Raw genomic sequence first — 56,522 nt, 5'->3', positions numbered from 1 at the left:
GCCTGTTCAAGGAGCGGTCCGACGGCGCAGGGCACTCGTTCGGCGTGAACGCGGTACGCGGGTTCGGCGGAATGACCGAGGAGCGGCCGGAGTTCGCCCGCGACGGTGACTCGGACGCGCTGCGGCTGCTCACGCTCGGGCAGCTCGACGACGCGTTCGGCATCACCGACGCGGCCTACCGCGAGACCGGGTACGACGCGCTCAGCGACGCCGAGATCGACGCGTTCCGGATCACGCCGGGGTACCGGGCGTTCCTGCGGACCACACACGAGGAGCGTTCACGCCGGCCTGCCGCGCTGCGGGACGTCCTCGCGTTGCCGGCGGACGTGACGGGGATGCGGACGGCCGAGGAGTTCGCGCGGGAGTTGGGGCGGTTCTCGACGACGGGGAACGCGAGTGTGACGGTTCGGGGGGTGGTGGTCGCGTCGGCGAGCGGTAGCACTTCAGCAAGTCCCTTTGATGCGAGGACTGTTGGGGTACGCGCTGCCGACACCGTCCGTCTCCGCCTCGCCTCCCCCACCCCCGACCCCACCGCCCATCACGCCGCCCTCGCCGCCGGTCTCGCGCTGGCCCACCCGGGCGAGGTCGAGACGCTGGAGGCCGGGCCCGACGGTGTCACCGTCGTCGTCACCGGTACGGCCGCGCGGCTCGTCGCGCTCCTGAGCCCGGCCCCCGACAGCGTCCCCCTCGACGAGGTGCAGCCGGCGCACGAGATCACGCGTTCCCTGGCGTCCGGCGCGATGAGCCACGGCGCGCTGGTGGCGACGGCGCACGAGGCGGTGGCGCACGGTACGAACATGGTCGGCGGGATGTCCAACTCCGGTGAGGGCGGGGAACATTACTCGCGCTACGGCACGATCAGGGGTTCGCGGATCAAGCAGTTCGCGTCGGGCCGGTTCGGGATCTGGGCGGGGTATCTCGCGGACCCGATGCTCCAGGAGCTGGAGATCAAGATCGGGCAGGGCGCGAAGCCGGGCGAGGGCGGGCAGTTGCCCGCGCCGAAGGTCACCGTGGACATCGCGGCGGCGCGCGGCGGGACGCCCGGCATCGAGCTGATCTCGCCGCCGCCGCACCACGACACCTATTCCATCGAGGACTTGGCGCAGTTGATCCACGACTGCAAGGCCGCGCGGGTGCGGGTCGTCGTGAAGCTGGTGTCCTCGGAGGGCATCGGCACGATCGCGGTCGGCGTCGCGAAGGCGGGCGCGGACGTCATCAACGTGGCCGGAAACACCGGCGGTACGGGTGCGGCGGCGGTCACCAGCCTCAAGTACGCGGGCCGTTCGGCGGAGATCGGTGTCGCCGAGGTGCATCAGGCGCTCGTCGCCAACGGCCTGCGGCAGAAGGTCGTCCTGCGCTGTTCCGGCGCGCACCAGACCGGTGGGGACGTCGTCACCTCCGCTCTACTGGGCGCCGACAGCTTCGAGTTCGGGACGACCGCGCTGATGATGCTGGGCTGTGTCATGGCGAAGAACTGCAACGTGAAGTGCCCAGCGGGCCTCACGACGAACCCCGAGGTCTTCGAGGGCGACCCGCGTGCGCTGGCCCAGTACCTGCTGAACATCGCGCACGACGTCCGGCAGATCCTCGCCCGGCTCGGGCTGCGTTCGCTGCGGGAGGCCCGGGGCCGCGCCGATCTGCTGCAACTCCTGGACCACCCGGCGAGCGTGGGCCGTCTCGACGTGCGCAGGCTGCTGGCGTGGGTGCCGGAGAAGACCGTGTCCGAACCGGAGTACCTGGAGAAGGACTTCACGACCGACGACGCCCTCATCGAGCACGTCCGGGCCGCGCTGCTGGAACGCCGTGAGCCGTCCGTGCTCGTCGAGGGCGTCCAACTCGGCAACAGTGACAAGTCCGTTGGCGGGCAGCTCGGCATCGATGTCGAACGGCTCCTGAATCACAGGGACTTGGCGGGCTTGAGGGACGTCCCGGCCGTCCTCACCGACGACCGGGGCAGGCGGCGGCTCGTCGACGGCGCCGTACGTATTCGTACGAGTGGGTCGGCCGGGCAGTCGTACGGGGTGTTCTGCAACGACGGGATCACCCTCGAACACACGGGGACGGCGAACGACGGGGTCGGGAAGAGTCAGAGCGGTGGGCGGATCGTCGTGCGGGCGCCGGGTGGTGGGGATGCCGGGCGGGGCGGGAACGTGCTGGTCGGGAACTTCGCGCTGTTCGGGGCGACCGGTGGGCGGACGTTCGTGCAGGGCGAGGCCGGTGACCGGTTCGCGGTGCGCAACTCCGGTGCCACGGCGGTCGTCGAGGGGCTCGGGGACTTCGGCTGCGAGTACATGACCGGCGGGACGGTGCTCAACCTCGGCGGGTTCGGCAAGGGTCTCGGCAACGGGATGAGCGGCGGATTCCTCTACCAGTACGACCCCGAAGGGGAGTTGGCCGGACGGGTGAGCGGCGACTCGCTGCTCGTGTTCCCGGTGACGGAGACCGAACACGGCGCCTTCCACGAGGAAGCCGTACGCCTGCTGCTGAGTTGGCACGTCGAGGCGACCAACTCGCCGCTCGCCGCACGCCTCTTGGAGAACTGGGAGGCCGAACGGCGTTATGTCTACTGCGGGATGCCCCGCTCGCTGCTCCTGTACCAGGACGCGACGGAGATTCTCGCGGCGGCGACCCGGCCCCAACTCCTGGACGAACTCGCGACGTCGATCGCCTCCGACAAACTGCGGGCGTTCAAGGTCGACTACCGGGACCGCCGCACGGTCCTCGACGGGCGGGCGCCCGCCTTCGGTGACCGGGGCAGCGACGACATGTTCTCGCTGCTGTCGTCGTACACCGTGCTCGGTGTCGCGCAGGACCTCGCGCTGAAGCGGGTGCCGGGGGCGAGCGGGCCGGACGATCCCCGGGTCGCCGCGGCCGTCCGCAACCTCGTCCTCACCGAGGACTTCTTCGTCAAGCAGCGTGTCGTGAAGTACCTGCGGGCGGCCCTGGAGCGGTTCGACGACGGGGAGTTGGCGACGCTCATCGCGATCAAGCGGCTCGACGACTACAAGTCGGCCCTGCGGCAGCGCAACAACCTGAGCGTGGACGCGCCCGGTACGTACGGCTGGATTCTCCACCAGAACACCAAGAACGCAGGCCGTGTACGGGCCGCCCGGTTCGACGAGTTGCTGGCGAACGCCGCGCTCGCCGACATCGCCGGACGGCTCGCCCCGCAGGCCCCGACCGAGGCGGTGACCGCATGACCGTCATGCCCCCGACCGGCACGCTGATCCCGGCCGACGCCCCGTTCTCCGCCGCACAGGAGGCGTGGCTCGCCGGGTTCGTGGCGGGAATCGCCGCCGCCGGACGGCGAGTCGAGGGCGAGGCGCCCGCCGCACCCGCCGTGACGGTCGACGTCCTGTACGGGACACAGACCGGCAACGCCGAGTTCCTCGCCGGTGAACTCGTCGCCGGTGCACGGCGGTTGGGGTTCGGTGCCGCGTCCGTCGCGCTCGACGACGTGACGCCCGAGCGTCTCGCCGCCATGTCGTACGCCCTCGTCGTGACTTCCACCTACGGCGAGGGTGAGATGCCGGACAACGCGGGGTTGTTCTGGGCGGCGCTCCAGACGGACGCGGCACCTCGGCTGGAGGGGCTGAAGTACGCCGTGCTCGGGCTCGGGGACCGGGGGTACGACGAGTTCTGTCAGGCGGCGAAGCTGGTCGACACCCGGTTCGAGCAGCTCGGCGCGGTGCGGCTGCACGAACGGGCCGACTGTGACGTGGAGTTCGAGGAGGACGCCGCCGCGTGGACGGCGGGGGTGCTGGAGCGGCTCGTCGCCGAGACCGGGATCTCCACGGCGTCCTCGGCCTCGGCCGCGCAGCAGCCGGCGCCCCGCCCGGCCCGCTCCCCCTGGAACCGGCGCACCCCGTACCCCTCGCGGCTCGCCGTGAACCGCCTGCTGTCCAAGGCGGGCAGCGCGAAGGAGATCCGGCACTACGAGTTCGACCTCGGAGACAGCGGGATCACGTACGAGGCGGGGGACGCGCTGGCCGTCGTCCCCGTCAACGACGACGCGCTCGTCGAGGCGCTCGCGGAGTTCCTGGGCCACGGCGGCGACGCACAACTTCTGCATACGGAACGGGAGATACGCGTCCCGTCGAAGGAGCTGATCGCCGACCTCGTCGAGCGGGCGCCGCAGAGCGAGCTGGCCTCGGTCGTGGCGCACGGCGACCGGGCCGATCTGGAGTCGTGGCTGTGGGGCCGGGACGTCCTCGATCTGCTGCGGGACGCCGGGGCGGGCATGCTGACGTACGACGAACTCCTGCCTCTGCTGCGGCCGTTGCAGGCACGGCAGTACTCGATCTCCTCAAGTCCCCTCGCCCATGCGGGCCGTGTGCATCTCACGGTCGCGTCCGTGCGGTACGGGCGGCACGGCGGTGTCGCCTCGACGTACCTCGCGGACCGGGTCGGTGCGGGCGGCGACGTGGGGGTGTACGTCCAGCCGAACGCCTCCTTCAGCGTTCCCGCCGACGACGTCCCGATCGTCATGATCGGGCCCGGCACCGGGATCGCTCCCTTCCGCGGGTTCCTCCACGAGCGGGCAGCGCGAGGTGCCGCCGGGCGCAACTGGCTGTTCTTCGGCGACCAGCACCGCGCCCACGACCACGTCTACGAGGACGAGTTGACCGAACTGAGCCGTCGGGGCGTACTCACCGAGCTCGACCTCGCGTTCTCCCGGGACCAGGCCGAGAAGGTGTACGTGCAGACCCGGATGCGGGAGCGGGCACGGGAGTTGTACGCGTGGCTGGAGGACGGGGCGTACGTCTACCTCTGCGGTGACGCCTCCCGGATGGCGAAGGACGTCGAGGCGGCCCTGCTCGGTGTCGTCGGCTCGCAGCGGGGGCGTGGGGACGATGACGCCGCCGAGTATCTGGCGGGTCTGCGGCGGGCCAAGCGCTATGTACGGGACGTGTACTGAGCATGGACGGGTGTTCGTTCGAAGGGTGCTGCGGCGGTGGGAGGGCGCGTCTCCTCGATGCCCGTATGCCCGCGCTGGCCCGGTGCCTGACGCTCTTTCAGTATGTCCAGGCCGTCACCGAGGGGCCGGTGGCGCGGATCGACCAGGCCGGTTGCTACTCGGTGCCGACTCTGCGGGGTGAGGCGTTCTCCGTGCGTCCGGGCGGAGTCGCTCTTCGGCTCGACGGGGAGGCCGTCGACTCCGCGGTGCTCGTCCAGGACGAATCAGGCGGCGGGGCGGTCGAGTTGCGGCTCCTCGACCAGGGTGGGCGGACGGTGCATCGGGGGCGGCTGCTCTCCGAGGGAGACCGGCTGCTGGCGGGGCTCGTCGAGGGGGTCGGCTCGGCGGCTGGGGTGTCGAACGGGCTTCCTGAAGTGCCGGGTTGGGAGGACGGGGACCAACTCGCTCAGTTCGACGCGGTCTTGCGGGACGGTGGGGTCGAACGGCGAGTCGGGTTCCCTCGGTACCGGGGCGAGTGTCGGGAGGTCGACGCCGGCGTCGTACCCGCCGTCTTCGATCACCTGTGCTCCGTCGAACTGCCCATCGGGATCGGCGTGTTCGCGCCGGGTGTCATGCAGGCGTGCGCCGGTCCCGTGCACGTCACCGATGTGACCTCCGGGGGGCGTCTCTTCGCCGCCGTCGGCCAGGGTTCGGTGGAGTTCGACCTCACCGGCGTCCACACCTGCCGCCTCGTCCGCTCCTCCGCCGCGCACGGGCCGACCTCGGCGCTCGAACTCGACGACAGGGAAGGGCGTTGCGTCGCGGTGATCACTCAGTTCGGGATCGTGGGGGAGGCGGTGCACGAGGCTTGGGAGCATCTTGCGGCTTCGCTGCCGGGGAGTTGAGCCGACGCGGCGTCCTGAGGCGGCCGGCGGCCTGAGTCGGCGCGCCGGCGTCGCTCTCAGGGTTCGACCGCGATGACCGTCCCCGGTTCGGCCGCTCCGTAGAACCACTTGGCGTCGGTCGAGCCCAACGTCAGCCAGCCGTCGGCTGTTTCGTGGGTGGCGATGCCGTCGGTGCCGTAGGAGTCGGTCGCGCCGAGGTAGACGGGGCGGCGGTCGGCGTCGAGGAGTTCGACGGCGGCGGAGAGGACGGCGTTGTAGCGAGTGCCGTCGCTGCCGTTCGAGACGGTCAGGGTCTTGGCGCCGGGTTTCTGGGCGATGGTCAACGGGCCGTTGAGCTTGAGGGGTTGATCGAAGCCGGTGACCACTTTCATGACGCGGTCGCCGACGGTCAGGGTGTTCGCCTTGAGGTCGATCGTTCCGGCCGAGGGGAGGGCGGTGACGACCGAGGGCGAAAGGGTGGGAGTCGGCACTGCACTGGCGGCGGGCGGTGCGGCCGGGGAGTGGTCGCGGGGTGCCGGGGTTTCGGTGGCCCGGATCAGGCCGAAGGCGAGGAGGGCCACGGCAGCGGCCGTCGCGCTGAGGGCAACTGTCGTACGGCGACGGGCTCGTCGGGTCGCGCGGGCGCGGATCTCGGGGCCGGTGACGGTGGGCGGCGTCTCGCGAGCGGACGCCAACTCGTGCAGCGCGCGGGTGAGTTCATCCGACACGGCCGTTCTCCTTCCTGGCCGTACCGCTCCGCGCCTCGTCCTGCGCCTCGTCCACCACGAGGTGTTTCGCCAACGCCGCGCGGCCCCGGGAGAGTCTGGCCTTGACCGTGCCCACGGGCGCGCCCGTCTCGGAGGCTACCTGCTCGACGCTCAGGTCGCACAGGTGGTGCAGGACGATCGCCATCCGCTGGGGCGGCGGGAGTTGGCGCAGCGCGGCGACCAGCGCGGTCCGGTCGGGGTCGGGACCGGGTGCGGACTCGGGCGGCGGGGTCCGGCGCACCAGCTCCAGCCAGCGTCGCGCCCGGCGCCAGCGGCTGACCGCGAGCCGGATCGCGACCGTGCGTATCCACGCCTCCGGCGCCTCGTCGGCGAGGAAGTCCTTACGGCGGTTCCAGGCGCGTACGAACGCCTCCTGGACGACGTCCTGCGCCTCGCCGTGGTCCCCGGTGAACGCCGTGAGCTGGCCGATCAGCCGGGGGAACGCGGTCGCGTAGAACGCGTCGAACTCGTCCTCGGTCATGCCTCCGCCGGAAGTCTGGAATTGCCGTGCAACCTGACCGTCCTCGCCGTGCGTACAGGTCCCGTAGGTCGCGTACATCGAAACACAACCCAAGAGGAAGACGTCGCACACCAGTTCCGGGCTCCCTTCGCCCCCGCATCCAAGGACCGCCCAAGTGCCTTACTCACACGACGACTTCGCCGCGTACGTCCGATCGCACCGGAACCGGCTGGTCACGACCGCGTTCCTGCTGTGCCAGGAGCGCGGCGAGGCCGTGGAGTTGGTGCGCGACACACTGGCGAGAACCCACGTCCGCTGGCGGCGCATCCCCCGGGACGACATGGACTTCTATGTACGGCGGTTCCTCGTGAATCGGTATCTGCGGCGCCGACACAGCCTGCGGCGCGGCGAGTTGGCGCGGCTGTCCGCACGGCAGCGGGTGGTGCTCGTACTGCTGCACCGGGAGGGGCTCGGCGAGGTCGAGACGGCCCAGTTGCTCGGGTGTTCGGTCGGCGCGGTCAGGAGCCGTGCTCAGCGGGGGCTCGCGGTCTGCGGTGGGCGGGAACGGCTGCTTGAGGTCTTCGCGGAGGTGGCACGCCGGGACGGCGAGGACGTGCCACTGAGCGAGGCGGACGTCGTGCGGCGTGCGAGAGAGTTGCGGCGTCGGCGGATCGGGGTGGGGGTGGCGGGGTGTGCGCTGTTGCTCACTCCGCCGATGGTGTTCGTGGCCGGGCAGGTCGGGTTCGGGGGGTTCGGCGGGGTGAGTGCATCCGACCGGGCGGGGGCCCGGGTCGGTGGTGTCTCGCCGGGGCCGATACGGCTGGTCGCGCCCGGTGAACGCGTCGAGCCGGTACCGGGGTTGAAGGTGTGGCTGACCTCCGACGGCGAGCACTGGTCGACGCCTCAGGCTGCCGTCCCCGCGGGAAGTCCGCAGAACCAGCGGGCAGTTTGGGCGCGGGTTCAACTGCTGTACGACGGACGGTACTTCGTGGCCGGGCGGTACGAGGGGCTGTCCGCCGATCCGCGTCGGGTCGAGGTGTCCGTCGGCGGGGAGGTCCTCGTCGGGACGGTGCTGACGCTCGCGGGCGGGCCGGGGTGGGGGGTCTGGTACCTCCAGAAGCCTTTTGCGGCAGGTGAGTTGAAGGAGGCCATCGGTGGGGACGGGCTGGCGGTGACGGTGTACGACGCCGGTGGGCGAGCTGTCGCCCGGTCCGGTGGGGGTGGGTGAGGTGACGGGTGTGGCCGAGGAGGGGGTCGTACGGAGCGGGGAGGACTCCGTACAAGGGGGTGAGGAGGCCGTCCGAGGTGAAGAGGGGGCCGTGCGGAGTGGGGAGGGTCGGCGTCGGCACTCTCGGCGGCTCCGTATCCCGTTGCGTCGTCGGCTCCGCCGTACCCGGGGGCGCTGGCTGCGTCGACTCCTCGTGGCTGTCGGGGTGTTGATCGGCGTGTTGTGCGCGGCGGCCGTCGTCGCCTACCGGTTGACGGAGATTCCCGAGCCGCATCCCGACACCGTCACGCAGAGCACCGTCTTCACCGACGGCCGGGGTGCCTACCTGGGGCGGCGGGGGCCCGTCGACCGGCAGGAGGTGCCGTTGTCGCAGGTGCCGCGCTATGTGCAGGACGCGGTGATCGCCGCCGAGAACCGCTCCTTCCGTACGGACAAAGGGGTTTCACCGAAGGCGATCGCCCGGGCCGTGCTGGCGTCGGTGACCGGGGGCGAGCGGCAGGGCGGGTCGACCATCACGCAGCAGTACGTGAAGAACGCGCTGCTGACCCCGGAGCAGTCGATGTCGCGGAAGCTGCGCGAGGCGTTGATCGCGGTCAAGCTCGACCGCACCCGGTCCAAGGACGAGATCCTCGCCGGGTATCTCAACACCGTTTATTTCGGGCGGGGTTCAGCGGGCATCGAGGCCGCCGCGCGCAACTACTTCGGTGTCGGCACCCGTGATCTCACCGTCTCGCAGGGCGCCGCGCTGGCCGCGATCGTCAACATCCCCTCGTACTACGAGAAAGCGGGCTCCGACCCCCGGGTCACCGCGACGCTCCAGGACCGGTGGGAGTGGGTGCTCGACGCGATGGAGGCGGGCGGGTCGATCTCGGCCGCGCAGCGACAGGCGGCCGTCTTCCCGGCGTTCCGGTTCTATCCGCCGGGGACGACCGAGGGCCAGCGGCAGTACATGATCGACGTGGCGGCGAAGGAGGCCGCACGCCAACTCGGCATCTCGGCGGACGAATTGGCGCGGGGCGGCTACACCGTGCGGACCACCTTCGACCTCGCGCTCCAGGACTCCGCGACCGAGTCCGTGAAAGCCCTCAAGGGCCGCGACGGGACGCTGCTGCACACCGCCGTCGTGGCGATCCGGCCCGGGGACGGCGCGGTGCGGCTGCTTTACGGCGGCGCCGACTACGCCCGGCAGCCGTTCAACGACGCGGTCGACGGGGCCGTCGAGGCGGGTACGGCGCTGGAACCGTTCGCGGACGTTCAACTGGACGGCCCACTGCGGACGTTGAACCGCTCCGCCGCGCCGACCCCGCTGAAGCTGGCCTCCGCGTACGCGGCCGTCGCCGCCGGCGGTGTGTACGCCGCGCCCTACACGGTCGCCGAGATCACCCGGGGCGGGCAGAGGCTGTACACCGCGCGGCCCGAGACGCGGCGGGTGCTCGGGGAGAAGGAGGCGTTCGTGGTGAACGCCACGATGTACGGCCGGCCGCAGCTCGGGGAGGGCGCCGGGGAGGCGTACTTCACCGGTGGGGCGGGCGGCGGCATCACCCGGCGAACCGTCTGGTCCACCCGGATGTCCTCCGAACTCTCCCTGACCACCGTCCTGTTCGCGGACCGTCCCGGCAAGAAGAAGAACACGACCGTCCCCGCCCAACTGCCCAACTCCCCGGCACCGACCGAGGTCGCGCAGGGGGTGGTGGCGGAACTCTGGGGGTCGGCCGGGAGGGGTGTCCGCGACGCCCCCGAGTAGGGCGCGGCGGCTCACCGTGGGGGTGAGCCGCCGCGCCCGGCCGTGTCGACGGCTTCGCCTCGGGCCGGTCACGGGCTTCTGCCGTGACTCGCGCGGCCGTGAGTCAGCCGTCGTGGTTCACCAATGCAGCCGAAGGGTGGAGAGGCGGTCGAGGAGGAGGGTGGAGAGGGTGCGGTGGTCCTGGGCGGAGGGGTGCCAGTCGCAGGCGAGGAAGTCGAGGGGGGCGTCCCCGTAGTACCAGTGGTGGATGCGCGGGTCGCCTTGAGTACTACGGGTCCGGGTGATGCGTTCGACGGTCTCGCGGTAGGGGGCGGGGGTGGAGACCTGGGTGGAGCTGAGGAGGAGGTGCGGGTGGGGGCCGTAGCGGGCGCGGAGTTTGTCCAGAAAGCCGTGGTAAGCGGTTTCGTAGGCCGCGACCAGTTCCGCCTCCGTCGCCCAGGGCTCGCCGGGCTGGAGCGGGGTGGAGAAGTCGTTGATGCCGAGGCCGATGACGACGAGCTGGGGCCGCCAGGTGGGCGGACGCTGCCAGACGTCGCCGTCGACGTTGAGTAACGCCCGGTCGTAGTAGGTGCGGTAGTCCGTGCCGGGGCTGGTGCCGGCGTAGTTGCGGACCATGCCCCGGCCGGAGAAGGCGTTCAGCTGGTGGTCCGCGCCGAGCGCCCGCGCCGTCAGCGCGCCGAAGGAGAGATCGGCGTTCGAGTTCCGGTCGACGCCGCCCACCCCCGAGCAGTCCCGGGTGCCCGAGACATTGCCGTACCCGGCGGTGAAGGAGTCCCCGATGTACTCGATCTGCCGCCGCCGGGCACGCGGCGCGGACAGGATCGCACCCCCGCGCACAGGCAGGAAGCCGCCGAACTTGCCCACGCTCCAAGGACTTTCGGTCCGCTTGACCAGCCGCACGGTGTGTACGGCATCGGCGAGGCCGTCGACCCATGTGGTGGCCCGCCCCGGCGTCACCAGCGTTCTCACGGTCACGCCGTCGATCTGCACGTCGTAGTCGTTGACGGAGTCGTCGAGCACGACACCCACTCCGGTCCCGGCGAAGCGGGCCTCGAAGTGGACGCCGGGCCAGGTGAATTGGACGAACCCGTCGGCGGCCGGCGCCGTCCTGCCCACCGTGCGGTACCGGGCCGGTGCGGTGGTCGCGCGGGAGGCGGTGGCGCGGGACGGGGTGGCGACGGCGACCGTCAGGCCGGCCGCGACGGCACCGGTCACCAACGTGCGCCGGGATATGAGGTGTTGGGCTTCAGAAGGCATGAGGTCGTCCTCGGATGGCGAGTCGAGTGCGGGAGCGCTCCCACGTGGGCGCTGTTCAAGGTGGTCGCGCCACACCGGCCCGTCAACGCCTTCCGCGCATCATCCGCCAAGGTCGTCAACTGCCTTGACTGCAAGCCCTGTTGCTGTTCAGTCCCCCAGCCTCCACGACCGCACGTGCTCCCAACTCAGCGTCGTCCACCAACGGCCCGACCAGTCCTCGCTGCGGGTCCGGTAGAGGGCGACGGTGTCGCCGGGAAAGGCCGGCGGGAACGGGACGGGCAGGCCGAGGACGTACTGCTCGACCTCCTCGTACAACTCCGGCCGTACGTACATGTCGTGGGAGAGGAGGGAGAGGTGGGCGCGGAAGCGGGCCTCGTCGAAGGGGTGCGGGGCGGGGTTCGGGGCGGGTGTCTCCAGGGGGAGTACGGCGGCGTCGACGCGGGCCGCGAGGGCGGTGAAGGCGGTGTTGGGGGTGGTGCCGTCGGCGAGGTGGTGGACGTCGTACACGAGGCCCACGCCCATGCGGCGGACGCCCGCGTTGTGGACGGTGAACGCGGGGACGTCCGCCACTGCGGCGCTCACCGCGTCCACGATCAACTCCTCGGCGACGGGCAGGTGTCGGCTACCCACGAGGGTCGCGTGCGGCGGGAACGCGCCGGCCGAGACGAGCCCGTACTGCGCACGCAGTTGGGCGGTCACGGTGGTCACCGCGGCGCAGGTCGCGGGGTCGGGGCGGAGGTAGACGCCGTAGCGGTAGGGGTCGCCGGGGGCCTGGGCGAATCGGTCCGTGTCGGTCACTGTCCGGCCTGCTTCCGGTAGTCCTGGATCTTCTGACTGGCTTGTTCCTCGGCCGACTTGAGCGCGCTGTCCAGCGGGACCTGTCCGCTGAACGCCCGCTGCATCTGCTGTACGACGACGTCGCGCACGCCCGACATGGCTCCCGTGAGGCAGCCCGAAGTCGCGGTGTTCGCCGGGGTGTCGGCGAACTGCCGGGCGAGGGCGGCGTATTGCCTGTGTCCGGCGAGGAACCGCTTCCACGTCGGGGAGTTGTCGACGTCGGTGTTGATCGGCGCGTACCCGGAGGCCGTCGCGAACCGCTCCTGCGCGGGTGCGGAGGCCAGATAGCTGATGAGCTTCCAACTCGCCACCTGCTCGGCCGTGTTGTGGCCGGCCCGGTCCACCCACATCGCGGCGCCGCCGATGAGCGCGCCGGAGGTCGACGCCGGTCCCGACACCGGGTAGGGCAGTGCGGTGTAGTCCTTCATGCCGGCTGCGGCGAGGGCGCCGATGGCTCCGCTGGAGTTGAGCATCATGGCCGTCTTGCCCGCGGCGAAGGCGGTGACCGCCGCGTTCCCGTCGGTGCCGGTGTCGAGGGCGACGCCGTCGGTGTAGAGCTTCGCCATGGTGCCGATCGCGGCCCGCTGCGCCCCGCTCGTCAGGCTCGACGCCGTGGCCCCGGAGGCGCCCCGGCCGTTGTCCGGCGCGCAGTACGCCACCCCGGCTCCGGCGGTGAGCTGCTCGAACCACCAGCCGTCGAAGGGCTGGTCGATGCCCTTCACGCCGGGGAGCCGGTCGTGCACCTGGCGGGCCGCGGCGGCAACTCCGTGCAGTGTGCCGAGAGTTGTGCGGTCGACGCCCGCACGGTCGAGCAGCTTGTCGTCGACGTACAGCATCGGCATCGAGGTGTTGAGCGGGACGGCGAGCAGTTGGCCGTCCGCCGTGTAGTAACTCCGCGCTGCTGGACGGAGTTTGGTGAGGTCGAGGTCGCCGGGGTTGGCGGCGGCCATGGCCTGGGCGGAGACCGTCCGGCCGGCGTCGCGCAGATAGCCGGTGGTGATGTCGTTGGAGATCATCACGCTCGGTGTCCCGCCGCCTCGTACGGCCGAGGTGTACTTCGCGAGGGCGTCGGCGTAACTCCCCTGGAAGGACGCCTTGACGGTGATCCTCCCGGTGTTGGCGCGGTTGAAGGCGTCGATCTCGGCCTGGAGCGCCTTGCCCGCGGGGCCGCCGAGGCCGTGCCAGAGGGTCACGGTGACCGGTGCCGTCGCCTTCGCCAGCGCCGAGGGGCCGGGCGCCGCCGCGTCGGCCGCCTTGCCGGTGCCGGTTCCGCCGCAGGCGGTGAGGGTGAGGCCGGCCGCGATCAGGCAGGCGGCCGGTGTGTACGGGCGTCTGGGCATGGGAGTTCCTTCTGCTGTAGGGGAGTTGGGAGTCGCGCTCACGTGGTGGGCCCGCTCTGCGGTGGCCTGCTCACGCCGCGGGCCTGCTCACGTCACGGCCCCGTTCGTTCATGTGAGCCCTGCTCATGTGGTGACCCGCGAGGCGAGACCCCGGACCAGGAACCGCTGTCCGAACAGGACGAGCAGCAGAGTCGGCAGGAGCACGACGAGCGTCCCGGCGTAGATCACGGCCGGAGAAGCCGCCTGGTCGACGACGAGCTGCGCCAACCCGACCTGCACTGTGCGCCGTTGAGGCGAGTCGGTGATCAACAGAGGCCAGAAGTAACCGTTCCAGGCGGACAGCGCGCACCACATCGCCGCCGTCACCAACTGGGGCCGCACCATGGGCAGTACGACGTGCAGTAGAGCCCGCAGTTCGCCGCAGCCGTCGAGCCGGGCGGCCTCCCACACCTCCCTCGGCAGTGCGAGGAACGCCTGGCGCAGCAGGAACACGGCGTAACCGGCGGTGAGATAGGGGAGGGTGACGCCGAGGAGCGTGTCCCGCAGCCCCAGCCCGTCCACCGTCTCGTAGTTGGGGATGACCAGGCTCTCCCCGGGGAACGCGAGCGTCGCCAGCACCAGCGCGAAGACCAGGCTCCGGCCTCTCCAGCGCGGGAACACCAGCGCGTACGCCGCCAGCGCCGCGGTGCCGAGCTGGGCCGCCGACTGAAGTGCCGTGACGCTCACGCTGACCAGGTACTGGCGGGTCAACGGCGCCGAGTCCAGGGCCTTTTCGAAGTTGGCGAGGGTCAGCCTGTGCGGGATCAGACGGCCGGCCCCGACGTCCGCCTGCGGCATGAGGGCGGTGACGACGGTGACGTACACGGGGAACGCGACGGCGGCGACGATCGCGGTGAGCCACAACCAGCGCGCCAGCGAGCTGAGCTGATGGCGCGTCATGTCCATCTCCGCAACACCCTGAACTGGACGGCTGTGATGGCGAGGACCAGGAGCAGGAGGACGACCGCGAGGGTCGACGCCGAGCCGACCTGGGGCAGCGCGTCGCCGAACGCTCGCCGGTACAGCTCGTACACCAGCGTCGACGTGGCCCCGGCCGGGCCGCCCCGGGTGAGGACCTGGACCTGCGTGAACACCTGGAGACCGCTGATCGTCTGTGTGACCAGCAGGAACACCAGGCTGGGGCGCAGCATCGGGACGATCACCGAGCGCGCCAGCCGCAGTCCCGACGCGCCGTCCAGTGCCGCCGCCTCGATGACCTGCTGGTCGAGTTGGGACAGGGCGGCCAGCAACACGAGGAAGGCGAAGCCGAATTCGTACCAGGCCGTGGCCACCGAGATCGATATCACCGCCCAGAACGGGGAGTTGAGCCACTGCGGGCCGGTGATGCCGATGTTCGCGAGCACTTCGTTCAGGGTGCCGACCGCCGGTGCCAACAGGCCCGCGAAGACCGCCGACGCCGCTGCCGCGGAGTACGCGAACGGCAGGGAGAGCAGCACGGACGCCACCGCCCTCGGTTTCGCCGCCGCGCGCCGCAGGGGGAGCGCCGCCGCGAGCGCGCCGCCCACGGCCAGGACGACGCTCAGCCCCGCGATCGCCGCCGTCGCCAGCAGGGCCCGCCTCAGGTCGGGGTCGGTGAGCAGTTCGGTGTAGTGCTCCAGGCCGACGAAGACCGTCGGTTCACCGAGGAGGTCGCTGTCGTACAGGCTCAGCACGACGCCTCGGGCCACCGGCCAGTACGCGAAGACCAGCAGGAGGAGCAGGCAGGGGAGGGCCATGAGGGGGCCGGCCAGGGTGGCGGCTCGGGGGCGGGCGCGAGAGCGGGGAGGCGGGTGGAGTGGAACGTTCCCAACAGGCATGTGTGGAACGTTCCCATCGAGGTGGGGTCGAGGGCAGCGCCTTCTCGGTGAACAGTGGGCGAACTGGGGTGGAGGCGGGTCGGGGAGGCGAGCGGTTCAGTGAGCGGCCGGCCGGGCCGCCGGGCGGCTCAGCCCTGCCCCGCCCTCGGCACCCCTGTGCTCCCCCCTACGACCAGAGAGCCAGGCAGTGCCTGGTGATGGGCCGGTGGCCGCTCCCCGTCGAGGAGCTGGACGAGTGCGTCGACCGCCCTGCTGCCGATGAGGTCGATCGGCTGGCGCCAGTGGGTGAGGCCGATCAGGGGGGTCGCGAGGTCGCCGATCGCGTCGTAACCGGTTACAGAGAGTTCTCCGGGGACGTCGATCCCGCGCAGCCGGAGCTGTTCGAGGAGGGCGACGGCGTGGCGGTCGCTGGGGGCCATCACGGCGGTGATGCCGGGATGGCGCTGCACTTCGGCGACCCAGGCACCGGCGGTCTCGCGGTGCGCCCCCGGGATCTCCAGCACGCGGACGCCTCGTTCGAGCAGGCGGCGGGCCATGGCCTGGGTGCGGGGGCCCATCGTGACGGAGGTGCTGTGCGGGACGGTGACGACGGCGACCTCGCGGTGGCCGAGGTCGACGAGGTGGTCGGCGAGGGAGGCGCCGCCGTGCTCCTCGTCGCAGTAGACGCTGGTGATGCTCGGATGCGTCTCGGGCCGGCCGGCGACCACGGTCGGCAGGCGGGCGGCGAACGGGAGGATCTGCTCGCTCGGCAGCAGCCCGCTGCACACGATGAGCGCCTCGACGCGGAGCATCGCGAGCGTCTCCAACGCCCGGTACTCGTCGCTGACTTCGAACCGACCGGACCCGGTGGCGGTGACAACTCGGTAGCCGTGGAAGGCCGCTCGCTCCTGCATGGCGGTAAGGAGGTGGCCGTAGAAGGGAGTTGCCGCGTCACGGACGAACGCGCCGACGGTGTACGTCCGGTGCGCGACCATCGCGCGGGCGGAGGCGTTGACGACGTACCCGAGCTCCTGCGCGGCGAGGACCACGCGCTGCCGGGTCTCCTCCCCCACACTGCCGCGCCCCGAAACGACCCTGGAGACGACGGACTTGGAGACTCCGGCGAGTCTGGCCACGTCGATGATCGTCGGGTTGCGCGGCCGGTCAGCCATCGAGGACGCCTTCGCGGACGAGTACGTCGGTGGCGGCTTCCGCGCCGGTCCACACGTGCGCGCGCCAGCCGTGGGCGCGGGCCGCCTCGACGTTGACGGGGCGGTCGTCGAAGAAGACGACGTCGGACGGCGCCCTGCCGAACCGTTCGTCGGCGCCCCGGTAGACGTCCGGGTCCGGCTTCATGACACCGAGGTCGCAGGAGAAGACGAGCGTCTCGAACCGTCCGCTCCACCCGGCCCGCCGTACGGCCGCCGCGAGGGAGGCGGGTGCGTTGGAGAGCACCCCGAGGGGTGTTCCCCTACGGGCGATCCGGTCCAGGAGGTCCGCCGAGTCGTCCGCGAGCACCGCCCAGGCGGCCGTGTCGATGCGGTCCAGCCGCTCGATCCACTCCGCATCGAAGGTCCGCCCCAGCGCCTCGCCGATCAGACCCCAGTATTCGGTGGGGGTCCCTCCGAGGTCGTACGGGTCCCGGTGGGCCCAGTAGGGGACGGCGAACTCCTCCTCGGGGATGTCCAGGGCCTCGGCCAGCGCGGTCAGGGCCTGGCCGGAGGGGGCCAGGACGCCGCCGAGGTCCCAGACGACGAGGGGGGTGCGGGGGGACGGGGGAGAGCTTTGGGAACGTTCCACGTGCGGATGATAGCGGCCGTGGGGAAACGGGGGTGTCCTCAGGCCGACGTCTGCGGCCCCGTAGGCCCGTACAGCTGAGGTAGCTCTAGGACGCCTGCCAGAGCGTCAGGTCGGCCTTCACGAAACTGATCCCGCTCGACGGTGCGGCAGTCGACTTGATCTGGATCACGAGCAAGCCGATGTCTCCGGAGCGATGCTTGACGCAGATCTCGCTACCGACGGCCGCGGCAGCGAGCGGAAGGTCGCCACGGCTGGTGTCGGCCCGCCCGAGGAGCCGACGGCACATGTCGTACGTGCCGTCACCCGGCTTGCCGTAGACCAGCAACATCGCGCTGGTGTCGCTCTTCAGCGAGCAGGAGGTGTCGCCGCAGACGAGGCGGATGTCTCCCTTGCGGTCCTCCCGCTGCACGGGTTCCGTGAAGCTGATCGAGTTCTCCTCGCCTAGATCCAGCAGGGGATAGGGGTGCCCGAGGATCTGCGGCGGTACGGAGACAGAAGGCTCGACCTCTCCCACCGCCACACCATCGGCGGACTCCTCCGAGACAGCTTTGCCGGAAGCCGACGAGGAAGGGGAGGCGAAGGGCGAGTTCTCGCCCCGCTCCCGGTTCACCTCCATCACCTGCGCCCCCAGCCACATCAACGAGCCCAGCATCGGCAGGGCCATCAGTCCCCCGATGCCCGCGATCAGCCGCCTGCGACGCCGGTCGGCCCGTACTACCTCAGGGGGAGGCCCCCACCGTCTGGTCAGCGGCTGCGTGGGAACCACCTGGGGTACTGCGGGTACTACGGGTACTACGGGTACGGGGTCCGGCGCCGGCACCGGCGGCCCCACGACCTCACGCCATACCTCCGGTCCCCCGGAGGTATCAGCCTCCGGCCCCAGCTCGCGCCGGCACCAGGCGACGACCTCCGCCGGGGTGGCCCGCCGCTCCGGATCGGCTTCCAGGCAGCGCGCGAGGATCGGCCGGAGCTGTTCCGGCAGTACCGAGAGATCGGGCTCGGAGTTCACGATCCGGTACATCACGTTGAGCGCCGGACCGCCCCCGTACAGCGGTTCCCCCAGTGCGGCGAACGCCACGGTCTGGCCGAGCGAGAACACGTCGGTCGCCGGGGTGATCTCACCGGCGGACGCCTGCTCCGGGGCCATGAACTGGGGTGTGCCGATGGCGTCCCCCTGCGTGGTGTGCGCGGTGATGTCGAGGGCCGTGGAGATGCCGAAGTCGATGACCCGGGGGCCGTCGGAGGCGAGCAGGACGTTCGAGGGCTTCAAGTCCCGGTGCACGACGCCGACTTCGTGGATGGCCTCCAGCGCCTCGGCGACGCCCGCCATCAGCCACAGCACCGCCGACACCGGCAACGCCCCACGCCGGGCGACAAGTTCGGAGAGGGAGGGGCCGGGTACGTACAGCGTGGCCAGCCAGGGCGGCACGCCGTCCGCGTCGGCGTCGACCAACTCGGCGGTGTAGGCGCCCCGTACCCGCCGGGCCGCCTTCACCTCGCGGTGGAACCGCCGCCTGAACACCGGGTCGTCGGCCAGTTCCGGCCGTACGACCTTGACCGCGACGGCCCGGCCGCCCTGCGTGTACGACAGGTAGACGCGCCCCATGCCGCCGGCGCCGAGCCTCGCCACCAGCCGGTATCCACCCGCCACTTGAGGGTCGTCCCACTGGAGCGGCCGGAATCCCCCACCCTCGTTCCCCATCGTCGCCCATCCCCCCTGTGTTCGAACGATCAACAGGAGCCTAGACGGCGGGAGACGGCGACGGGGAACGGGGAACGCGCCGAACTCTTCGGTTCCGGCCGCAGCGCCGGCCTCTATCCCTCGGCCGCCGCCTCCCACTCCACCTTCAGCTCACCCCTGCGCCCGAAGCGCTCCAGATGGCTGCCCACCACGCCCTGCACGGTCACGACCATGACCTCGTCGGGGCCGGTCACCTCGATGAGGAGGTGGTCGTCGGCGGAGTGGAGCAGGGCGGAGGCCGTGTCGAAGACGAGGCGAAGGTCACCCTCGGGGGTCTCCTCCGTGGGGATCTTGCGGCCGAGATGGGAGGCGAGCTGCTTGGCGTAGCGGGCGGCGGTGGCGGTGGTGACGTGGGCGCGTGAAGTCGGCATGGGGGGCCTCCGGTATTACGGGTGGACCAGTAGGGGATCGGAGATTGATTTGAATCTTCAAACGACAACAGTAGATCTGTTTCAAACTTAAAACAACCCTGTACGGCTGAGGCCGGGGAAGGAGGGGGCTCCTTCCCCGGCCTCGACGCGCCGGCCGATCGCCCCTACGGGGTGACCGCGTCCGACGGCTTGTGGAGCTGCGGGACGAAGGCCAGCGCGTCCCAGGCGATCGCCGCGTCGCCCGTGCCGTCGGCCGTGGCCGAGCTCAGCGAGACGCTGGGGGTGCCGTGGAACTCGTACGACCCCAGGGAGAGCCAGGTGTTCCTGCCCCCGGTGTCCTGGGAGACGGTCTTCTCCAGGACCGTGCCGTCACCGAGGTCGATGCGGTAGGTCGCCGAGGGGGTGTCGGCCTGGTGGTCAGGCAGGTGGACCAGGACCTGGGCCCGACCCCTAAGGGTTCGGTCGGGGGTCCAGGTGCCGGTGACGACCGAGTCGGTGAAGGCGGGCACCCGGGTGTGGGTCAGCCAGAAGTGTCCGCCGAACCCGGCCCCCAGCTGGTGGAAGTCGATCTTCGAGGGGTAGACCGTGGCCCCGTTCTGCTCGGCCGATCCGAAGGTGAACGTCAGCGTGCCCCGGCTGACCCAATTCCGCTTCCCCGCGCAGGGGTTGGTGGAACCGACGCGGAACTTCACGGTGTTCGGGACGTCGTCGACGATCAGCGCGTTCGGGGGGAGGGTGGAGGTGCAGGCCGCCGGGTGGAGCGGGGTGACCGTCGGCTCCGGGTCGGTCGCCTCGTACTTGAGTACCTCGGTACCACAGGTCTGCGCGCAGTCGGTCCAGGTCACCGGCTCGTGCCACCAGCACTTGAAGTCGTCGCGCTGACAAGGTCCGACGGGCTGGGTGGAGCCCGGCACCTGGTGGGGCTTACCGGTGTCGCAGTCGTTGACGGCCGGTGCGCAGAACGTGTCGTGCGCGGGCTGGGCGTCCGGCGGGCTGCCGGTCGGCCAGGAGCCGACGGTGAACGCGGCGGCGGGCTTGCCGGTCCGCGGGTCGTTCTTCTGGAGGGAGTACGCCGCCCAGCCCATCACCCTTTCGGGGTAGGTCCACAGGTTGGGGGTACGGGAGTCCCCGTACCCCGAGGAGAGGAACATCTCGCGGTCCGCCGGGTAGAGCCCGTTGGCCGGGTTGTTGAACCAGCCGACGCCCCAGGGGGCCGCACTGTCCGTCGTACTCGGCTTGTTGAAGCCGCTGTTGTACGCCCAGAGCGCGAACCACCAGTTCTCCAGGTAGCGGGGGTCGCCGCCGTTGGCGAGTACGCCGTTGTCGTGGAGCTGGTTCCACTTGTCCTGGAGGATGCGCAGACCGGCCGCGATGTTCGCGGCGTAGTCGACGGTGATCGCCTTCCGCTGCTCGGGGGTGAAGGTCGTCGTGTCGGACTTCGCCATGCCGCTGGTGACCTGCGCGATGCCGTAACCGCAGTCCGCACCGGCCCAGTTGACGCTGTGGACGCTTCCGGCGTTGCCGTAGTAGCCGCCCTGGATGAAGTTGCCGCTCTCGCCCGCGGACGCCCGCGTCGTGGCCTGAGCCAGGTTGGACTCCTGGGCGAGGACGCCGAGCATGATCTGGGCCGGAACCCGTCCCCCGCCCTTGAGTTGAAGGGGCGGGAACATGCCCTGCGGGGTGTACGACGCGAGGTCGGTGCCGTTCCAGCCCTTGCGGCGCCGGACGTCGAGCCTGCCTTGGACGGCGAGGTCGGTGGCCCACTCGACCATGGCCGGGGAGGGCTGGAGGGGCTGGAGGTTCGGGTCGTTGCGCGTGACCGCGCAGGCACGGTCGGGGTCGGTGGTGGTGTGGGCGGGGTCGTCCGCAGGAGGCCGCACAGCGGACTCGGCCCCAGCCCCAGTCCCGGCCCCGGCCCCAGCCCCAGTCCCGACCCCGACCCCGGCCCCAGTCCCGCTCCCGCTCCCGCTCCCGCTCCCGACAGGTTCCGTACGGACACTGTCGGCGTGCACACCAGCACCCGCCCCCGCGCCGGCACCCGAACTCGCCGCACCAGCACCGGACTTACGGCCGCCGACCGCCGGCGACCGCGCCGATCCCTGCTCCGGCCGGAGCGCCTCGGGCCGCACCCGGAACACGAAGCCGGCCCCGCTGCCGGTGGCGAGGGCGTCGATGCCGACGGGCTGGGCGGTGCCCGCGTCCGGGACCGCGCCCGGCAGCCTGGCACCCGCCGCTTCCGTGCCGCTGCCGACGCCGGTGAGGGCGAGGGCGCCCGTGGTGGACACCTCGGCGGCAGCGGGTACGTCACTCAGGGCCCGCCAACTCTTCGGCAGATCAGCCCCGTTGAGCTTCTTCCGCGCGTCCTCACCGGTGACGAAGACGTGTCCGCCGGTTCCCCGGACGGCGAGGGTGCCGAGCGCGCCGGAACCGAGCAGCCGGTCGGCGCCGGTGGACGTCACCCGGCGGACCTGAACTGCCTTGTCTCCCGAGGGGACTTGGTAGGCGAGCCCGGTCTGCGCGTCGGGCACCAGCCGGAACGGCCGCCCGGCGGTCCTGGCGAGCGTACGGACGTCGCCCTTGCCGTCCACCGAGACGACGGAGTCGCCGGCCGAGGCCGCGATCCCGTCCGCGAAGGGCACGGCGGAGGTCAACTGCCCTGCCACGGTCTGCTGTCGGACGATCCTGCCGTGCCTGGCGTCGACGGTGAGCAGTTGGGTGTCGTCGCCCTTCGGCCTGGTCAGCACGGCTTGTTCGCCGTCGCCGCAGCCAGGGTTGAAGTAGGCGAGGGAGACCAGCTCCGGGAGCTTGGTCACTGCGCCGTCGGCAAGGTCGACCACGGCGGCGAACGCGCCTTCCTGGAAGCCCTGTTGGTCGTTGGCGGTCTGCCGGGGCGCGTAGACGACGACCGCCTTGTCGCCCGAACCCGTCACGCAGGTCTGCCCGATCCACTGGTCGGTGTCGATGCCGGGCTCGGAGAGGGTGGCGGCGGTGCGCCAGGCGTAGGCGTGCGCGGAGTCGGCGACGAGGACGTGGAGGCCGGTCGCGTCACCGTCGTAGGTGACCATCCGGTCGTCCGACTTCCGCCATCCCGAGGGGAGTTGGGAGGTGTCGGTGACCCGGTCGGAGGGTGTGGCGGCGCCGGACGACGAGGGGCTCGTCAGAGTCGCCGAGGCGAGCGGTGCGACGATCGCCGTGGCCAGCACGGACATCACGCCGGCCGCCGCTATTCGCCCCCGCCTGCTTTTCGGCACTCGCCAGCGGTGCCTTCCTCCGGTGTTTTCACGAAAGACGTGCAACTGGTTTTCCGTTTCCGTCCAGATGCGTCACGCATCGGCGAAGGTGTGGTGGCCGCGCAGCCCTGAGGCGGGGCCGAGGAAACGGAAGTTATCAGTCCTCTATGACCGGAACCGGGCCGGCGATTGCCTTACCGGGCGGTATCCACGAAACATCCACGCGCCGGAAAGAAGCCTTTTGGCATTCCCGAACAACCGTCCGGCAACCGCTTACCCGACGTTTCCGCGACGCAGCGCCAGGTAACCGGCGAGCAGCGCGGCGGCCGTCCACAGGCTGAGGACGAGCGTCCCCGTCCAGGGACCGTAGGCGCGTGGGAAGACCGGGTCGTCCGGCGAGCCGACGAAGTGGGTGATCAACAGGCCCGCCTGGTCGGGGAGATACTGCGCGACCGCGCGGATCTTCGGGATGTTCCCCGCCCCTTGGGAGCCGAGGAACAGGAACGGCAGGACGACGCCCATGGTCCGGGCGGGGGTGCGCAGCACGAAGGCGAGTCCCTGGGCGAGGAGGGAGATCAGGACCAGGTACAGCCAGGAGCCGATCAGGGTACGGATGCTGTCGGCCTCACCCAGCGCAGCTCCCCCTTCGCCGAAGGCGTGTTGGCCGAGGAAGAACGCCGCGACGACCGCGAGGCCGCCGACTGCCGCCGTGGGGAGGGCTGTTGCGAGGAGCTTGGCCGTGTAGAGGCGGGTCCGGTTCGGGGTGGCGGCGAGGGTGGCGTGGAGGGTGCCGGTGGCGTACTCGTCGGTGACGGTGAGGATCGCGAAGGCGGCCAGGGGGAGTTGGGCGAGTGTCAGTCCGTAGAAGCTCGCGAAGAGCGGGTCGGAGGGTCTGCTCGCGCCTACGAGAAGGGCCAGGCCGGCGGCGATCGCGGCTGCGGAGGCGGGCATCCAGAGGGTGGAGCGGACCGTGCGGATCTTCGTCCACTCGGAGTGGACCACGTTTTTCAGCAAGGTCCACCTCGGTAACGGACCGTGTTTTCGGTCAGCTTGAGAAATGCGTCTTCCAGCGAGGAACCGGATTCCGCGAACTCGCTCGTCGGGAGATCCGCGATGAGCCTTCCGCGTCCGATCACCACCAACTGGTCGGCCGTCAAAGCCGTTTCTCCCATCAGATGGCTGGAGACCAGAACAGTGCGTCCTTCGGCGGCCAGTGACGTCAGCAAGGCACGCAGCCACCGAATGCCCTCCGGATCAAGGCCGTTGAAAGGCTCGTCGAGCAGGAGAACAGGCGGGTCGCCCAGCAACGCGGCGGCGAGCCCCAGGCGTTGGGCCATGCCGAGGGAGAATTCTTTGACGCGTCTTCCGGCCGCAGGCAACAGACCGACCTGACGCAGGACTTGGGGCACCCGTGTATCGGGGATGGCGTTGCTGCGCGCCAGCCACGACAAGTGGTCGCGGGCCCGGCGGGCGCCGTGGAAGGCGGGCGGGCCCAGAACGGCGCCGACTTGGCGCAGCGGACACCTCAACGACGCATAGGGCCGCCCTTGGACAAGGGTCTCGCCGGAGTCGGGGCGGTCCAGGCCCAGGATCAGGCGCAACGTGGTGGACTTTCCGGCGCCGTTGGGGCCGAGGAAGCCGGTGACACGGCCTGGCCTGACGGTGAACGACAGCCGGTCCAGGGCGAGTTCGTCGCCGTAGCGTTTCGATAGGTCACAGACTTCGATCATGTGGCGAGGCTAGAAAGGCAGTTGGGAGCGGCGCAGTCCTCGAAAGAGGACTTCCCTGTCGTCTTTCGTGTCATGGCGGCCGGCCGAGCCGCCCCCGTACGCTGCCGGGCATGAGCCGGTTGCCCCTTGCCGCCCCGGTCGTGGTGGCCGTCGACAGTCTGGTGCTGGCGACCGGGTTCCGTGGGCCGATTCCCTTGTGGGGAGCGGTCGTCGGCTACGCGCTGGTGGTCGTGGCCGTGCTGGCGGTGGGCCGCCGTGGTCCGGTGGGCGGGTTCGTCGCGGCAGTGGCGCTGTTCTCGCTGCTACCGGGGGCGTATCTGTCGCTGCTGTGGACCGCCTACCGCGCGGGCCGGGCCCTGTCGTCACGCCGGGACATGGCGGTGACGGCGGGGGCGGCGGGCGCCGGCCTGGTGCTCGGAGCCGCTCTACGGGCCTCCGGTGCGGGGGAGTTGGCGCCGATGGCGACGACGGCCCTGGTGTTCGAGGCGATCCCGCTGATCGTCGGCCGCTATCTGACCCAGCACGAGCGCCTGGTCGCCGCCCTCTCCGACCACAACCGCCGGCTGCGCCACCACCAGCGGGTCCTCGCCGAGCACGAGCGCGTGCAGGAACGCCTGCGGGAGCGCCTGCGCATCGCCCGCGACATGCACGACTCCCTCGGCCAGCGCCTCAGCCTCGTCTCCGTCCAGGCGGCGGCCCTGGAGGTCACCCTGCCGCCGTCGCAGCGTGTGGCGGTGCGCCGGCTCGCCCGCTCGGCGCGTGGCGCGCTCGACGAGGTGTACGGGCTGATCGGCACGTTGCGCGGTGAACTGGAGCCGGAGAGCGTGCGGTTGGCGGAGGTCGAGGGGTTGGTGGAGGAGTTCCGGGCGGCCGGGGTGTGCGTGGGGTTCGTCGAGGACGGCGAGCCCGTGGCGCTGGCCCCGGCGACCTGGTGGGCGGTGTACCGGGTGGTGCAGGAGGGGCTGACCAACGCCGCGAAGCACGCGGCGGGGCGGGAGGTGGCCGTGCGGGTGGAGTGGCAGGGGGACAGCGTGCTGGTGCGGGTGGAGTCCTCGGGTCCCTCCGGAGGACTACGGGGGCTAGGGGAACTGGGAGAGCCCCAGAAGCCAGGGGAGCCACGGAGGCCGGGGGAGCCACGGAGGCCAGGGGAGCCCCAGGAGCTAGGGGACCTACGGGAGCCAGGGGAACTCTCCGCGGTACCGGAAGACACCCGGCCGGACAGCGGCGGGCACGGCCTCGTCGGCCTCGGCGAACGCGTCCGGCTGGCGGGCGGCCTGCTGGACCACGGCCCGCTGCGGGACGGCGCCGGATACCGGGTGCTGGCGATGCTCCCGGCGACCACCAAGCCGGAGGCTTCCACGCGCCCCACGCCGGACACCCCGATCCCGCCGGACACCCTGCACGCGCCGACCGCACCGACCACGCCGGACGCGCCCCCGGCAGAGCCCGCGCCGGCGTCGTACGAACGATGGGGCGCGGCCCGGAAGTTCGCGCTCATCGTCGCTCTCGTCCTGCTGCTGGTCCTCGTGCCCGGCAGCCTGCTGCTGGGGGTGCGCTGAGGTGATCAGGGTGCTGGTGGCGGACGACGAGCCGCTGATCACGGCGGGAATCCGGACGGTTCTGGAGTCGGCCGGCGACATGGTGGTGGTCGCCGAGGCGGCGGACGGCCGGGCGGCGCTGGACGGAGCGGCGGGGCACCGGGCCGACGTCGCGCTGGTCGACATCGACATGCCGGTGCTGGACGGTCTGGCGACCGTGGAGGAGCTCCGCCACCGGTCCCCTCATACCCGAGCGGTAGTACTCACGGCCTACGGGACGGAGCCGAACGTCCTGCGCGCCCTGCGGGCCGGTGCCGCGGGCTTCGTCCTCAAGAACTGCGCCCCCGACGAACTGATCCGGGCGGTACGGGCGGCCCACGCGGGCGACGCCTACCTCTCCCCCCAGGTGACCCGGCACGTCCTGGGCGCGCTGCCCGGACCGGCCCCCGAGGAGACGGCCCGCCGGGCGCGGGCCGCACACCACCTCACCCGCCTCACCCCGAGGGAGACCCAGGTACTGCACCTTCTGGCGGAGGGCCTGTCCAACGCGGGTATCGGCGGCCGGCTCCACATGAGCGAGACGACCATCAAGACGTACGTGAGCCGCGTCCTCACCAAGCTGGGCTGCGCGAACCGCGTCCAGGCGGCACTGCTCGCGAGGGACGCGGGAATCGCGGACCCGCCACACTGAACGACCGCCCGGGGTCAGCCCTCGAAGCGGTACCCCATGCCCGGCTCGGTGATCAGATACCGGGGGTGGGCCGGGTCGGTCTCCAGTTTGCGGCGGAGCTGGGCCATGTAGACCCGTAGGTAATTGGTCTTGTTCCCCCGGGAGATCCCCCACACCTCCTGGAGGAGATACTTCTGGGTGACGAGCCGCCCGGGGTGGGTGACGAGGATCTCCAGCAGATGCCACTCGGTCGGGGTGAGCCGCACGTCCCGCCCCTCCCGTACGACCTTCTTGGCGAGCAGGTCGATGGTGAAGACGTCCGTCTCCACCCGGGTGGACTCGGGAGCCAGCGGCGTGTCCTCCGTGCGGCGTACGGCGGCCCGCAGCCGGGCCAGCAGCTCGTCCATGCTGAACGGCTTGATGACGTAGTCGTCCGCCCCCGCGTCCAGCGCCGCCACCTTGTCCTGCGACGCCTGGCGGGCGGAGAGGACCATGACCGGTACCCGGGTCCACAGCCGCAGCGCCCTGATGACCTCGACGCCGTCCATGTCGGGCAGGCCGAGGTCCAGCAGGACGACGTCGGGCGGGTGCGCGGCGGCGAGCCGCAGGGCCGTGGTGCCGTCGGGGGCGGCGTCGACGTCGTACTGCCGGGCCTGAAGGTTGATCACGAGGGCCCGGACGAGCTGTGGGTCGTCCTCGACCACCAGCACCCGCGTCATCTCAGTGCGCCTTCCTCACTGCCGGGCCACAAGTGCCTTGAGGGCGATGTTGAGTTCGAGGACGTTGACCCGGGGGTCTCCGACGAAGCCGAGGGTGCGGCCCTCGGTGTGCTCGTCGACCAGCTTCTCGACCGCCGCGACGGGCAGATGGTTCCTCAACGCGACTCGGTGGACCTGGAGTTCGGCGTAGGCCGGGGAGATGTCCGGGTCCAGGCCGGAGCCGGAGGAGGTGACCGCGTCGGCGGGCACCTCGGACGGCTTCACCGTGTACCCCGGCACCGAGTTGTCCTTGACGACCTTCGCCTTGGCGTCCTCGACCTGCTTGATCAGCGTCTTGCTGTCGGCCGACAGGTTCGTCGCCCCTGAAAGCAGCAGCTTGTAGCGGGTGTTGACGGAGTTCTCGCCGAGTCCGTTCGCCGGGCGGGACTGGAAGTAGTCGAGGCTGTAGCCCTGTTGGCCGATGAGGGACGAACCGACCACTTTCCCCTGGGACTTGATCTCGGAGCCGTTCGCCTTGTCGTTGAAGGCGGCCTGGGCGATCCCGGTCACCACCAGCGGGTAGAGCACGCCCGTCACCAGCGTCAGCACCAGCAGGGCGCGCAGCCCCGCCCACAGCAACCGGCCTGTGTTCGATACGGAGTTGTTCATGACGGTCAGCCGATCCCGGGGATGAGGGAGATGAGCATGTCGATGAGTTTGATGCCGATGAACGGGGCGATCAGCCCGCCCAGGCCGTAGACCGTGAGGTTGCGGCGCAGCAGCTTGTCGGCGCTGACCGGCCGGTAGCGCACGCCCTTCAGGGAGAGCGGTACGAGCGCGATGATGATCAGCGCGTTGAAGACGACGGCCGACAGGATCGCGGAGTCCGGCGAGGCCAGGTGCATGATGTTGAGCTTGTCCAGGCCCGGGTAGACGGCCGCGAACAGCGCCGGGATGATCGCGAAGTACTTCGCGACGTCGTTGGCGATGGAGAACGTCGTCAACGCGCCCCGGGTGATGAGGAGTTGCTTGCCGATCTCGACGATCTCGATCAGTTTGGTCGGGTCGGAGTCGAGGTCGACCATGTTGCCGGCCTCCTTCGCGGCCGACGTACCGGTGTTCATGGCGACGCCGACGTCGGCCTGCGCGAGCGCGGGGGCGTCGTTGGTGCCGTCGCCGGTCATCGCGACCAGCTTGCCGCCCGCCTGCTCGCGCTTGATGAGGGCCATCTTGTCCTCGGGGGTGGCCTCGGCGAGGAAGTCGTCGACGCCGGCCTCCTCCGCGATCGCCTTGGCGGTCAGCGGGTTGTCGCCGGTGATCATGACGGTGCGGATGCCCATCCGGCGCAGCTCGTCGAACCGCTCCCGCATGCCGTCCTTGACGACGTCCTTGAGGTGGATGACGCCCAACACGCGGGCGCCTTCGGCGTCTTCGACCGCGACGAGGAGCGGGGTGCCGCCCGCCTGGGAGATGCGGTCGGTCAACTCCTGGGTGTCGTCGGCGACTTCACCGCCCTGTTCGCGAACCCAGGCGATGACGGAGGCCGTTGCCCCCTTGCGGACCTTGCGCCCGTCCAGGTCGACGCCCGACATCCGGGTCTGCGCGGTGAAGGCGATCCACTCGGCGTGGCTCAACTCCCCCTGGTGGCGCTCCCGGAGCCCGTACTTCTCCTTGGCGAGGACGACGATGGAGCGGCCCTCGGGGGTCTCGTCGGCCAGCGAGGAGAGCTGGGCGGCGTCGGCGACCTCCGGCTCGGTCGTGCCGCGTACGGGCACGAACTCCGCCGCCCTGCGGTTGCCGTAGGTGATGGTGCCGGTCTTGTCGAGCAGCAGCGTGGAGACGTCCCCGGCGGCTTCAACTGCCCTGCCGGACATGGCGAGTACGTTGCGCTGGACGAGCCGGTCCATGCCCGCGATGCCGATCGCGGACAGCAGCGCGCCGATCGTGGTCGGGATGAGGCAGACCAGCAGGGCGACCAGCACGACCATCGTCAGATGGGTGCCGGCGTAGGTGGCGAACGGCGGCAGGGTGGCGCAGGCCAGCAGGAAGACGATGGTCAGCGAGGCGAGCAGGATGTTCAGCGCGATCTCGTTGGGCGTCTTCTGCCGGGCCGCGCCCTCGACCAGGCTGATCATGCGGTCGATGAAGGTCTCGCCGGGCTTCGTCGTGATCTTGACGACGATCCGGTCGGAGAGGACCTTCGTCCCGCCCGTGACGGCGGACCGGTCACCGCCCGACTCCCGTATGACGGGGGCCGATTCACCGGTGATCGCGGACTCGTCGACCGAGGCGACGCCCTCGACGACGTCGCCGTCACCGGGGATGACGTCGCCCGCCTCGCAGACGACCAGGTCCCCGATCCTCAGTTCCGTGCCCGGGACTTGAGAGCCGTCGACCTTGCGCGCGACGGTGTCGGTCTTGGCCTTGCGCAGGGTGTCGGCCTGCGCCTTGCCGCGTCCTTCGGCGACGGCCTCCGCGAGGTTGGCGAAGACGACGGTCAGCCACAGCCAGGCGCTGATGGTCCAACCGAACCAGTCCGTGGGGTCCTTGAAGGAGAAGGCGGTCGTCAGGACCGATCCGATCCACACCACGAACATGACGGGCGACTTGACCATCACCCGGGGGTCGAGCTTGCGGAACGCCTCCGGCAGCGACTTGAGGAGCTGCTTCGGGTCGAACAGCCCGGCGCCCACCCGGCTTTGGGCGGTGTCGCGCCCGGCCGGGGTGTCCTGGTGGGGTGCGAGGGTGGGAGTGGACATCGCGTCCTCTTGGTCCTTCGTGCGAGTCGTCATGACGCCAGCCCCTCCGCCAGCGGTCCCAGCGCGAGTGCCGGGAAGTAGGTCAGCCCGGTGATGATGAGGATCGCGCCGACCAACAGGCCGGTGAACAAGGGCTTTTCGGTGCGCAGCGTGCCCGCCGTGACCGGCACGGGCCGCTGTTCGGCGAGCGAGCCGGCCAGCGCCAGCACGAACACCATCGGCAGGAACCGCCCAAGTGCCATGGCGAGCGCGGTCGTCGTGTTGTACCAGTCGGTGTTGGCGTTGAGTCCGGCGAACGCGGAGCCGTTGTTGTTCGCGGCCGACGTGAACGCGTACAGCACCTCGGAGAAGCCGTGGGCACCGGAGTTGAGCATCGAGTGCGGCGGTGTCGTCATCGCCATCGACACGGCGGTGAACACCAGCACCAGCGCCGGGGTGATCAGGATGTAGCAGGCGGCGAGTTTGATCTCGCGGGCGCCGATCTTCTTGCCGAGGTACTCGGGCGTACGGCCGACCATGAGGCCGGCGATGAACACCGCGATGATGGCCATGATCAGCATGCCGTAGAGGCCGGAGCCGGTGCCGCCGGGCGCGATTTCGCCGAGCATCATCGACAGCATCGTGATGCCGCCGCCGAGGCCGGTGAAGGAGGAGTGGAAGGAGTCGACGGCGCCGGTCGAGGTGAGTGTCGTCGACACCGCGAAGATCGACGACGAACCGACGCCGAACCGCACCTCCTTGCCCTCCATCGCGCCGCCCGCCATCTCCAACGCGGGCCCGTGGTGGGCGAATTCGGTCCACATCATCAGTGCCACGAAGCCCACCCAGATCGCGGCCATCGTCGCGAGGATCGCGTACCCCTGCTTCACCGAGCCGACCATGACGCCGAACGTCCGGGTCAGCGAGAAGGGGATGACGAGGATCAGGAAGATCTCGAAGAGGTTGGTGAAGGGCGTCGGATTCTCGAAGGGGTGGGCCGAGTTGGCGTTGAAGTAGCCGCCGCCGTTGGTGCCCAGCTCCTTGATGGCCTCCTGCGAGGCGACCGCGCCGCCGTTCCACTGCTGCGACCCACCCAGGAACTGGCCGACCTCATGGATGCCGGAAAAGTTCTGGATCACCCCGCAGGCGACGAGGACGACGGCCGCGAGCACCGCGCCGGGCAGCAGGATGCGGACGACGCCCCGTACCAAGTCGGCCCAGAAGTTGCCGAGTTCACCGGTCCGCGAGCGGGCGAAGCCGCGGACGAGGGCCACCGCGACCGCGATGCCGACGGCCGCCGACACGAAGTTCTGCACGGCCAGCCCGGCCGTCTGCACGACGTGCCCCATCGTCTGCTCGCCGTAGTACGACTGCCAGTTGGTGTTCGTCACGAACGAGACGGCCGTGTTGAACGCCTGTGCCGGGTTCACCGAGGAGAAGCCGAGCGAGCCGGGCAGGACGCCCTGGAGCCGCTGCAACAGGTACAGGAACAGCACGCCGACGGCGGAGAAGGCGAGCACGCCGCGCAGGTACGCGGGCCAGGTCATCTGCGTGTCGGGGTTCGCGCCGATGCCCTTGTAGATCCACCGCTCCACCCGCCAGTGCCGGTCGGTCGAGTAGACCTTGGCCATGTAGGTGCCGAGGGGGATGTAGACGAGCGCCAACGCGCCTATGAGTGCGAGGAGTTGCAGCACTCCCGCGAGTACGGGACCCATGAGGCTCTCAGAACCTCTCCGGGAAGATCAGGGCGAGGACGAGATAGCCCAGCAGGGCGACGGCCACGATCAGGCCGACGACGTTCTCCGCGGTCACAGCCTCGTCACCCCCTTGGCGACGAGAGCCACCAGCGCGAACACCGCGACCGTGGCGACGACGAAGGCCAGATCGGCCATCGCGAGCTCCTGAGAAGGATCGAATGCATCCGCAAGCGGATCGGACGCTTTCGAGCAAACCTCCCGGGACGGCCGTTTCCGACACCTCTTGACGGGTCCCATACGGCGCCGGACGGCCCTTTGACGGGTCCCTTACGGGGGTGACGTCCCCCGCAAGGGATCACTCCCCGGAGCTACGACCGGCGGTAGGACCGACGGGCGGTCCGGCGGCAGGCCCGGCGGCAGGACCTGAGGGGTACGCCCTGAGAGGTACCTCCTGAGGTCTACGGGATCACCCCGGCGGCCCGCAGCAGCTCCGCCGCCTCCTCCGCGGCCCCCGGCGCGGCCAGCAGCAGCGGGGTGTCGTAGGCGGGCAGCCCGGGCAGGGCCACGGCGCCCGCCTCGGTCGCGACGAGGAGCGCGGGGAGGCCGTCGATCGGGTGGAACTCGCCGATCGCGGCGGCCGTGGCGCGGCCCGCCGCGACCTGGACCAGGGAGAGCGCGGTGGAACCCATGACACGGACCGTGCAGTGCCGCTCGGCGAGCGCGGCGAGCAGCGCGTCGAGGCCCGGCCAGTGGCGGTGCGCGGCCCACTCGGTCATGAAGACGTGCCCTGTCAGGGTCGTGTGCGGGGCGGCTCTCAGGGGCGTGCCGTCGAGGAACGCGCCCCCGCCCTTGACGGCGGTGAAGACCTCGCCGCGCCAGGGGTCGGCGACGACGCCGAGCAGCGGGCTGCCGTCGGGGGCCGCGAGCCCCAGGGAGAAGGAGCACCAGCCGAGACCGTGCGCGTAGTTCGTCGTGCCGTCGATGGGGTCGATCAGCCAGTGCGGGGCGTCGGGGACGCCGTCGATGGTGCCGTACTCCTCCCCGACGATCCCGTACGACGGGAACGCCCGGGTGAGGACCTCGCGGACGTGGGCCTCCACCTCCTCGTCCCGGTCGGTGACGATGTCCGCCGGGCCCTCCTTCTGGCGTACCTCCTGAGGACGAGGCCGGCGGATCACCTCCGACGCCCAGTAGGCCAGCTCCGTCGCGACCTCCATCGCCGCGTCGAGATCCACCTCGTCACCCACAGCTCTTCACCACGCCTTCCACGTCGTTGCTGATGATCGCGTCCACGCCCCAGGAGATCAGTTCTTCCCGCCGGACGGCGTCGTCCACCGTCCAGCAGCTCACCTTGATGCCCCGGCCGTGCCATACCCGTACCTCCTGAGAGCTCAGGAACCGGTGCTCGGGGTTGTAGTACTGGGGGCGTACGGCGCCGAGGACCGGCTCGACCGGGGGCTGGGCGCCGTACCAGCTGAGGAAGAGGGTGACGCGGTCGTCCCGGGCCCGGACGGCGGCCATCGCCTCGGCCGAGCCGCAGAACATGGCGCCGGTGCCGCCGGTCTCGGCGAGGGCGGCGACCGCGAGCTCCGGGTCGCCGGTGTCGAGGAGCAGCGGGCGGTCCGCGGTCTCCAGCGCCTCGGCGAGGGTCGGGACCTCGGGGGCGAGGGTGTGCAGCTCGGGCAGGGTGAGGTCGGCGACGCGCTCGGGGCGGCCCCACAGGCGGCTCAGGTCGTCGTCGTGGTGGAGGACGAGTACGCCGTCGGCGGTACGCCTCAGGTCCACCTCGATCGCGTCGGCCCCGGCGGCTCCCGCGAGCCGGATCGCGGTGAGCGTGTTCTCGACGGCGCGTCGGGGGTCGCCCCGGTGGGCGACGGCGAGGGCGCTCACGCGGCGGCGCCTTCGGCATCGTACGAGTGGGCCTCGCCGGCGCCCCGCGCGTCGTACGAGAGGGCCCGGCCGGCGCTCACCCGTACCCGCTCCCCCACCCCGGTCGTACCCCCTGTGAGGTACGACCTGAGAGCCACCCCTCCGGTCTCCAGCCGCAGGACGACCTCGGTGAAGTGGCCCCTGGGGAGTACCCGGCTGACCACCGCGGGGGTACCGTCCGGTGTCCCCATCCGGATCTCCTCCGGGCGGATGCCCACCGTCCGGCCCGGGCCGGCGGGGCCCACGAGTTCCGCGCACCGCAGCAGTTCCGTGCCGTCGGCGTGGCGCAGGACCCCCTGGTCGGCGGTCACCTCGTCGAGCCGGTTGAGGCTGCCCACGAACTCCGCCGTGAAGAGGGTCGCCGGTGTGCGGTAGAGGTCGTCGGGGGCGGCGTACTGCTCGATGCGGCCCGCGTTCATGACGGCGATGCGGTCGGCGACGGTGAGCGCCTCGTCCTGGTCGTGGGTGACGAACAGGGTGGTGATGCCCAGGCGTTGCTGGATGTCGCGGATCTCCTCGCGGACGCGTTCGCGGAGTTTGGCGTCCAGGTTGGACAACGGCTCGTCCAGCAGCAGGAGTTGAGGTCGCAGCGCCAACGCCCTTGCGAGCGCGGTGCGTTGCTGTTCGCCGCCGGAGATGCGGGCCGGGTGGCTGTCGGCGTGATGGGCGAGGCCGACCAGGTCGAGGGCCTCGGCGACGCGCCGTCTCGCCTCCTCCTTGGGGACCTTGTGCATCTTGAGGCCGAAGCCGACGTTGCCCGCGACGGTCATGTGCGGCCAGAGCGCGTAGTTCTGGAACACCATGGCGGTGGGCCGCCGTTCGGGCGGTACGGCCGCGTAGTCGGTGCCGCCGATCTCGACCCGGCCTGAGTCCGGGGTGAGAAATCCGGCCGCCATGCGGAGAGTTGTGGTCTTGCCGCAGCCGGAGGGGCCGAGCAGGCAGACCATCTCGCCGGGTTCCACCCGGAGTTCGAGGCCGTCGACGATCGTCCGGCCGCCGAGGGTCTTGGTGAGACCGGCCAGAACCAGCCCTGAATTCATCGCAGTTGGAACCCTTCGGCGAGGTGGCCGCCCATGATGTGCCGGCGTACGCCGAACAGCAGGACCACGGACGGGACGGACAGCAGGAGCGAGAAGACGGCCGCGACGCCCTCGGGGTAGTTGGTGACCATGCCGTACATTGCGGTCGGCATGGTCAGGTAGACCGGGGCGCCGATCAGCAGGGTGCCCTGGGCCTCGTCGAACGCGGCGAGGAAGGAGAGGATCACCGCGACGAGGATGCCGGGGCGGGCGATCGGCAGGGTGACGCGCCAGAACACGGTGAGCGGACCGGCCCCCGCGTCCCGGGCCGCCTCCTCCAGGCTGCGCGGCACCGAGGAGAACGCCGCGGCGGGCAGCCAGGTCATGAAGACGACGGTGCCGAGGAGTTGGACGATGACGACGCCCCAGAACGTCGTCATCAGGTTCAGCGTGTAGAAGAGCGACGCCATCGCGACGTACAGGCCGATCTTCGGGAAAGCGTTTACAGAGAACAGCGCGACGAGGAAGAAGCGGCGGCCCGGGAAGTCGAAGCGGGAGAACGCGTACGCGGCGGGCAGGCACACGACCGCCGAGAGCAGCGTGGCGACCGGCGCGAAGACGAAGCTCCAGCGCACCGCCGCGACCAGGTCGGGGTTGTCGGCGACGGCCCGCCACCAGCGCAGGGTCCACTCCTGCGGGAGGAGGCCGGGGTAGCGCCAGGTGCCGGCGAACGCGTGCGGGAAGAGCCACAGCAGCGGGCCGAGGACGAAGAGGGCGAGGAGCCCGACTCCCAGTCCCGTCAGGCACTTTCGGAGGATGCGTACGGTCATCGGGTCGCCGCCGCCTTCCTGGCCTCGCGGACGTTGGCCCGGACGTACGCCACGCCGACCAGCGACGCGAGCGCGAACACGACGACCGCCATCACCAGGGACTGCTGGGGCTGGTTGTAGGACTGGAAGGTGTTCGCGAGCTGCACCCCGAGCATCGTCGGGGCCGTAGGACCTACGAGGTAGGGGACGGTGTAGCTCCCGAGTACGGAGATGGTGGTGAACGCGGCCGTGATCACGGCGGGTACGCCCGCCATGGGGAGCAGTACCCGTAGTACCACCTGGGTACGTCCGGCCCCCGCGTCCCGGGCCGCCTCGATCAGCGCGTCGGGCACGGCGGCGAGCCCGGAGGACAGCACGAGGACCGCGAACGGCAGGTTGGTCCACACCTGGCCGATCACCACGCCCCAGATCGTGTAGCTGAGCCGGGGCGCGTGGCTCCAACCCACCGCGTGGGCAAGGGTGGTGAAGGCGCCGTCGCCCGCGTAGAAGGTGAGGATCGCGTACGAGCCGATCACCGCGGGCAGGAACAGCGGGGTGATCGCGAGGGCGCTGACGGCCTTCGCGGTACGGCCGCCGGTGAGGCGCGCGTACAGGGCGACGGTGAGGGCAAGCGCGAACACGGCGACGACGCTCAGGAGGGTGACCTCGACCGTCACCGTCAGGCTGCGCAGGAAGACGTCGCTGGTCAGGACCTCGCGGTAGGCGCCGAGGGTGCCCCACCAGTGGTCGGCGGTGTGCTGGTGCAGGCCGATCGCGGCGATGACGGAGTTGAGGCCGCCGAAGTGGCCGAGCGTGTAGAGCAGGCCGGAGACGACTGGGATGCCGACGAAGAAGGCGACCAGGAGGAGCGGCGGGAGGACCAACAGGCCGCCGGGGCGAGGGCGTTGACTCAGTGCCCCGGCGCCGGGTCGGCGGTTTCGCTTGCCGGCGCGGTGAGTTCGGTTCCCCGCGCCGCCGCCCTGGCCCGCAGCTTCGGCCGGTACGGGGCCCGGGGTCCGCCCGGCGCCCCGTGGGCGTTCCGCGAGACTCACTGACCGGGCACCTTCTGCTGCCACAGGTTGTTCATGTCGTTGCCGGTCTTCCCGGAGTACCCGGGGCGCAGCTTGGTGACGTCAACTCCCGCGAACCGGTCGGCCGTTGCCTTGGGGAGTTCGTTGAGCGGGATCACCGGGTAGGCGGCGAGGTTCTTGACGATCGCGTCCTGCTGGGCCGCCTCCAGGAAGAAGTCGGCGAGCTTCAGCGCGGCCTTCTGCTTGCTGCCGCCCTTGGGGATGCCGATGTAGGAGGCGCCGCCGGTGAAGGTCGGGGAGGAGATCTGGGTGAACTTCACGGTCGAGTCGAGCGTGTGGTTCTGGACGGCCGAGAGGTACATGTCGGACCAGACCGGCGCGAGGGAGATCTGCCCCTTGGCGAGCAGGTCGAGGACGGCCTGGTTGCCGTTGGGGTAGACCCCCTTGCCGTAGACGTACGGGTTGAGGCCCTTGAGGTCGGCGAACCCGGCGTCCCACTTCGACTCCAGGGAGGCGTCGTACCCGGTCTGGAAGGTCTTGAGGGTGGCCGCGTCGAGGTGGCGGTCGAGGGTGGTCTCGACGAACGATCCGCCCGAACCGCCGGTGGAGGGGCTGTTGTAGGCGAACTTGCCGGGGTTGGCCTTGATCCAGGCGACGAGGTCGTCGTACGTCTTCGGCGGGGTCTTCACCTTGGTGGAGTCGTACGCGAGTACTACGGAAGATCCCCGATAGGGGACGGCCGCGTTGTCGACGGGACCCAGGAGGGACTGGTCGACCTTCGCGAGGTTGGGGACGTTCGCGGACGACACCGTTGTCAGGAGGCCCGCGGCGGCGGCGTCCGGGGTGATCGAGGACTCGATGACGTCGTACCCGGCGTCGCGCTTGGTCTTCGCGGCGGCCTGGAGTTTGGCGAGCGTCGCGGCGTCGGCGGTGCCGTGCGCGGAGTAGACGACCTTGACCTGGTAGCCGGGGTTCGCCTTCTCGAAGGCCGGGACGACGACGTCCTGCCACAGCGTCTGGATGTTCGTGTCACCGCCGACGTACGCGGTGAGGTGGTGGTCCGAGCCGCTGCTCGCCGACGCCGACGAACACGCCGAGGCGACGAGGGCGAGCCCTCCGGCGCACAGGACGGCGACCGCCGTACGTGTGGTGCGGGCGGACGCTGCGGTCCGGAGGGGTATCCGGTGGGGCATGGTGGGGCTCCGGGCAATCGATGCGGAAGGGTGCGTTCCGCACGATAAGCACCGCGTTCGGGCGGGCGCAGGAACCTCCGGGTGAACCCGCAATGACGCCTGGAGAGCTAGTTTCTGTCACCTTACAACCCATTTGCACAACTCTTACCGAGGGCCGTCAATCACCCCTCATCGCACCCCGAAGCGGCACCAGTAACACGGCGGAGGTCTCCCCCGCAGGCGAACGCCCCATTCCTCGCGTCCCTCCCAGGTAGCCCCCTACCGTTGCCGCCGGAGGAAATTCACCGGCCTCGTAGGAGTTCGGCCATGAGTGATCGCCCCGAGCCGTCGCGTGCGATGACGGCGCAGGAGGTGGACGGGAAGCTGGCCGCGATGGAGCGGGCGGCGGGTGTGCTGCTGCGGGAGTGGGAGGAGGCGGAGCGCCGGCTGACGGAGCGGAACGAGCTGAGCGAGGCGAGGATCAGGCGGGCACAGCGCACGGGCCGGGTGGCTTCGCCGTTCGAGGCCGAATCCGTCCTGGAATCGGTGCGGTTGAAGCTCGCCGCCGACAGCGCGAAGGGATACGGCGACGCCGTACGGGACTTCGTGTGCTGGTGGGTGGACGCGGCGGGCGCGGCCTGGCAGTCGGCCGCGCTCGGGACGCCGCTGTCGTACACCCGCTGGGGTGCGGTGACCCCGCACACGGTGATGTTCGACGACGAGCTGGCCCTGCTGCCTCGCGCGTCCGAACAGGCGCGCAAGCTGGTCGAGTTGGAGGATTTCCTGGACCCTCCGATCCCGGGTTTCAACCAGCCGGAGGAGCGCCGCCGGCGCCTGTGGGGCGATCTGTGGGCCGAGCGCCGTATCCCGCTGCTCCCCGCCACCGACGAACTGGACGTCCTTCTCTCCCGCACCCCGGAGGCGGCGGCGCACCGGCTGCGGGCCGCTCTGCGGGCGATCATCGAGGCCGCCATGGCCAAGCCCCGCATCGACGAACTGGAGGACAAGGAGGGCCCCTGGGCTCCTTCCGAGATCGCCGAGTACGACCGACTCGACGCCCTGCTCGACGAGTTGACCCATCGCCTCGCCGACTACGCCCGTGTCCTGACGGACGTGCTGCCCGAGGTGCGTGCGGTGAACGCCTGAGGCGTCAGCGCTCCCGGTGCTCCAGCCGGCCGTAGTAACCCCGCAGCAGGAGCTGCTGGTTGGCCTCTCCGCAGCGGGACAGGACGGCGGGCTCGAACATCGGTTCCGTCAGGTTGGGCTGCATGACGCGTTCCAGGAGGAGCGGTCCGAGGACGAGGCAGAGCATCTGGAAGGCCGCCCACTCGGCGTCGGGGCCCTCACCGTCGAGGCCCTCGTCCCCGTACGCCTCGGAGAGGCGCAGGAGTTCGCTGTGCGCGCCCCGCAGGAGGCGGCCGAAGAGCTGGGCGCCGGCCTCGCCGCCCTCCAGCAGGGCGTGCCGCAGATAGCCGCGCAGCACCGGGTCGGCGCCGAAGACCTCGGTGGAGATCCTGCCCAGCGAGGACATCAAGTCCCCTTCGGCCCCCAGGGAGTTGAAGCGCTGCGCGAGGAGGTCGAGGACATGGGCGTCGACCGCCTCGCGCAGCCCCTGTTTCGAGCCGAAGTGCCGGGTGACGAGCGCGGGCGAGAAACCGGCGGCGGCTGCGACGGCCCGCGTGGACGTCGCCTCGAACCCTCGCTCGGCGAAGAGTTCGAGTGCCGTCTGACGCAGCCGGGCGCGGCCGGCGGGGTCGCTCTTCGCGATGTGCTCGTCCATGTGCTCGGCGTGACTCCGGTGTGAGATGGGTCAGTTGGGTTGCGGGTGCAGCAGCCGGGCGAGCAGGTCGTCCAGCGTGACCAGTCCGGTGAGCCGCCCCTGTCCGTCCCGGACGACCGCCAACGTGGCCCGGCGGCGCCGGAGTTGTTCGATCGCTTCGGCGACGGTGTGCTCAGGGGCGAGTTCGGGGACGGGCCGGGACAGGTCGCGGGCGGTGGTGGCGCGGTGCCGGGAGCGGGCGACGAGGGCGTCGCGGGCGTGCACCGAGCCGACCACGGTGTCACCGTCGCGGACCAGCAGGCGGCTGCGGTCGTGGGCGGTGGTGAGCGCGAGGATCGCCTCGACGTCCGCGTCGGCCGGGACCGACGTGATCTCGGCGGCGGGCACCTGGAGTTCGGCGACCGGGACCTGCGGCTCCGTCAGGGAGTTGGTGATCAGCTCGGAGTCGTCCTTGCTGATCAGCCCGATCCGCTCCGACTCCTCGACCAGGTGGGCGAGTTGCTCCCGGTTGTGGACGGACGTCAGCTCGTCGCGCGGGGTGACCCGGAACAGCCGGACCAGCATGTTGCTGATCGCGTTGAGGACACTGAGCAGCGGGCGGACGACCTTCACGATGCCCCGGAACATCGGGGACAGCAGCATCGCCGAGCGCTCAGGGTGGGCGATCGCCCAGGATTTCGGGGCCATTTCACCGACGACCATGTGCAGGAAGACGACCACGATCATCGCCACGGCGAACGCGATGCCGTAGCTGAGCGCGCTCGGCAGACCCAAGTCGTGCAGGAGCGGGTCGAGTTCGTGGGAGATCGCCGGTTTCGACACCGAGCCGAGTCCCAAGGTGCAGACGGTGATGCCGAGTTGGGCGCCCGCCAGCATGAGCGACAGTTCCCGCATGCCCGCGAGGGCCGCGCCCGCGCCACGCCTGCCCTCGGCCGCCGCCTTCTCCATGCGGTGCCGTTTGGCCGCCACGAGCGCGAACTCGGCGGCGACGAAGAACCCGCTGCCGACCAGCAGCAACAGGGTCACGAAGAGTGCCATCGGGAAACTCATGACGACCGCACCTCCAGGCGGACCCGCTCCGGGACATGGCGGTCGAGGGTGCGGACGTCGACCGTCACCGAACTCCCGTCCGCGAGAACGACGTTCAGGCTGTCCCCGACGGTCGGGAAACGGCCCAGCCGGTCGACGATCAGCCCGGCGACGGTGTCGTAGTCCTCCTCCTCGGGGAGGTGGACGCCGGTGGCCTCGGCGACCTCGTCGAGACGGCGGCCCGCGTCGACGAGCCAGCCGGTGCCGTCCGCGACGGCGATCTCGGTGATGCGGTCGCTCTCGTCGGCGATGTCACCGACGAGTTCCTCGGCGATGTCCTCGTAGGTGACGATGCCGGCGACACCGCCGTGTTCGTCGAGGACGACCGCGAACTCGTCGTCCTCGGTGCGCATCTGCTCCACCGCGTCGGGCAGCGGGAGCGTGTCGGGCAGGAACAGGGGGCGGCGGGCGGAGGCACCGGCCGTGACGGCCGCGAACCGGTCGGCGGGCAGCGCCATCAACTCCCGTACGCCCAGCACCCCGGCGACGTCGTCAGGGTGGTCGCCGAGCACCGGATAGTTGGAGTGGCCGTGCTTGGCGATGAGTTCGACCGCCTCGGCCAGCGTCGCGTCCTTGCGGATGAAGACGGCGTCGGCACGCGGCACCATCACCTCGTCGAGCGTGCGCTCGGAGAACTCCAGCGCGTGGTCCAGGAGTTGCGCGGTGGCGCCGGGCAACTCGCCCTGTTCCCTGGACTCTCCGATGAGATGGCCCAGTTCCTCCAGGGTCGCGCCGTGGTGCAGCTCCTCGACCGGCTCGATACCGATCTTCCGCAGCAGCCGGTTGGCGGCGCCGTCGAAGACGTGCACCACCGGGCCGACGACCTTCAGGTACGTCAGGGTCGAGCCGGCCAGCGCCTTCGCGAGCCGCTCGGGCACGGCGATGGCGAGGTTCTTCGGGGCCAGCTCGCCGATGACCATCTGGACGACGGTCGCGAGCACGAAGGCGAGGACGACCGAGATCCCGCCGACCGCGCCCTCGGGGACGCCGACGTCGGTGAGCAGCGGTTTCAGCAACGCGGAGACGGAGGGTTCCGCGATGAAGCCGACGACCAGACCGGTGACGGTGATGCCGAGCTGGGCGCCGGAGAGCATGAAGGAGAGGCGTTCCAGCACCTTCAGCGCGCGGGCGGCTCTCCGGTCCCCCTTCTCGGCCTCCCTCGCGAGAGCCAGCCGGTCGGCGGAGACGTAGGCGAACTCCTGGGCGACGAAATAGCCGGTCCCCAGCGTGAGGAGCAGGACGGCCAGCAGGCCGAGCCAGGCTTCCACGGCGTTCATCGGACACCACCCCGCCGGGCGCCGCGCTCAGGGAGACCCGTAGTACTCAGGGTCGGGCGGGATGGTCGGGGACTGTGCCCCGGGGAGTCCGTCGATCTGGCGGACACGCGTTCACTCCTTGATCACAGAAACGTTCACTCCGAACGTTCACCTTGGCAACGATTGTGGCCGAGACCTGGTTCCCGCGCCTGGCGGAGGACCGGCCCCACCTGCCCGCACGGAAACGTCCAGCAACCGTTTTCAGCCGTTCCCGGCACGCGGGCGCGAAGCATCTGCCACGCTCCGCACCACCGACCCTATGCTGCTTCTACTTGAATGTAGAAGGCTCACGTGTGAAGAACTCGCGCGTACCGGCCCGTGAAGAAGGAGTGGACGCCACGATGGTGTTCAAGCGACTGCTCGGCTCGCTCGGCGTGGGCGGCCCCACGGTCGACACGGTCCTCGACCCGGCCCCCGTCCGTCCCGGCGGGGCTCTCTCCGGTCAGGTCCACCTCAAGGGCGGCGGCACCGACTTCGACATCGAGCACCTCACGCTCGAACTCGTCGCCCGGGTGGAGGTGGAGCACGAGGAGGGGGAGAGCGACGGAGCCGTCGTCTTCGACCGGACCACGGTCGGCGGCGGATTCCGGCTGGCCGAGGGGGAGACCCGCAGCGTCCCCTTCACCCTGACGCTGCCCTGGGAGACACCGGTCACCGAGTTGTACGGGCAGCCCCTAGGGGTCGTCCTCGGGGTGCGGACCGAGCTGGCGGTCGCCGGCGCCAAGGACAAGGGCGACCTCGACCAGCTGATCGTCACGCCGCTGCCCGCGCAGGAGGCGGTCCTGGAGGCGTTCGGGCAGCTCGGCTTCGGCTTCCGCTCCGCGGACCTGGAGTACGGCCGCATCGGCGGGACCGGGCAGCAGCTGCCCTTCTACCAGGAGATCGAGATCACACCCTCGCCCCAGTACGCGGGGGTCTTCAACGAGATCGAGGTGACCTTCCTCGCGAGCCCCTCCGGGGTCGAGGTGGTCCTTGAGGCCGACAAACGCGGGGGCTACTCCTCCTCCGACACCCTCGGCCGCCACATCGTCGGCCACCAGGACGTCCGGGACTGGAACGCCGAGGTCGAGGGATGGGTCCGGCAGCTCGCGGAGCACCGGGGGTCGTACGGGTACGGGGCTCCGGGGTATGCGGGGCAGGGGGTACCGGGGGGCTACGGGTCGTACGGGGAGCAGGCACCGTACGGGGAGCACGGCAAGCACGACGCGTACGGTCACGGCGGCGCCGTCGGCCATGAGGAGCAGCGGCGCTCCGGGCCGGGAGTGGGGACGGCCGTCGCGGCCGGGGCGGCCGGGCTCGCCGTCGGTGTCGTGGGCGGGATGGTCGCGGCGGAGGTCGTCGACGAGATCGGCGACTTCTTCGAGGGCGACGACGAAGAGGGCGAGGACTGACATGTTCGGACTCAGTGAGCTGGCGGTCATCCTCATCGTCGTCATAGCCGTCCTGGCCGCGAAGAAGCTGCCCGACCTGGCGCGCTCGGCGGGGAAGTCGGCGCGCATCCTCAAGGCGGAGGCGCGGGCCGCGAAGGAGGAGGGGAACCAGGTGACCCAGGAGGGTGAGGGGGCGCCGCGGATCGTGCAGGGGGAGACGGTGAAGCGGGGGGAGACGCCGCCGGATCAGCGGGGGACGTCCTGAGGGCTGAGAGCTGAGAGCTGAGAGCTGAGGGCCTGGGGAGGGGCGGGACCGGGGCCTGAGCGGCCAGGCATACCTGGGAGGTAGCTCCGCAGGGTGAGGCGTACCTGCGTCGGGAGCCCCTCCTCGGGGGCCGACCCCGTAGTACCCAGGTACACCCAGTACCCGTAGCTCCCAGGTACACCCAAGGTTGGCCCAGCACCCGTAGTACCCGTAGTACCCGTAGTACCTCAGTCGGCCCCGTGCTGGCGGCGGATGCGGGACGCGACCTCGTTGCGTTCCGTCTCCCACCAGGGGCGTACCCGGTCCGGCTCCTCGGAGTGACCGGGGCGGGCGGTGTCGGGGCTCTGCTCGGAGCGGGCGGAGTGGGCGGCGCGGGCGGCCTGTTCCTCGTCCAGGCGGCGGTCGAGTGCCGCCGCCTGGACGCGTTCCGTCCGGGCCCACTGGACGAGGATCGCCAACAGGAAGGGCAGGGCGACGAGTTCGGCGATGCTGAGCATCACGCCGCCGCCGATCTGCTGGTCGTGGCCGACGCTCGGGGCCCAGGCGGGCCGGTGGTGGAGGTACCACGCGCCCGCGATGAGCGAACCGTGCGTCATGACGACGAGACCCGGTACGGCGTCGACGATGCCGTCGAGGAAGACCAGCGCGGCCCGCACGGGGTGGGTGCACCAGGCCGGGAGGGTCTCCTCCCTGGTGAGTACGGGTACGACGAAGAGGCACCCGGCGGCGAGGAGGTTGAGGTACATCAGCTCGTGGAGCCAGCCGACGCGCAGGGCGGTCGAGAAGTACGGCGTGAAGTAGACGGTCAGCTCGGTGAGGAGTACCAGGGCCGTGCTGACCAGCGGGAACGTCAGCGCCCGGACGACCCTCCCGGTCATCGCCCGCCGCAGCCTCCCCGCGGACCGCTCCGGCAGCGCCTCCACCGCCAGCCGCAGCGGGTCCCCGAGCGCGAGGCCGAGCGGGGCGACCAGGTCCAGCAGGATGTTCTGGACCGCGGCGGGCCAGAACAGGACGTGGTCGTAGACGGCCAGCCCGGACATCGTGGCGACGAGGAGCGTGCCGAGGCCGAGCCCCGCGAAGGCGACCGTGCGGACGACCGGCCACCGGCCGCGCAGCCGCAGCACACCCCACCCGTAGGCCCCGCCCAGCACGGCGATCAGCAGCAGCGCCGGAAGGTCGAGCTGCCAGGCGGTGAGGAGGTGGGCGGGGGTAGCGGCGGGCAGGGCGCTCATCAGGGTCGTACCTCTCAGGTATTGCTTCGGGGCAAAACGGTAGTACTACCGCTGAGGTACGACGCACGCGGGCGGGGAGCCCACTACCGGGCCTTGACCTCGGCTTTGCTTGAGGTCACGGGGCGACCGGCACCGGAGTCCTGGGCATCCCGAGCCGTGCCGCCTGCCGCGAGCTGGGACGGGGAGGTGCGCCACGCACCAGTGACCGGGCGGAGAGGGCGGAGAGGTTGGAGAGGTGGAGGCCGATCGGCGTTCAGTGGCCCGCCGGAGGCTCGAAGCAACCGCCCTCCGGATAGGGGCCGTTGGCCGAGACCTGGTAGTTGGTCTTCTGGACGAAGGCGGTGACGCAGGCGTCGTCGTGGACGCGGAGGCCGATCAGGGCGCCCTCGGGGGTGACGTACCGGCCGTCCACGTAGCGGGAGTTCATCGGCTTGACCTGGAGGGTGCCGCCCAGGGAGTGGCCCTTGGAGTCGAAGTGCTGTTCCTCGTAGCCGAGTCCGAGCATCGCCGTGCGGACCGTCGCCGGGTCCCACTCCTTCCGCTGCCAGAGGTCCTTGAGGACGGGTTCGATGCGGGCGGCCTCGCGCCGGGCGTCGGCGGCGCTCGCGTCGGACATCTCACCGGCGATGCGGAAGCCGTTGTTCTCGCGGTAGTGAGGGGCGCCGTCACCGGCTCCGGGTTCCACGTAGGGGGAGGCGGGAAGGGTGGTGGGGGCGCCGGAAGTACTAGGGGTGCCGTCCGGGGTCGTACGGGTATCAGGGGTAACCCCCGCCGCTGCCCCGCCGCTCGCACCCGATGTCGCGTGCTCCTTGCCGCAGCCGCCGAGTGCCAGTACGGCGACGACGACCAGGGCCGCTGTCGCGGCGCCCTTCCTCATGGATACCTCCAGCATGTCCATGCCCCCCATCACAGGCCGGACTTACCCTAGAGGGCCACGCCAGTCCTGTCCTGAGCAGCAGTACTCAGCGCGCCCCCGACAGCCCGCGCTCCAGCACCCCCTTGAGGCGGGCCAGGTCCGCGGTGACCGTCCCGGCGTCCCGCTCGAACTCGGCGTCGCTCACGCCCGGCAGGCGGCGGAGGGTGAAGACGAACTCGCACTCGCCGTCGCCGTAGGGGATGACCCTGATGGGGTTGTGGACGGTCTCCCCCGTAGGGAAGGTCACGTAGTGGTCGAGGACGCCGAGGTCGTTGTCGGGGGTGAACGTCACGGTGACCCGGCCGAGGAGGCCGGAGCGGGCGACCCACTCGCCGTCCACCTGCTCGACGGTGTCCCCGAGGCCGTGCGCCCAGGCGGGCAGGTGGGCGGGGTCGGCGGCGTAGCGGTAGACGGCGGGGGCGGGGCGGGCGATGCGGACCGTGAGGTGGAGGGAGTCGGTGTTGTTCATCCGCCGAACGTAGCGAGCGGGCGGGGCAGGGGTCTTGAATGAATCGGACGGGGGCCGAAACCGGTTGAGAAACAGGACATGGCCGGGAACCGACGCATTAACTTCTACGTTCCTGTAGAAGATGTAGGCAGGTAAAAGGACAGGGCGACCGGGAGCCGGCGCCCCCTGGTTTTTGGAGTGTTCATGGCCCTGTGGGACCGCATCAAGGACTCCGCATCGCAGATGCAGACCCAGCTGGTCGCGAAGAAGAACGACCTCAAGAGCGGCGCGTTCCGTGACGCGAGCATGGCCATGTGTGCGCTGGTGGCGGCGGCGGACGGCCAGATCGACCCGTCGGAGCGCCAGCGCGTGGCCCAGCTCATCGCCAACAACGAGGTGTTGCAGAACTTCCCGGCGGACGACCTGCGCCGGCGGTTCGAGGACAACCTCAACAAGCTGACCACCGACTTCGACTTCGGCAAGGTCAGCGTCCTCCAGGAGATCGCCAAGGCGAAGAAGAAGCCCGCCGAGGCCCGCGCCGTCATCCAGATCGGCATCGTCATCGGCGGCGCCGACGGCGACTTCGACAAGGACGAGCAGGCGGTCGTCCGCGAGGCGTGCTACACCCTCGACCTGCCGCCGCACGAGTTCGACCTCTGAGCGAAACCTGCTGAGCGCCGGACCCCGGGTACTACGGGGTCCGGCGCTCAAGAGTTACGGGACATCCCTGCCCCCGAACCCTGGTCGTACGGGAGCTACGCGGCTCTCAGGGGTCCACCGGCGTACGAGGCACCCCGCTGTCGATGACGCAGTTGCCGGCGGGGTCCTGGCTGTGGGACAGGCTGTCCCCAGGAGCCGTGCCCGTCGCGGAGGCCGCCGGGGCGGTGATGGACGTGGAGGGGTCGCAGGAGGCGCCGGTGCCTGGGACGGTCCCGGTGCTCGGGTCCGCCGCGGACCCCGGGCTCGAACCGGCCCCGGTCGCCGTGCCCGCTCCGGCGGTCGAGCCCGATTCGGCGCCCGTGCCGGAGACGCCGGTCGGCGGGGCGGCGGGGTCGCCCTCGTCCGCACCGCAGGCGACCAGTACGCAGGCCAGCGCGCCGATGCTGACGGCGAGCCGAACTTGTAAGACTCCAGGCATGAGTTGGCCCCTCCACGTCGTACGTCCGACAGGGCGCCGGACGCCGGACGGCGCGTGTGCGTCAGTAGGAAGAGTAGGTGTTGAAGGCGTCGCCGACCCAGGTGGCGAAGTACGGCGAGCGCATCTCGGTCGGGTCGTCACGGCGTTCGGTGTTGCTGTTCACCCCGTTGACGTACCCGCTCCAGTAGACGTTGTCGTCCTTGCCGAAGATCCAGGGCCCGCCGCTCGACCCGCCGGTCATGTTGCACGGCATCTTGATCTGGTCGGTGATGGAGGAACTGCGCTGCGAGGTGGTCGCGGAGCAGAAGTACTGCCACTGGCCGTCGAAGGCGCCGGCCGCCGGATAGCCCATCGCGACCATGAAGCGGTCCTTGGGGTAGTTCCACTGAATCCCCAACCCGCCCACGGCGTTGACGAGTTCACCGGACGAGTTCGGCGAGGTGATGACGATGCCGACGTCGTAGCCGAAGTTCCCGCTGTTGACCCACCCGTTGAACGCGACGAGCGTCTCGGCCCACCACGTCCCGTACGGCCGGTTGCCGTAGTTGTAGTACGGCACGAACTGCCAGTTGGACGCCCACCCCTGGCCGGGTCCGCCGTGCACGCAGTGCCCCGCCGTGAACACCATGTTCTTGTTCGTGCTGTTGACCGCGGAGCCCGAGCAGACATAGTCGATGCCGTCGGAGCCCCGGTAGAACACCTTGCCCACCACCTGCGTGGCGGTGACCTTCAACTTCGGTGCGCCCGGGGCTGTTTCGACGCCCTTGCCGGCGACGGGTTCCGACCCCGTCGTCGCCGCCCCGCCGAGCGCCTCCTCGATGACGCTCTCCGGCACCGCCGAGTCCCCGACCGCCTTGGGCGGTACGGCCGCCGCCATGCGCTCCGGCGTCCAGTACTCCGCCGTCAGCGCCTGCGCCGACGGTGAGACCCGGTGCTCGACGGCCCCCGAAGCAGTCGCCGTCGCCTGCCCCTCGGCGGCGACGACCGTCGACGGCGCGAACGCGAGCCCGAAGGCGACGCCGGCCGCGAGCAGGTATCTACATCGCTTGCGTAACACGTGACACCCTCCCCATCTACTGGCATGTCCACGCAAGCCTCCAAACCCCGGGCAACTCCTGTCAACCACCCCATTGGGAGACAGAGTCCGGATATCGCCCTCCCGCGACACCCCAACACTCCCCGGCTACACCACCATTGACGCTCCGTCACTTCCCGTTCCCCTGACGGCGGTCGAGCCCGGCGCACAATCCGCAGACGGCGGGCCCGGCCGCCTCACAGACACCTCACAGCCGCGTCCGCCCGCCGGACGATCGACACCTGGCCGAGAGCGGCCCCCGCGCAACACCGGCGCATCCGGCACGGGTTGCCCAGAGGTCTCACCTCTCCCTGCACTCAACAGCGGCCCGTTCCGGCGGAGTTGCGGCGCCCGACGCTCAGAGCGGCGTCGCGGCGTGCAGGATGATGAACATCGTCACCGCCGAGTTCGCCGACGACATCGCCGAAACGGCCGTCCCCGCCGCCGCTCCCCACGCCGCGAACCCGACGGCGGTGAACACCGGCGGCCAGTCCCGGATCAGCGGAGCCGGACCGAGAAGTGCCGCCACCCGGCGGGGAATCGGCCCCGGCGCCGCGAAGGACGCGAGCCCCGTGAACCCCGCGAGCGCCGGCACCGGCGCCCCCCGGGACAGCAGCGCCGCCTTCCCGATGGCCCGCGCGACCGTACGGCGGCTGCCGATCACCGCCGCCGCCTCCTCGTCCGCCCAGCGTTCCGTCGTATAGGAAACAGCCGTGGAAAGCGGTCTCAGAAACGGGTTGGCGCGGGCCGCGAGCTGGACGGTCAGCAGATACCGGTGGTGGCGGGCCGTGAGGTGAGCGCGTTCGTGGGCGAACAGCGCCCTGCGCTCCCCCGGGTCCAGGCTGCCGAGGAGGGCGGTCGTGACGACGATGCGGTCGCGGCGGGCGCCGGGGAGGGCGTAGGCGTACGGGGTGTCGTCCCGTAGTACCGCTACCTCTGTGGAGGGAAGACCCGTAAGGGCCCGGTGGGCGCGGCGGCGCAGGCGGAAGTGGCGCCAGGCGGTGCGGACGCAGACGGCGGCGACGGCGAAGAGGGCGGGGATGGCGACCTTGCCCGCGATCTCGTCGTAGGGGACGGCCGCGCGGACCTCGGGGTCGGACCACCCGTCGGGCAGGGGGTTGCCCGGGAGCTGCGCGGTGCCGACGACCATGAGGAGGGCGAGGCAGACGGTGCTGCACAGGGCCATGACCGCGGCCATCGCGGTGAGGAGGCGGGTCGCGGCGCGGGGGTGGAGGTGCTGCTCGGCGAGGCGCGCTATCGGCCAGGCCGTCAGGGGCAGGATCAGGGGGAGAAAGATGAAGAACCCCATACGGCGTCAGTCTTTCCCTTCGCTCCCGGCCTCGCCCAGCAGTTCCCGCAGCAGCCGTTCGTCGTCCGCGCCGAGCCCCGTGACGAAGCTGGCGAGCACCGCCTCGCGGTCGCGTTCGCCGTCGAGGACCTTGCGCATCTTGCGCGCGGCGAGGCCGGCCTGGTCGGACGCGGGGGTCCAGGCGAAGGAGCGGCCCGCGCGCTCGCGGGTGACCGCGCCCTTCTCCAGGAGGCGGGTGAGGATCGTGATGACGGTGGTGTACGCCAGGTCGCCGCCGAGGCGCTCCTGGACCCAGCCCGCCGTCGCGGGGCCGTCCGCCGCGCGCAGGGCCTCCAGGACGAGCGCCTCCAGCTCGCCCTGCCCCCGTCGCCGGGGACGCTGTTCGTGGTCCGTCACGCCCTGTCTCCTCTCCCGCGCCGGGTGTCTCCCCATCGTATCGACGCGTGCCGGCCCCGTAGACCCCCTAGTACCTTTGTTTCTACAGTGGTGTAGATTTAATGGTCAGGAGGGCCTCCACGGGTCGTCCCCCGCGACCCCTACGGGTCGCCCCCTACCCCCCGAGGAGGAGTTCACAGTGGGAGTAACCCTGGCCAAGGGCGGCAACGTCTCGCTCAGCAAGGAGGCCCCCGGCCTGACCGCCGTCCTGATCGGGCTGGGCTGGGACGTCCGCACGACGACCGGCACCGACTACGACCTCGACGCCTCCGCGCTGCTGCTGGACGCGGCCGGGAAGGTCGCCTCCGACGCGCACTTCATCTTCTACAACAACCTCACCAGCCCGGACGGCTCCGTCGAGCACACCGGCGACAACCTGACCGGTGAGGGCGACGGCGACGACGAGTCCATCAAGATCAACCTCTCCACCGTGCCGGCCGCCATCGACAAGATCGTCTTCCCGGTCTCCATCCACGACGCCGACAACCGCGGCCAGAGCTTCGGCCAGGTCCGCAACGCCTACATCCGCGTCGTGAACCAGGCCGGCGGCCAGGAGATCGCCCGCTACGACCTCTCCGAGGACGCCTCCACCGAAACCGCCATGGTCTTCGGCGAGTTGTACCGGCACGGCGCCGAGTGGAAGTTCCGCGCGGTCGGCCAGGGCTACGCCTCCGGGCTGCGCGGCATCGCGGCCGACTTCGGCGTGAACGTCTGAACAACCGCCGGACGTACGGGGATCGCCCCGCGGGGATCACCTTGGGGGGACGCCCTCAGGTGGTCCCCCTTCCGTCCTTTCCACCACCGGGAGACCAGATGGCCGTCCCGCACCACCTCCGCCCGGAGGACCGAGCGGACTTCGAGGAGACCCTGCGCCTGGCACTCGTCAGGACGGGCCAACGCGACCTCAAGGAACAGGCGTTGGCCGACGCCGACCTCATCACGGCGGCGGCCGGCCCCGAGTACGACGCGTACCTGGCCCTACGACAGGACGCGCGCCGCCGGCCCGCCCCGCCGAGCACCGCGCTCGCGGCCCTCGCCGTCCTCACGCCGATCATCTCCGCCACGTCCGCCGTCTTCCTCCTCCTCGCCGGATACATCCTCCAACTCGCCGACGCAGCCGCCCCGTTGCCCGCCTCGCTGATCACCGCGGGCTGGATTCTCGGCGCCGTCGCCGTGCTCAGCACCCTGCTCGCCGTCGCCGCCCTGCTGCACACCGCCGTCCGCGACCGCCGCGGCCCCGCCTCCCCCGCCGAGGTCGAACAGGCCCGCCTGGAGTGGAAGCGGGCGCTGCTGGAACGGGGGCTGGTGCCGTATCTGACCGGGTCGGGGGACAACTCGGGTCGTACGGCGACCGGTTGAGGCGACAGGGCGCGGCGAGGACGGAAGCACACCGCGAGGGCGAGCCGACGCCTCGCGGACGGGAGAACGCCCCGAGGGCGAGCGCGCTCCGGGCCGGAGCCCATGTGTGGCGGCTCCGGCCCGGTCGGTGTCAGGGAGTTCAGGCGTAGAGAACCACCCGAGGCTGCACCGTCCCCACGGCTCCGGGGGAGTTGACGGTCACGCGGTACACCTGGGTCAGCGTCTCGCCGGGCGCGAGGCTGCGCTGGGCGGTGGTGAGGTCGGTGAAGAGCGTGCCGGTCTGGTTCCCCGGGGTGACGGCGGTCCAGCAGCCGTCGGGCTTGCGCAGCTCCAGCTTGACGTCGGCCGGCTTCAGGAACGGGCCAGAGTCCGGTGAGACGAGCAGGAGTTGGGGCGCGACTATCAGGTCGGACGCGGTGGTGTTCGCGTAAGTGACCGTGAACTCATGGCTCTTGCCGTCGGCGGGCAGAGCGCTTGCCGTCTGGTCCACGAACTCGACCGGAACGGGGGCCGCTTGCGCCGCGGCGGCGGTGGGGGTGGCGGTCGCGGCCAGTGCGGGGGTGGCCGTCACCAGCCCGCCGGTGAGAGCGACGAACAGCGTCACGGCGGCGAGCCTGGCGCCGGTGTGGGGCAACGAGACGTTCTTCACTGTGGTTCCCGGTCTTTCAGGTTGGTCAGTCCTACCCGGCCGAGTATGGCCGAGCGTTCCCGTTCTTTGCCTTCGGGATGCCCATCCGTTTCCAGCTCGTGCCATGACCCGCCGCACGCCCTGACGACCCCAGTGCGTTCACATTCTTGGACAACGATCAAGTACACAACTCTTGACGCGTTCACACCATGAGCCTAGCGTCCGGAGAAAGCGCTTGCTATCACCCGGACACCCCCAGATCCGAGAGCTCTACCTGTTCACGTACACACCCCACAGTCATGTACTCGAACGGAGCCGCACGATGCACCAGCGATCTGTGAGAACCTCCGCCCTGGCCTCCTCCGCCCTCCTGGCCGGCACCCTCGTCGCCTTCACCGGCACCGCCCCGGCGCACGCCGCGACCGTCCGCTACGAGGCCGAGTCCTCCCCGGCGGTCTGCACCGGGACCGTCGACTCCGACTGGACCGGCTTTTCCGGAAGCGGTTTCTGCAACGGCACCAACTCCACCAGCGGGTACGCCCAGTTCACGGTGACCGCGGCGGTCGCCGGCACCGCGACGATCAACGTCCGCTTCGCGAACGGGACTTCCGCCGCCCGCCCGGCCGCCCTCGCCGTCAACGGGACGACGGTCCAGACGCCGTCCTTCGAGGCGACCGGCGCCTGGTCGACCTGGGTCACCAAGACCCTGACCGTCACCCTCAACGCGGGCAGCAACACGATCCGGCTGACCCCTACGACCTCGGAGGGACTCCCGAACGTCGACTACGCCGAGGCGACGACCACCGACTCGACGACACCGCCCGCGACCGGCGCGATCTACGTCTCCCCGAGCGGTACCGACGGCGCGGCCGGCACCCAGTCCGCGCCGACCACCCTCACCTCGGCGATCGGCCGCGTCACCGCGGGCGGCACGATCTACCTCCGGGGAGGGACGTACAGCCAGTCCTCGACGGTGACGATCCCGCAGACCAACAGCGGTACGGCGGCGGCCCGTACGACCCTGACGGCGTATCCGGGTGAGACCCCGGTGCTGAACTTCTCGGCGCAGAGCGAGAGTTCGTCGAACCGAGGGCTCCAGCTGTTCGGGTCGTACTGGAAGGTCTACGGGATCACCGTCGAGCGCGCCGGGGACAACGGGATCTACGTCGGCGGCAGCCACAACGTCATCGAGCGGACCGTCACCCGCTACAACCGGGACACCGGGCTCCAGTTGGGGCGGATCGCGTCCTCCACGCCGAGCAGCGAGTGGCCCTCGGACAACCTGGTCCTGAGCGCCGAGTCGCACGACAACGCGGACTCCGACGGGGAGGACGCGGACGGGTTCGCGGCGAAGCTGACGACCGGCACCGGGAACGTCTTCCGGTACGCCGTCTCGCACAACAACATCGACGACGGCTGGGACCTGTACACCAAGACCGACACGGGTCCGATCGGGCCGGTCACCATCGAGGACTCGCTCTCCTACAACAACGGCACGCTGTCCGACGGCACCGTCAACTCCAACGGCGACCGCAACGGGTACAAGCTCGGCGGCGACGACATCGCCGTCAACCACGTCGTACGCCGCAGCATCGCCTACCGCAACGGCAAGCACGGGTTCACGTACAACAGCAACCCGGGCTCCATGGCCGTCTCCAACAACCTCAGCATCGACAACGCGACCCGCAACTACTCGTGGGACGCGGGGACTTCGACGTTCCGCACCAACACGTCCTGCCGGTACGCCGTCAGCGGCTCCAACGACAAGACGATCGGGGACGCCGACAGCACGAACCAGTTCTGGACCGGCACCAACGGCTCGCGCTGCGCGTCGAGTTGGTCCGGTGCGCTGAAGTGGTCGTTCGCCTCGGACGGCAAGCTGGTGGTGACGCTCGGCGGAGTGGTCGTCACCCTGTGACCCCGCGACCGCCCCGCCGCACGTGACCCCCTGACCGCCGCACCACGCGGGCCCCACGCCCCAACCGTCCCACCGTGCAACGCCAAGCGGGCCCCCTCCCCGGAGGCGGGCCCGCCCGGCGTCCTCACCAGGGCAACCCCCTCCCGTGCACCACCTCCATCCGCGAAACGGCCCTGGTCAGCACCACGTACAGCCGATGCCACCCCCGCTCCTCCCCCTCCACGATCGCCATCGGCTCGACGACCACGACATGGTCGTACTCCAGCCCCTTCACCGTCCCGGCGCCCACCACCTCGACCCGCTCCTCCAACACCCCCTGGAACCGCTCCACTTCACCGTCGGCGACCACCACCCCCACCGACCCCTCCCCCTTCAGGGCCCGCCGCACGGCGTCCGACACCCCGTCGTACAGCTCCCCTTCGACCCGGGTGACGAGCAACTCTCCGCCCCCGCGCAGGGATCGGGCGGCAGGCACGTCGACGTCCAGCCGCTTCAGCACCCGGTTCGCCAGGTCCAGTACGACGCCGGGGACCCGGAAACCGACAGCAAGCGGTACCACAACGGCGTCCGGTTTCCCGAGGTGCGCCATCTGCTCCCGCCAGGACCGGGCCGCCCAGGCGGTCGTCCCCTGCGCCAGATCCCCGAGGACGGTGAGGGAGCCGTACTCCACTCGCCGGGCGATGGCGCGGCACTCCATGGGCGAGAGGTCCTGGGCCTCGTCGACGACGACATGGCCGTATCCGGCGGGGTGCGCGAGGAGCCCGGCGACCTCGTCGAGCAGCACCAGGTCCGCGGCGGACCAGCGGACGGACTTCCAGGAGCGGGCCGGCCGCGCCCAGGCCAGCGCCGCCTGCTCGTCCGCCGACAGGACACCGTCCGCACTCCGGCTCAACTCCCCGCCACCGCACAGGAGTTCGTACACCAGTTCCTCCGCACGCAGCTTCGGCCACACCGCGTCGACGCAGCCACTCACCGCCCGCTCCACCCTCCGCACCCACGCGGCGCCCCGGGTCCCGCTGCGGCGTTCGGCCTCGGCCCGTATCCGGACGACGATCCGCGTCCGCACCCGCTCCCGCCCGACCTCGTACGGCGGCGCCTCCCCCTCGTCGAGCACCCCGCGGACGATCTCCGCGACCTCCCCGGCCGGCACCCGCCACCGGTACGACCCTTCCTGGACCACGGCCCCCTGCGCACCGTCCGCCCGGACCCTCCCGTACGCCGCGCGGCGTAGTACCTCCGCCATCCGCGGGTCGTGCTTGAGAGCTACGGCGGCGCGGGTGTCCGTGCCGGTGACGGGGTGCAGGGCGATCTCGTCGAGGAGCGTCGACTGTCGTACTCCGGTCTCACCGAGGGAGGGCAGCACCTCGGAGATGTACGAGAGGAACGTCCGGTTCGGCCCGAGGATCAGCAGCCCGGCGCGCTGGATGCGGCGCGAATGCGTGTACAGGAGGTACGCCGCGCGGTGCAGCCCGACCGCCGTCTTGCCGGTCCCGGGCGCCCCCTGCACGCAGATCGAGTCGCCGAGCCCGGCGCGCACGAGGTCGTCCTGCTCGGGCTGGATCGTCGCGGCGATGTCCCGCATCGGCCCCACCCGGGGCCGCTCCAGCTCCCGCACGAGCAACGCGCCGGGTACGACGCCGTCGCGCACGCCGGCATCGCGTACGACGTCGGCGACGTCCCCGGCACCGGCTCCCGCGTCAACGCCCCCGTCAACCCCGGCCCCGTCGACTGCGCCCCCGCCCGCCCCCAGCCGCTCGTCCTCCAGCCCCGTCAGATCGGCCGAGTCCCCCCGGCTCCCGGCCGCCCACCCGAACCTCCGCCGGACATCCACACCCTGTGGATCACGGGCGGACGCCTGGTAGAACGCCCGGGACACCGGCGCCCGCCAGTCCACCACCAGCGGCGGATCGGCGGGCCGCTCGCTCACTCGGACCCGGCCCACGTGATGCGCCCGGCCGTCCCCGAAGTCCAGCCGCCCGAAGAACAGCGGGCCCTCGGGCAGCTCGCGCAGCGCCTTCGCGTGGCTGCGCAGCTGGTACCCGAGGACCTCCGCGTCGGCCCCGGACGCGGAGGCGTTCTCACCGATGACGACCTGCTGATCGGCGCCGCTCACCATCGCGGCGAAGGCGGCCCGGCAGCGGTCGTGGTGGGCGCGTTCGCTTCGCAGGGATGCCTCTAGCTCAAGCTCGTCAGCCATATGCCGAGCCTAAGCCACAAACTTAACCAAGTCACATTTTTAACTACGACATATTCATTCCGGAGTCACCTCGGACTCGCCGTGCGGCCACCCGGGCTTCGCGTACAGCACCTCCCGCGCCTGATCCGCCGCTCGCGCGATGCTCTCCGACACGAAGTCCATGAACCGCGCCATGTTCTCCAGCCGCACGGCCGCCGGCGTCCCCGCCCCCATCACCCCCACCCCCTCCCGGGCGACCCCCGCGAGATAGGCGGTCGCCTTCGCGCTGGCCATCGTCGACTGATACATCACGTCGTCGTCGACGACGTACCTCTCCCGCCGGCGCCCCTCCGCCTCCCGCTCCCGCCGCACCAGCCCCTGCACCTCCAGGAACGCGATCGCCTTGGACACGGACGCGGCGCTCACCCCTAGACGGCCCCCTAGCTCTCCAGCGGTAAGACTCCCGCTGTCGGTGACGTAGAGCGCGGCCAGCACCCGCGACGTCATATGGGGCAGCCCCTGCTGCGTGAACAGCGTCGCGAACGCGTCCTCGTACTCCCGCACGGCCTCGCCGTCCCGACCGTGGACCGCCGAGGCCCCCCCGGCCACCCCTGCCGCCCCCGAACCCCCCGCCCCACCCGCGCGC

Annotated in this window: 53 protein-coding genes (2 of these 53 cut by a window edge); 14 read left to right on the top strand and 39 right to left on the bottom strand. The window is 70.8% G+C overall.

What is annotated here, in order from left to right:
- The 3 genes from ABZX85_RS37850 to ABZX85_RS37840 all read left to right on the top strand — a co-directional run.
- Positions 1–3,200 carry the 3' portion of a glutamate synthase-related protein gene (locus ABZX85_RS37850; RefSeq protein WP_355879427.1) on the top strand. It extends 2,377 nt beyond the left edge of the window, so the window shows 3,200 of its 5,577 coding nt (coding positions 2,378–5,577); its start codon lies beyond the left edge, outside the window; the stop codon is at positions 3,198–3,200.
- Positions 3,197–4,918, top strand: a complete 1,722-nt coding sequence (locus tag ABZX85_RS37845; RefSeq protein WP_355879424.1) for a sulfite reductase flavoprotein subunit alpha — start codon at positions 3,197–3,199, stop codon at positions 4,916–4,918. The genes ABZX85_RS37850 and ABZX85_RS37845 overlap by 4 nt, the downstream gene beginning before the upstream one ends.
- 65 nt (positions 4,919–4,983) lie before the next feature.
- Entirely contained in the window at positions 4,984–5,802 is an 819-nt protein-coding gene (locus ABZX85_RS37840; protein WP_355879421.1) for a hypothetical protein, read from the top strand.
- A gap of 56 nt (positions 5,803–5,858) precedes the next feature.
- Here ABZX85_RS37840 and ABZX85_RS37835 read toward each other — a convergent pair whose 3' ends face one another.
- Both ABZX85_RS37835 and ABZX85_RS37830 read right to left on the bottom strand, forming a co-directional pair.
- Positions 5,859–6,509: a hypothetical protein gene (locus ABZX85_RS37835; RefSeq protein ID WP_355879418.1), complete on the bottom strand. Its 651-nt coding sequence runs from the start codon at positions 6,507–6,509 to the stop codon at positions 5,859–5,861.
- Entirely contained in the window at positions 6,499–7,029 is a 531-nt protein-coding gene (locus ABZX85_RS37830) for a SigE family RNA polymerase sigma factor (RefSeq protein WP_355879415.1), read from the bottom strand. The genes ABZX85_RS37835 and ABZX85_RS37830 overlap by 11 nt, the downstream gene beginning before the upstream one ends.
- A gap of 154 nt (positions 7,030–7,183) precedes the next feature.
- On the opposite strand from ABZX85_RS37830, the gene ABZX85_RS37825 reads away from it, so the two are divergent.
- Both ABZX85_RS37825 and ABZX85_RS37820 read left to right on the top strand, forming a co-directional pair.
- Complete coding sequence (locus tag ABZX85_RS37825; RefSeq protein ID WP_355879412.1) at positions 7,184–8,236, top strand: sigma factor-like helix-turn-helix DNA-binding protein; 1,053 nt, start codon at positions 7,184–7,186, stop codon at positions 8,234–8,236.
- 142 nt (positions 8,237–8,378) lie between these two features.
- Positions 8,379–9,980, top strand: a complete 1,602-nt coding sequence (locus ABZX85_RS37820) for a transglycosylase domain-containing protein (RefSeq protein ID WP_355879409.1) — start codon at positions 8,379–8,381, stop codon at positions 9,978–9,980.
- 117 nt (positions 9,981–10,097) lie between these two features.
- On the opposite strand, the gene ABZX85_RS37815 is transcribed toward ABZX85_RS37820, so the two are convergent.
- The 12 genes from ABZX85_RS37815 to ABZX85_RS37760 form a co-directional block, all read right to left on the bottom strand.
- Positions 10,098–11,237 (bottom strand): SGNH/GDSL hydrolase family protein, encoded by a 1,140-nt coding sequence (locus ABZX85_RS37815; RefSeq protein ID WP_355879406.1) that lies wholly within the window; start codon positions 11,235–11,237, stop codon positions 10,098–10,100.
- A gap of 147 nt (positions 11,238–11,384) precedes the next feature.
- Entirely contained in the window at positions 11,385–12,035 is a 651-nt protein-coding gene (locus ABZX85_RS37810; protein ID WP_355879403.1) for a 2'-5' RNA ligase family protein, read from the bottom strand.
- Positions 12,032–13,414, bottom strand: a complete 1,383-nt coding sequence (locus ABZX85_RS37805; protein WP_355879400.1) for an extracellular solute-binding protein — start codon at positions 13,412–13,414, stop codon at positions 12,032–12,034. The genes ABZX85_RS37810 and ABZX85_RS37805 overlap by 4 nt, the downstream gene beginning before the upstream one ends.
- A gap of 123 nt (positions 13,415–13,537) precedes the next feature.
- The gene (locus ABZX85_RS37800) at positions 13,538–14,353 is read right to left on the bottom strand and encodes a carbohydrate ABC transporter permease (RefSeq protein ID WP_355879397.1); all 816 of its coding nucleotides are present in this window, start codon (positions 14,351–14,353) and stop codon (positions 13,538–13,540) included.
- Complete coding sequence (locus ABZX85_RS37795) at positions 14,350–15,189, bottom strand: sugar ABC transporter permease (RefSeq protein ID WP_355879394.1); 840 nt, start codon at positions 15,187–15,189, stop codon at positions 14,350–14,352. The genes ABZX85_RS37800 and ABZX85_RS37795 overlap by 4 nt, the downstream gene beginning before the upstream one ends.
- Before the next feature lie 209 nt (positions 15,190–15,398).
- On the bottom strand, positions 15,399–16,421 hold the full coding sequence (locus tag ABZX85_RS37790) for a LacI family DNA-binding transcriptional regulator (protein WP_355879391.1): 1,023 nt from the start codon (positions 16,419–16,421) through the stop codon (positions 15,399–15,401).
- Positions 16,414–17,049, bottom strand: coding sequence for an HAD family phosphatase (locus ABZX85_RS37785; RefSeq protein WP_355879388.1), 636 nt, complete (start codon positions 17,047–17,049; stop codon positions 16,414–16,416). The genes ABZX85_RS37790 and ABZX85_RS37785 overlap by 8 nt, the downstream gene beginning before the upstream one ends.
- Positions 17,050–17,134: 85 nt before the next feature.
- Entirely contained in the window at positions 17,135–18,751 is a 1,617-nt protein-coding gene (locus ABZX85_RS37780; protein ID WP_355879386.1) for a serine/threonine-protein kinase, read from the bottom strand.
- A gap of 113 nt (positions 18,752–18,864) precedes the next feature.
- On the bottom strand, positions 18,865–19,161 hold the full coding sequence (locus tag ABZX85_RS37775) for a DUF2218 domain-containing protein (protein WP_355879383.1): 297 nt from the start codon (positions 19,159–19,161) through the stop codon (positions 18,865–18,867).
- 164 nt (positions 19,162–19,325) lie between these two features.
- Positions 19,326–22,412: a transglycosylase SLT domain-containing protein gene (locus ABZX85_RS37770; RefSeq protein WP_355879380.1), complete on the bottom strand. Its 3,087-nt coding sequence runs from the start codon at positions 22,410–22,412 to the stop codon at positions 19,326–19,328.
- Positions 22,413–22,664: 252 nt separating this feature from the next.
- Positions 22,665–23,405 (bottom strand): ABC transporter permease, encoded by a 741-nt coding sequence (locus tag ABZX85_RS37765; RefSeq protein WP_355879377.1) that lies wholly within the window; start codon positions 23,403–23,405, stop codon positions 22,665–22,667.
- A complete protein-coding gene (locus ABZX85_RS37760; RefSeq protein WP_355879374.1) occupies positions 23,399–24,121 on the bottom strand; it encodes an ATP-binding cassette domain-containing protein in 723 nt (240 codons plus the stop codon). Before ABZX85_RS37760 ends, ABZX85_RS37765 begins: the two co-directional genes overlap by 7 nt.
- A 110-nt stretch (positions 24,122–24,231) precedes the next feature.
- On the opposite strand from ABZX85_RS37760, the gene ABZX85_RS37755 reads away from it, so the two are divergent.
- Together ABZX85_RS37755 and ABZX85_RS37750 are read left to right on the top strand one after the other, a co-directional pair.
- Positions 24,232–25,680 (top strand): histidine kinase, encoded by a 1,449-nt coding sequence (locus tag ABZX85_RS37755; RefSeq protein ID WP_355879371.1) that lies wholly within the window; start codon positions 24,232–24,234, stop codon positions 25,678–25,680.
- Position 25,681: 1 nt separating this feature from the next.
- Positions 25,682–26,350, top strand: a complete 669-nt coding sequence (locus tag ABZX85_RS37750; protein WP_355879368.1) for a response regulator transcription factor — start codon at positions 25,682–25,684, stop codon at positions 26,348–26,350.
- Between the two features lie 14 nt (positions 26,351–26,364).
- Here the strand turns inward: ABZX85_RS37750 and ABZX85_RS37745 are convergent, their stop codons facing one another.
- The 12 genes from ABZX85_RS37745 to ABZX85_RS37690 all read right to left on the bottom strand — a co-directional run bounded on the left by ABZX85_RS37745 (position 26,365) and on the right by ABZX85_RS37690 (position 37,443).
- Entirely contained in the window at positions 26,365–27,048 is a 684-nt protein-coding gene (locus ABZX85_RS37745; RefSeq protein ID WP_355879365.1) for a response regulator transcription factor, read from the bottom strand.
- A 15-nt stretch (positions 27,049–27,063) separates the two neighbouring features.
- Positions 27,064–27,696 (bottom strand): potassium-transporting ATPase subunit C, encoded by a 633-nt coding sequence (locus tag ABZX85_RS37740; protein ID WP_355879362.1) that lies wholly within the window; start codon positions 27,694–27,696, stop codon positions 27,064–27,066.
- A gap of 5 nt (positions 27,697–27,701) precedes the next feature.
- The gene (gene kdpB, locus ABZX85_RS37735) at positions 27,702–29,819 is read right to left on the bottom strand and encodes a potassium-transporting ATPase subunit KdpB (protein ID WP_355879359.1); all 2,118 of its coding nucleotides are present in this window, start codon (positions 29,817–29,819) and stop codon (positions 27,702–27,704) included.
- Positions 29,816–31,480 carry a potassium-transporting ATPase subunit KdpA gene (gene kdpA / locus ABZX85_RS37730; protein WP_355879356.1) on the bottom strand — a complete coding sequence of 555 codons (1,665 nt, stop codon included), beginning with the start codon at positions 31,478–31,480 and terminating at the stop codon, positions 29,816–29,818. The genes kdpB and kdpA overlap by 4 nt, the downstream gene beginning before the upstream one ends.
- A 7-nt stretch (positions 31,481–31,487) precedes the next feature.
- On the bottom strand, positions 31,488–31,577 hold the full coding sequence (gene kdpF / locus ABZX85_RS37725) for a K(+)-transporting ATPase subunit F (protein WP_018566520.1): 90 nt from the start codon (positions 31,575–31,577) through the stop codon (positions 31,488–31,490).
- On the bottom strand, positions 31,574–31,759 hold the full coding sequence (locus ABZX85_RS37720) for a hypothetical protein (protein ID WP_355879353.1): 186 nt from the start codon (positions 31,757–31,759) through the stop codon (positions 31,574–31,576). The genes kdpF and ABZX85_RS37720 overlap by 4 nt, the downstream gene beginning before the upstream one ends.
- 161 nt (positions 31,760–31,920) lie before the next feature.
- Positions 31,921–32,709 carry an inositol monophosphatase family protein gene (locus tag ABZX85_RS37715; protein WP_355879350.1) on the bottom strand — a complete coding sequence of 263 codons (789 nt, stop codon included), beginning with the start codon at positions 32,707–32,709 and terminating at the stop codon, positions 31,921–31,923.
- Positions 32,702–33,352, bottom strand: a complete 651-nt coding sequence (locus tag ABZX85_RS37710; RefSeq protein WP_355879347.1) for a glycerophosphodiester phosphodiesterase — start codon at positions 33,350–33,352, stop codon at positions 32,702–32,704. Before ABZX85_RS37710 ends, ABZX85_RS37715 begins: the two co-directional genes overlap by 8 nt.
- A complete protein-coding gene (locus tag ABZX85_RS37705) occupies positions 33,349–34,431 on the bottom strand; it encodes an ABC transporter ATP-binding protein (RefSeq protein WP_355879344.1) in 1,083 nt (360 codons plus the stop codon). The genes ABZX85_RS37710 and ABZX85_RS37705 overlap by 4 nt, the downstream gene beginning before the upstream one ends.
- Positions 34,428–35,240, bottom strand: a complete 813-nt coding sequence (locus ABZX85_RS37700; RefSeq protein WP_355879341.1) for an ABC transporter permease subunit — start codon at positions 35,238–35,240, stop codon at positions 34,428–34,430. The genes ABZX85_RS37705 and ABZX85_RS37700 overlap by 4 nt, the downstream gene beginning before the upstream one ends.
- Positions 35,237–36,103 (bottom strand): ABC transporter permease subunit, encoded by an 867-nt coding sequence (locus ABZX85_RS37695; RefSeq protein ID WP_355879338.1) that lies wholly within the window; start codon positions 36,101–36,103, stop codon positions 35,237–35,239. The genes ABZX85_RS37700 and ABZX85_RS37695 overlap by 4 nt, the downstream gene beginning before the upstream one ends.
- A gap of 164 nt (positions 36,104–36,267) precedes the next feature.
- Positions 36,268–37,443 (bottom strand): extracellular solute-binding protein, encoded by a 1,176-nt coding sequence (locus ABZX85_RS37690; protein ID WP_355879335.1) that lies wholly within the window; start codon positions 37,441–37,443, stop codon positions 36,268–36,270.
- 306 nt (positions 37,444–37,749) lie between these two features.
- Between ABZX85_RS37690 and ABZX85_RS37685 the strand changes: the two genes are divergently transcribed.
- A complete protein-coding gene (locus ABZX85_RS37685) occupies positions 37,750–38,568 on the top strand; it encodes a hypothetical protein (protein WP_355879332.1) in 819 nt (272 codons plus the stop codon).
- 4 nt (positions 38,569–38,572) lie between these two features.
- Here ABZX85_RS37685 and ABZX85_RS37680 read toward each other — a convergent pair whose 3' ends face one another.
- From ABZX85_RS37680 to ABZX85_RS37670, 3 genes are read right to left on the bottom strand one after another with little or no spacing between them, the layout of a single operon-like run.
- A complete protein-coding gene (locus tag ABZX85_RS37680) occupies positions 38,573–39,202 on the bottom strand; it encodes a helix-turn-helix domain-containing protein (protein WP_355879329.1) in 630 nt (209 codons plus the stop codon).
- A gap of 30 nt (positions 39,203–39,232) precedes the next feature.
- Positions 39,233–40,252 carry a hemolysin family protein gene (locus ABZX85_RS37675; RefSeq protein WP_355879326.1) on the bottom strand — a complete coding sequence of 340 codons (1,020 nt, stop codon included), beginning with the start codon at positions 40,250–40,252 and terminating at the stop codon, positions 39,233–39,235.
- Positions 40,249–41,568 carry a hemolysin family protein gene (locus ABZX85_RS37670; RefSeq protein WP_355879323.1) on the bottom strand — a complete coding sequence of 440 codons (1,320 nt, stop codon included), beginning with the start codon at positions 41,566–41,568 and terminating at the stop codon, positions 40,249–40,251. The genes ABZX85_RS37675 and ABZX85_RS37670 overlap by 4 nt, the downstream gene beginning before the upstream one ends.
- A 380-nt stretch (positions 41,569–41,948) precedes the next feature.
- On the opposite strand from ABZX85_RS37670, the gene ABZX85_RS37665 reads away from it, so the two are divergent.
- Both ABZX85_RS37665 and ABZX85_RS37660 read left to right on the top strand, forming a co-directional pair.
- Complete coding sequence (locus tag ABZX85_RS37665; RefSeq protein ID WP_355879321.1) at positions 41,949–42,998, top strand: sporulation protein; 1,050 nt, start codon at positions 41,949–41,951, stop codon at positions 42,996–42,998.
- Position 42,999: 1 nt separating this feature from the next.
- The gene (locus ABZX85_RS37660) at positions 43,000–43,242 is read left to right on the top strand and encodes a twin-arginine translocase TatA/TatE family subunit (RefSeq protein WP_355879318.1); all 243 of its coding nucleotides are present in this window, start codon (positions 43,000–43,002) and stop codon (positions 43,240–43,242) included.
- Between the two features lie 227 nt (positions 43,243–43,469).
- Here the strand turns inward: ABZX85_RS37660 and ABZX85_RS37655 are convergent, their stop codons facing one another.
- From ABZX85_RS37655 to ABZX85_RS37645, 3 genes are all read right to left on the bottom strand, one after another.
- On the bottom strand, positions 43,470–44,474 hold the full coding sequence (locus tag ABZX85_RS37655; protein ID WP_355879315.1) for a cytochrome c oxidase assembly protein: 1,005 nt from the start codon (positions 44,472–44,474) through the stop codon (positions 43,470–43,472).
- Between the two features lie 253 nt (positions 44,475–44,727).
- Entirely contained in the window at positions 44,728–45,351 is a 624-nt protein-coding gene (locus ABZX85_RS37650) for a hypothetical protein (RefSeq protein WP_355879312.1), read from the bottom strand.
- 85 nt (positions 45,352–45,436) lie between these two features.
- Entirely contained in the window at positions 45,437–45,859 is a 423-nt protein-coding gene (locus ABZX85_RS37645) for an SRPBCC family protein (RefSeq protein ID WP_355879309.1), read from the bottom strand.
- 183 nt (positions 45,860–46,042) lie between these two features.
- Between ABZX85_RS37645 and ABZX85_RS37640 the strand changes: the two genes are divergently transcribed.
- Complete coding sequence (locus ABZX85_RS37640) at positions 46,043–46,498, top strand: TerB family tellurite resistance protein (RefSeq protein WP_355879306.1); 456 nt, start codon at positions 46,043–46,045, stop codon at positions 46,496–46,498.
- 106 nt (positions 46,499–46,604) lie between these two features.
- Here the strand turns inward: ABZX85_RS37640 and ABZX85_RS37635 are convergent, their stop codons facing one another.
- From ABZX85_RS37635 to ABZX85_RS37620, 4 genes are all read right to left on the bottom strand, one after another.
- The gene (locus tag ABZX85_RS37635) at positions 46,605–46,976 is read right to left on the bottom strand and encodes a hypothetical protein (protein WP_355879303.1); all 372 of its coding nucleotides are present in this window, start codon (positions 46,974–46,976) and stop codon (positions 46,605–46,607) included.
- A 61-nt stretch (positions 46,977–47,037) separates the two neighbouring features.
- On the bottom strand, positions 47,038–48,033 hold the full coding sequence (locus ABZX85_RS37630; protein WP_355879301.1) for a hypothetical protein: 996 nt from the start codon (positions 48,031–48,033) through the stop codon (positions 47,038–47,040).
- A 376-nt stretch (positions 48,034–48,409) separates the two neighbouring features.
- A complete protein-coding gene (locus tag ABZX85_RS37625; RefSeq protein WP_355879298.1) occupies positions 48,410–49,360 on the bottom strand; it encodes a M56 family metallopeptidase in 951 nt (316 codons plus the stop codon).
- A 6-nt stretch (positions 49,361–49,366) separates the two neighbouring features.
- Positions 49,367–49,756 (bottom strand): BlaI/MecI/CopY family transcriptional regulator, encoded by a 390-nt coding sequence (locus ABZX85_RS37620; protein ID WP_355879296.1) that lies wholly within the window; start codon positions 49,754–49,756, stop codon positions 49,367–49,369.
- A gap of 178 nt (positions 49,757–49,934) precedes the next feature.
- Here ABZX85_RS37620 and ABZX85_RS37615 point away from each other — a divergent pair, with 178 nt between their 5' ends.
- A complete protein-coding gene (locus ABZX85_RS37615) occupies positions 49,935–50,510 on the top strand; it encodes a TerD family protein (RefSeq protein ID WP_355879293.1) in 576 nt (191 codons plus the stop codon).
- Between the two features lie 98 nt (positions 50,511–50,608).
- Entirely contained in the window at positions 50,609–51,154 is a 546-nt protein-coding gene (locus ABZX85_RS37610; protein ID WP_355879290.1) for a hypothetical protein, read from the top strand.
- 139 nt (positions 51,155–51,293) lie between these two features.
- Here ABZX85_RS37610 and ABZX85_RS37605 read toward each other — a convergent pair whose 3' ends face one another.
- A complete protein-coding gene (locus tag ABZX85_RS37605) occupies positions 51,294–51,803 on the bottom strand; it encodes a signal peptide protein (protein WP_355879287.1) in 510 nt (169 codons plus the stop codon).
- 301 nt (positions 51,804–52,104) lie between these two features.
- Here ABZX85_RS37605 and ABZX85_RS37600 point away from each other — a divergent pair, with 301 nt between their 5' ends.
- A complete protein-coding gene (locus ABZX85_RS37600; protein WP_355879284.1) occupies positions 52,105–53,700 on the top strand; it encodes a CBM35 domain-containing protein in 1,596 nt (531 codons plus the stop codon).
- A 124-nt stretch (positions 53,701–53,824) separates the two neighbouring features.
- On the opposite strand, the gene ABZX85_RS37595 is transcribed toward ABZX85_RS37600, so the two are convergent.
- Entirely contained in the window at positions 53,825–55,897 is a 2,073-nt protein-coding gene (locus ABZX85_RS37595; protein WP_355879281.1) for an AAA family ATPase, read from the bottom strand.
- 54 nt (positions 55,898–55,951) lie between these two features.
- Positions 55,952–56,522, bottom strand: partial view of a helix-turn-helix domain-containing protein gene (locus tag ABZX85_RS37590; protein WP_355879279.1) — the 3' portion only. 215 nt of this gene lie beyond the right edge of the window; only the last 571 of its 786 coding nucleotides appear in the window; the start codon falls outside the window, past its right edge — the gene reads right to left on this strand; it ends in the stop codon at positions 55,952–55,954.

Source organism: Streptomyces sp. NPDC004539 (assembly GCF_040610055.1).
GTDB lineage: Bacteria > Actinomycetota > Actinomycetes > Streptomycetales > Streptomycetaceae > Streptomyces.
The sequence above is the reverse complement of the archived record's forward strand: the minus strand, read 5'-3'. Positions and strand labels throughout refer to the sequence as shown.

Coding starts and splice junctions, on each gene's coding strand:
- ABZX85_RS37845 (WP_355879424.1), top strand. CDS start 3,197: ATGACCGTCATGCCCCCGACCGGCACGCTGATCCCGGCCGACGCCCCG.
- ABZX85_RS37840 (WP_355879421.1), top strand. CDS start 4,984: ATGCCCGCGCTGGCCCGGTGCCTGACGCTCTTTCAGTATGTCCAGGCC.
- ABZX85_RS37830 (WP_355879415.1), bottom strand. CDS start 7,029: ATGACCGAGGACGAGTTCGACGCGTTCTACGCGACCGCGTTCCCCCGG.
- ABZX85_RS37815 (WP_355879406.1), bottom strand. CDS start 11,237: ATGCCTTCTGAAGCCCAACACCTCATATCCCGGCGCACGTTGGTGACC.
- ABZX85_RS37805 (WP_355879400.1), bottom strand. CDS start 13,414: ATGCCCAGACGCCCGTACACACCGGCCGCCTGCCTGATCGCGGCCGGC.
- ABZX85_RS37800 (WP_355879397.1), bottom strand. CDS start 14,353: ATGACGCGCCATCAGCTCAGCTCGCTGGCGCGCTGGTTGTGGCTCACC.
- ABZX85_RS37795 (WP_355879394.1), bottom strand. CDS start 15,189: ATGGCCCTCCCCTGCCTGCTCCTCCTGCTGGTCTTCGCGTACTGGCCG.
- ABZX85_RS37790 (WP_355879391.1), bottom strand. CDS start 16,421: ATGGCTGACCGGCCGCGCAACCCGACGATCATCGACGTGGCCAGACTC.
- ABZX85_RS37780 (WP_355879386.1), bottom strand. CDS start 18,751: ATGGGGAACGAGGGTGGGGGATTCCGGCCGCTCCAGTGGGACGACCCT.
- ABZX85_RS37775 (WP_355879383.1), bottom strand. CDS start 19,161: ATGCCGACTTCACGCGCCCACGTCACCACCGCCACCGCCGCCCGCTAC.
- ABZX85_RS37760 (WP_355879374.1), bottom strand. CDS start 24,121: ATGATCGAAGTCTGTGACCTATCGAAACGCTACGGCGACGAACTCGCC.
- ABZX85_RS37755 (WP_355879371.1), top strand. CDS start 24,232: ATGAGCCGGTTGCCCCTTGCCGCCCCGGTCGTGGTGGCCGTCGACAGT.
- ABZX85_RS37745 (WP_355879365.1), bottom strand. CDS start 27,048: ATGACGCGGGTGCTGGTGGTCGAGGACGACCCACAGCTCGTCCGGGCC.
- ABZX85_RS37740 (WP_355879362.1), bottom strand. CDS start 27,696: ATGAACAACTCCGTATCGAACACAGGCCGGTTGCTGTGGGCGGGGCTG.
- kdpB (WP_355879359.1), bottom strand. CDS start 29,819: ATGACGACTCGCACGAAGGACCAAGAGGACGCGATGTCCACTCCCACC.
- kdpA (WP_355879356.1), bottom strand. CDS start 31,480: ATGGGTCCCGTACTCGCGGGAGTGCTGCAACTCCTCGCACTCATAGGC.
- ABZX85_RS37720 (WP_355879353.1), bottom strand. CDS start 31,759: ATGGGACCCGTCAAGAGGTGTCGGAAACGGCCGTCCCGGGAGGTTTGC.
- ABZX85_RS37705 (WP_355879344.1), bottom strand. CDS start 34,431: ATGAATTCAGGGCTGGTTCTGGCCGGTCTCACCAAGACCCTCGGCGGC.
- ABZX85_RS37700 (WP_355879341.1), bottom strand. CDS start 35,240: ATGACCGTACGCATCCTCCGAAAGTGCCTGACGGGACTGGGAGTCGGG.
- ABZX85_RS37690 (WP_355879335.1), bottom strand. CDS start 37,443: ATGCCCCACCGGATACCCCTCCGGACCGCAGCGTCCGCCCGCACCACA.
- ABZX85_RS37685 (WP_355879332.1), top strand. CDS start 37,750: ATGAGTGATCGCCCCGAGCCGTCGCGTGCGATGACGGCGCAGGAGGTG.
- ABZX85_RS37680 (WP_355879329.1), bottom strand. CDS start 39,202: ATGGACGAGCACATCGCGAAGAGCGACCCCGCCGGCCGCGCCCGGCTG.
- ABZX85_RS37675 (WP_355879326.1), bottom strand. CDS start 40,252: ATGAGTTTCCCGATGGCACTCTTCGTGACCCTGTTGCTGCTGGTCGGC.
- ABZX85_RS37670 (WP_355879323.1), bottom strand. CDS start 41,568: ATGAACGCCGTGGAAGCCTGGCTCGGCCTGCTGGCCGTCCTGCTCCTC.
- ABZX85_RS37665 (WP_355879321.1), top strand. CDS start 41,949: ATGGTGTTCAAGCGACTGCTCGGCTCGCTCGGCGTGGGCGGCCCCACG.
- ABZX85_RS37660 (WP_355879318.1), top strand. CDS start 43,000: ATGTTCGGACTCAGTGAGCTGGCGGTCATCCTCATCGTCGTCATAGCC.
- ABZX85_RS37655 (WP_355879315.1), bottom strand. CDS start 44,474: ATGAGCGCCCTGCCCGCCGCTACCCCCGCCCACCTCCTCACCGCCTGG.
- ABZX85_RS37650 (WP_355879312.1), bottom strand. CDS start 45,351: ATGAGGAAGGGCGCCGCGACAGCGGCCCTGGTCGTCGTCGCCGTACTG.
- ABZX85_RS37645 (WP_355879309.1), bottom strand. CDS start 45,859: ATGAACAACACCGACTCCCTCCACCTCACGGTCCGCATCGCCCGCCCC.
- ABZX85_RS37640 (WP_355879306.1), top strand. CDS start 46,043: ATGGCCCTGTGGGACCGCATCAAGGACTCCGCATCGCAGATGCAGACC.
- ABZX85_RS37635 (WP_355879303.1), bottom strand. CDS start 46,976: ATGCCTGGAGTCTTACAAGTTCGGCTCGCCGTCAGCATCGGCGCGCTG.
- ABZX85_RS37625 (WP_355879298.1), bottom strand. CDS start 49,360: ATGGGGTTCTTCATCTTTCTCCCCCTGATCCTGCCCCTGACGGCCTGG.
- ABZX85_RS37610 (WP_355879290.1), top strand. CDS start 50,609: ATGGCCGTCCCGCACCACCTCCGCCCGGAGGACCGAGCGGACTTCGAG.
- ABZX85_RS37600 (WP_355879284.1), top strand. CDS start 52,105: ATGCACCAGCGATCTGTGAGAACCTCCGCCCTGGCCTCCTCCGCCCTC.
- ABZX85_RS37595 (WP_355879281.1), bottom strand. CDS start 55,897: ATGGCTGACGAGCTTGAGCTAGAGGCATCCCTGCGAAGCGAACGCGCC.